Here is a 57671-nt window from a genome sequence, read left to right as displayed (position 1 = left end):
GGGGACGGGCGCACGGGCTTCTTCGTCCCGGCCGGCACGGCGGCCCGCTGGCTCGGCACGGGCGTGCGCGGCGCGGGGCACGGCACCTGGATCGTCGTGCCCCACCCGGGCCGCGCCGCGAGCGGCGTCCGCTGGCTGATCGCCCCCGACGGCTCGGGCACCCTGACGGACCCCGCGCTGCTCGAACTGGCGATGCACGAGGCGGCCGCGGGACTCACCCAGGGGGCCCGGGATCAGGAGCGGTGAGCCCGCGCGGCCGCCCGACCACCACCGCCACGACCTGGAGCAGCACCCCGCACAGCAGCCACGAGGCCACCACGTCCAGCGGCCAGTGGTACCCGCGCCGGACGAGACCGAAGCCGACGGCGAGGTTCAGCGCCGCGCAGCCGACGAGCAGGGCGAGGCGCCCGTACGAAGAGAGCGGCAGCGCCCGAAGGAGCAGCGCCGCCGCTCCATAGGCGACGGCGGCCGTCGCCGTGTGGCCCGAGGGGTAGAAGCCGTCGTGGCCGGCCATGCCGGGCGGGCCGGGCCGCCCGACGGCCGCCTTGAGCGGGACGACGAGAGCGGGCACCGCGGCCAGGGCGAGGGCGCAGGCGGCGCCGGGCAGCCACCAGCGGGGCGCACCGGCGCGACGCCCGCGCCAGGTCACCAGGGCAATGACGGCGACGAGGACCGGCAGGGCGACACTCGCGTTGCCGAGATCGGCGAGGAACTCCGCGACGCCCTCGGGGAAACCGCAGCCCGCGACGGCCCGCCCCAGACGCTCGTCGGCGCGGCGCAACGGCCCGCCCGCCACGACCTGCCAGGTGCACAGCGCGAAGAGCAGGGCCCCGAGAGCCGGCACGGGAAAAAGGCGCGACCGCCCCGGAACAGGGGGGGAGGTTCCGGGGCGGTCGGGAGGACCGGGGCGCCGCGCGCCCCGGGGGGTGTGGGGCGTGCGGCCGTCCGATCGGTGAGGAGTTCCGGGGCCAGGGGCCCCGGGGGTGTGCGCGAAGGCACGGCCGGGACGGGGCCGGGGAGGCTCCGCCCTGGCGTCGCCCACCGTTTCCTGTGGGCGGGGTGTCTCTCTCATCTGCGGAAAACCGTACGACAGAGGGGGGTGGGCCGACAGGCACCTCGGCAACCTGCCATGGGGCCCGCACACCTTCTTCACACGCCCCGACGCCCGCCCCGACACCCGTCCGGACTCAGAGCCCGGCGAAGGCGCCCTCGATGATGTCCAGGCCCTCGTTCAGCAGGTCGTCACCGATGACCAGCGGCGGCAGGAAGCGCAGCACGTTGCCGTAGGTGCCGCAGGTCAGGACCAGCAGGCCCTCCGCGTGGCAGGCCTTGGCCAGGGCGGCGGTGGCCTGCGGGTCGGGCTCCTTGGTCGTCCGGTCCTTGACCAGCTCGACGGCGATCATGGCGCCGCGGCCGCGGACGTCACCGATGATGTCGAACTTTTCGGCCATCGCGGTGAGGCGGGCCTTCATGGTGGCCTCGATGCCCTTCGCCTTGGCGTTGAGGTCGAGCTCCTTCATCGTCTCGATGGCGCCGAGGGCACCGGCGCAGGCCACCGGGTTGCCGCCGTAGGTGCCGCCGAGGCCGCCCGCGTGCGGGGCGTCCATGATCTCGGCGCGGCCGGTCACGGCGGCGAGCGGCAGACCGCCCGCGATGCCCTTGGCGGTGGTGATCAGGTCGGGGACGATGCCCTCGTCCTCACAGGCGAACCACTGGCCGGTGCGGCAGAAGCCGGACTGGATCTCATCCGCCACGAAGACGATGCCGTTGTCGTTCGCGAACTTCACGATGGCGGGCAGGAAGCCCTTCGCGGGCTCGATGAAGCCGCCCTCGCCGAGCACCGGCTCGATGATGATCGCGGCGACGTTCTCCGCGCCGACCTGCTTGGTGATCTGGTCGATGGCCTGCTCGGCGGCCTCGGGGCCGGCGTTCTCGGCGCCGGTCGGCCAGCGGTAGCCGTAGGCGACCGGGACGCGGTAGACCTCGGGGGCGAACGGGCCGAAGCCGTGCTTGTACGGCATGTTCTTGGCGGTCAGCGCCATCGTGAGGTTCGTACGGCCGTGGTAGCCGTGGTCGAAGACGACGACGGCCTGGCGCTTGGTGTACGCACGGGCGATCTTGACGGCGTTCTCGACGGCCTCGGCGCCGGAGTTGAACAGCGCCGACTTCTTCTCGTGGTCGCCCGGCGTCAGCTCGGCGAGCGCCTCGGCGACGGCCACGTAGCCCTCGTACGGCGTGACCATGAAACAGGTGTGCGTGAAGTCCTGGAGCTGGGCGGAGGCGCGGCGCACCACGGCCTCGGCGGAGGCGCCCACGGACGTCACGGCGATGCCGGAGCCGAAGTCGATCAACCGGTTGCCGTCGACGTCCTCGATGATGCCGCCGTCCGCGCGAGCGGTGAAGACGGGCAGCACGGAGCCCACACCACCGGCGACCACGGCGGCACGGCGGGCCTGCAGTTCCTGCGACTTCGGACCGGGAATGGCGGTGACGACGCGGCGCTCCTGCGGGATGTCGCTCATGCGGGGCTCCTGTATTTCTCGGGTTGAACGGCTGTGCCGGCGCCGGGCGACGGGATTGCCTGGTTCGACGGGGGTTTCTCGCAGATTAGGGGTGGGACGGGCGGCCGGTCATGCTCCATCGGGGTGGGGTCGCTCGGCAGGGTTGTCCGACTTGGACACAAGGCGCCGTACGGCCGCGCGCAGGGACCGGGCGCGTAACCGGTGAACTCCCCACCCGCTGGCACTAGATTGAGCCCGGATCGACGGACGGACCGGCAGGTCAGGGGGCAACGGCCATGGACACCGAGGGCACGCACGGGGCACGCGACGGGCAGCGGGCCGCACCGGCACCGCGCCCGGCCCCACCGGCGCCCCCCGCCGCGCCGCCGATGCCCCGGCGGCCGCCCGGCGACGACCGCCCCGCCACCGTCGCCGACTGGCTCGCCGCCCCCCGCCCCCAGGCCGCCCCGGGCATCTGGCGCTACCGCCACCGGCCCCCCGCGCCCGAGGCCGAGACCGAGGGCGCCGACCGGCGCCTGGTCGTCGGCATGGTGATCTCCACCCTGCTCGGCCTGCTGTTCTGGTCGCTGTGGCGCCAGGGGAGCATCCCCTACCAATGGGCCCTGCTGAAGCTGTTCACCCCGGGGGAGTGGTGGTGGATCGGCAGCACCCAGCCCAAGACGTGGCAGGGCACCGACGCCCGGATCGTCTACGACGGGGTGGTCTTCGGCGCGCTGGTGTACACCGTGGGACGGCTCGGCGCCTGGCCCGACTCGATCCGCCACTTCGTGGTGCGGCGCCCGCAGCCGTCCCGCGCCGTGCTCGCCTCCGTCGCCGCGGTGGCCGCCCTGGCCTTCGTCTGGCCGAGCGCCCTCGGCCTCGACATGCGGCCGCTGCCCGTCGCCGACCCCGTCTTCTCCCTGGTCGCGCTGGTCACGGGCGGCTACGAGGTCTTCGCCTCACCCGTGGTCATCGACACCTTGTACGGCCTGATCACGCTCGCCGTGCTGTGGCCCTTCGCCCGGATCGGCGGCTGGTGGCAGGCGGTCCGCGAGGCCAGGAGCGCCGGCGCGCGCCGTCCCGCCGCCCCGCCGCGCCCCCCCGCCGCCCCCGCGCACGCCCACTGGCCCGAGCTGCGCGCGGCCGGCCAGGACAAGACGGCGGACCTGCTCTGCGGCGAACTGCTCGCCGGGCGCATGACCGACGTCGACTGCGCCCGCCTCGCCCATGCCTGGCGCACGGCCGCCCCCGACCCGGCCGCCCTCGCCGGGTTCGTCGACACCGTCGCGAGGAACGGCGCCGCCGCCTGGGTCCACCCCTCGGGCCAGCGCGACCTGCCGGCCCGCACCGCCGTCCACGACCTGCTCACCGGCCAGGTCAGGATCGGCCGCTTCGCGAAGGACGAACGCAACCCCCACGCCGTACGCGAGGCGGGCGCGGCCCTCGACCGGAGGGTGCTCGGCACCTCGCTGCTCGCCGTGGGCCCCTCCGGCGCCGGCAAGACCGGCCGCCTCATGCGGCCCGTCGCCGAGTCGCTCGCCCTCGGCGCCCTCACCGGACAGTGCGCGGTCGTCGTGGTGTGCGCGGCCGGCACCCGGCTGGGCGCCGACGAGACGTACGACGTCGTGGTCAAACCCGGCGACCCGGCGTCCGTCCACGACATCGACCTGTACGCGGACTGCGCCGACGCGGACGAGGCGGCCTCCTTCCTCGCCGAAGGCCTGGTCGGCGACCTCGAAGCCGTCGACACGCGGCGCGCCGCCACCACCCTTGCCCAGCTGCTCGGCCCCTACCGCGCCCTGCACGGACGTTTCCCCTCCGTGCCCGTGCTGCGGGAACTGCTCGAAGGGGACCCCGCCGCGCTCACCGCCCTCCAGGCGGGCATCGGCGTGGGAGAACACGCCGCCATGCGCCGTGAGCTGGACGCCCGCATCCGCCAGTCCGGTTCCCCCAACGACCCGGGCCCCGCGCTCGCCGACCGGCTCGCCCTGCTCGACCGGCCCGCGTTCGCCGACTTCTTCGACCCCGGCGGCGACGGGCACCCCTTCTCCATGCGGGCCGTCGCCCACCACCCGCTGCGCGTGCGGGTGGACCTGCCCGAACACGGCCACGAGGAGGCCTCGCGGCTGCTGGCGCGCCTGCTGCTCGCCCAGTTCACCTACGTGGCGCGCGGCCGTGCCCGTCGTACGCACTTCGTCGGACTGATCCTCGACGACGCCTCCCGCACGCTCACCGCCGAGAGCGTGCGCGCCATCCAGCGGCTGCGCTCGCTGAACGCCGGCGTCGTGCTGGGCCTGCGCACCATAGGAGAGGTGCCGGAGGCGCTCCAGGGGCCGCTGTACGCGGCGGTCGGCTGCCGGATGGCCTTCTCCGGGGTGACGACGTGGGACGGGCGCCGGTTCACCGAGGCCTGGGGCACCGAGTGGATCGAGACCAAGGAAGTCGCGCAGCACACCGTCTTCGCCGACCAGCCGATGACACGGGCGCTGCACTCGCTGCGCAAGCTCGTCACCGGCAAGGCGGTGACCACGGACGCGGTCACCGTACGCAAGATCGAGCGGGAGCGCTGGTCCGCCTCCGACCTCGCCCACGCGCTGCCGCCCGGCCACGCCGTGCTCTCGCTCACCACCGTGGACGGCGAGCACGCGCCACCGCTGCTCGTGGATCTGCGGAGCGGGGCGGCGGTCGGCCAGACCGGGTGAGGACGGGTGCGGACGGCGGGCTTCCGTCTTGTCCCCACCGTACGGTGAGGCAGAATCGACACAGGTCGTTCATACGGACCGGCCAAAAGATCCACCCCACACCGCCGCAGACCTGAAGGTCCCATGCCGCCCACGCTCGCCTCGCTCGTCCACCACTCCGCGCTCAAGCTGACCGTGCGTGCGGGCGAGGAGCGCCTGGACACCCCCGTGCGCTGGGCGCACGCGAGCGAGCTCGCCGATCCGGTGCCCTACATGGAGGGCGGCGAGCTGCTCCTGATCACCGCGCTCAAGCTGGACGCGGAGGACCCGCAGGCCATGCGGAGCTACGTGAAGCGGCTCGCGGGCGCCGGCGTCGTCGGCCTCGGCTTCGCCGTCGGCGTCCACTACCCGGACATCCCCAAGGCCCTCCTGGACGCCGCCACCGAGGCGAACCTGCCGCTCATCGAGGTGCCCCGGCGCACCCCGTTCCTCGCCATCAGCAAGGCCGTCTCCGCCGCCATCGCCGAGGAGCAGTACCGCGCCGTCACCGCCGGCTTCTCCGCCCAGCGCGAGCTGACCAAACAAGCGCTCAGCGACGGCCCCGAGGGCCTGCTGCTCGCGCTCGCCGGACAGGTCGACGGCTGGGCCGCGCTGTACGACGCCTCGGGCGCCGTCGTCGCCACCGCCCCGGAGTGGGCCACGCGCCGCGCCGCCCGCCTCACCGCCGACGTCGAGCGCCTCAGGGAGCGGCCCGCGCCCGCCAGCTCGGTCGTCGCCGGCGCCGAGGACCGCGTCGAGCTGCACTCGTTGGGCACCGGCCGCAGACCACGCGCCGCCCTCGCCGTCGGCACGGCATCCACCCTCGGCACCGCCGAGCGCTACGCCGTGCACTCCGCCATCGCCCTGCTCACCCTGACCACCGAGCGCTCCCGCTCCCTGCACGCCGCCGAGCAGCGCATCGGCGCCGCCGTGCTGCGCATGCTGCTCGCGGGGGAGCCCGACCACGCGCGGACCGTCGCGGGCGACCTCTACGGAAGTCTCCTGGACGCCCCCTTCCGGCTCGTCGTCGCCGAGGTGGCCTCCGCCTCGGCGGCCCGGGTGCGGGCCGGCGCGGCACCCGGCGAGGGCGTCGAGAGCGGCGCCGCTGCGGCACAGACCGCCGCCCCCGCCTCGGCCTCCGCCGCGGTCCTCGCCGTGGCGGCCGACGCCTCGGGCGGCGGCGATCCGCTCGCCGCGCTCGTCGACGTCGTCGACGCCGCCGCCGCCCGCTCCGGCGAGGCACTGCTCGTCGTCCCCTACGGCCGCCGGCTGGTGCTGCTGGTCGTGGACGGCGGCGCGGCGGCGCGGGCCTGCGCGCAGTACGCGGCGGCCCTGGAGGCCGAGCGGGGCGCCGCGGGGCGCGAGGCCACGGCGTCCGGCGAGGAGGCCGAGCTGGTGATGGGCCTGTCCGCGCCGGCCGGGCCGATCGCCGCCGCCACCGCGTACAAGCAGGCCGAGCAGGCACTGTCCGTCGCCCGCAGGCGCGGGCGGGCGCTCGTCGAGCACGAGGAGCTGGCCGCCGGATCGGTGCTGCCGCTGCTCGCCGACGACGCGGTGCGCGCCTTCGCCGACGGACTGCTCCGGGCCCTGCGCGAGCACGACGCGACGGGCCGCGGCGACCTCGTGGCCTCGCTGCGGGCCTGGCTCTCGCGGCACGGCCAGTGGGACGCGGCGGCGGCGGACCTCGGCGTCCACCGGCACACCCTGCGCTACCGCATGCGCCGGGTCGAGGAGATCCTCGGCCGCTCGCTGGACGACCCCGACGTCCGCATGGAGCTGTGGCTCTCGCTGAAGGCGACGTCGACGGGATCGGACTGAGCCGGACGCCTTCCGCGTACAAGGACTCCCGCCCCTGCCAAAGCGGTGCGACGCCCCCCGGCAGTACTCCGAGTCGGACAAACGCCCCGGACTTCCGCTGCCCCTACGGTGAGGGACGTACCTCCAGACACAGCTCCGCGGAAGGGCCGGGAATTCGCATGACTTCCATCCACGCCTTCTGGCTCGCCGGTCGCCAGACCACCGGCGAGACCACGTTCGACGTCACCTCGCCCTGGGACGGGCGGCTCGTCGCCAAGGCGGCCGTCCCGACCGACGCCCAGGTCGAGGAGGCCGTGGCCGCCGCGTACGCCGTGCGCGACGAGTTCGCCGCGACCCCGGCCCACGCCCGCGCCGCCGCCCTCGACCACGTGAGCCGCCGGCTCGTCGAGCGCACCGAGGAGATCGCGCAGCTCATCTCCGCCGAGAACGGCAAGCCGATCAAGTGGGCCCGCGGCGAGGTGGGCCGCGCGGTCTCCGTCTTCCGGTTCGCCGCGGAGGAGGCCCGCCGCTTCAACGGCGGCGAGGCCCAGCGCCTGGACACCGACGCCGGCGGCCAGGGCCGCCTCGCCCTGACGCGCCGCTTCCCCAAGGGCGTCGTCCTCGGCATCGCGCCGTTCAACTTCCCGCTGAACCTCTGCGCGCACAAGGTCGCCCCGGCCATCGCCGTCGGCGCGCCGATCATCCTGAAGCCGGCCCCCGCGACCCCGCTGTCCGGCCTGATCCTCGGCGAGCTGCTCGCCGAGACCGAGCTGCCCGCCGGCTCCTGGTCGGTCCTGCCGGTCGCCAACGACAAGATGCCCGCCCTCGTCCAGGACGAGCGCCTGCCGGTCATCTCCTTCACCGGCTCCGACAAGGTCGGCTACGCGATCATGGACTCGGTGCCGCGCAAGCACTGCACCCTGGAGCTGGGCGGCAACGGCGCTGCCGTCGTCCTCGACGACTTCTCCTCGGACGAGGACCTGGACTGGGCCGCCTCGCGGATCGCGACCTTCTCCAACTACCAGGGCGGCCAGTCCTGCATCTCCGTGCAGCGGGTCATCGCCGATGCCACCGTCTACGACCGGCTCGTGGAGCGCGTCGTCAAGGCCGTCGAGGCCCAGGTCACCGGCGACCCCGCCGACCCGGCGACCGAGGTCGGCCCGCTGGTCAACGAGGACGCCGCCAAGCGCGTGGAGTCCTGGGTCGACGAGGCCGTCCAGGCGGGCGCGCGGCTGCTCACCGGCGGCAAGCGCGACGGCGCCACGTACGCGCCGACCGTCCTCGCCGACGTGCCGGCCGAGGTGACCCTCGCCCGCGAGGAGGTCTTCGGACCGGTCCTCACCCTCAAGAAGGTGAACGGCGAGGCGGAGGCGTTCGCCGCCGTCAACGACTCCAAGTACGGCCTCCAGGCGGGCGTCTTCACGCACGACCTGCAGACCGCCTTCCGCGCGCACCGCGCCCTGGAGGTCGGCGGCGTGGTCATCGGCGACGCCCCCTCCTACCGCGCCGACCAGATGCCCTACGGCGGCGTCAAGCAGTCCGGCGTCGGCCGCGAGGGCGTCCGCTACGCGATGGAGGACTACACCTACGAGCGGGTCATGGTGCTGACGGGCCTCGCCCTGTAAGCGACGTCATCCCAAGGACACGGCCGGAGCCCACTGTGCGGGGGCTCCGGCCGTTCGCGTGCGGACGCGGGGTTGGGGCCCGGCGTACGGACGGGCGCATCGCGTACGAACGCCGCGCGAGGACTGGTGGGGTCGGGACGAATGGGGTACCAACGATCCAGTAGCACCAGCCGGTAACCGAAGACCGAAGCACCAGCCGGTAACCGAAGACCGAAGCAGCATCCGACCCCTCTGCGCGGCGAGGTGAGCTTCATGACCGCACCAACCCCCAAGCCGTCCGTGAGCGAACGCGAGGCCCGGCAGGTCGCCGAGGCGGCGCGCGAACAGGACTGGCGAAAGCCGAGCTTCGCCAAGGAACTCTTCCTCGGCCGCTTCCGGCTCGACCTGGTCCACCCGCACCCCCTGCCCGCCGACGAGGACGCGCGGCGCGGCGAGGAGTTCCTCGCCCGGCTCCGCGACTTCTGCGAGACGAAGGTCGACTCGGCCCGCATCGAACGCGAGGCGCGCATCCCCGACGAGGTCGTCAAGGGCCTCAAGGAACTCGGCGCTCTCGGCATGAAGATCGACACGAAGTACGGCGGACTCGGCCTCACCCAGGTCTACTACAACAAGGCCCTCGCCCTCGCCGGCTCCGCGAGCCCCGCGATCGGCGCGCTGCTCTCCGCGCACCAGTCGATCGGCGTACCGCAGCCCCTGAAGATCTTCGGCACCCAGGAGCAGAAGGACGCCTTCCTGCCGCGCTGCGCCACCACCGACATCTCGGCGTTCCTGCTGACCGAGCCGGACGTCGGCTCCGACCCGGCCCGCCTGGCCACCACGGCCGTGCCGGACGGCGACGACTACGTCCTGGACGGCGTGAAGCTGTGGACCACCAACGGCGTCGTCGCGGACCTGCTCGTCGTGATGGCGCGGGTGCCGAAGTCCGAGGGCCACAAGGGCGGCATCACGGCGTTCGTCGTCGAGGCGACCGCCGAGGGCGTCACCGTGGAGAACCGCAACGCGTTCATGGGCCTGCGCGGCCTGGAGAACGGCGTGACCCGCTTCCACCGGGTGCGCGTCCCCGCCGCGAACCGTATCGGCCCCGAAGGCGCGGGCCTGAAGATCGCCCTCACCACGCTCAACACCGGGCGGCTCTCCCTGCCCGCCATGTGCGTCGGCGCCGGCAAGTGGTGCCTGAAGATCGCCCGCGAGTGGTCCGGGGCCCGTGAGCAGTGGGGCAAGCCCGTGGCGTACCACGAGGCGGTCGGTGCGAAGATCTCCTTCATCGCGGCGACGACGTTCGCCCTCGAGGCCGTCCTCGACCTCTCCTCGCAGATGGCCGACGAGGACCGCAACGACATCCGCATCGAGGCCGCCCTCGCCAAGCTCTACGGCTCCGAGATGGCCTGGCTGATGGCCGACGAACTGGTCCAGATCCGCGGCGGCCGCGGCTTCGAGACCGCCGAGTCCCTGGCCGCCCGCGGCGAGCGCGCCGTGCCGGCCGAGCAGATCCTGCGCGACCTGCGCATCAACCGCATCTTCGAGGGCTCCACGGAGATCATGCACCTGCTGATCGCCCGGGAGGCCGTCGACGCCCACCTGAAGGTCGCGGGCGACCTCATCGACCCCGACAAGACCCTCACCGACAAGGCGCGGGCGGGCGCGCGGGCCGGCGGCTTCTACGCGCGCTGGCTGCCGAAGCTGGTCGCGGGCCCGGGCCAGCTCCCGCGCTCCTACGCCGAGTTCCACCCGCCCGGCCACGTCGACCTCTCCGGCCACCTGCGCTACGTGGAGCGCGGCGCCCGCAAGCTGGCCCGCTCCACCTTCTACGCCATGTCCCGCTGGCAGGGAAAGCTGGAGAGCAAGCAGGGCTTCCTCGGCCGGATCGTCGACATCGGGGCCGAACTGTTCGCGATGAGCGCGGCCTGCGTACGCGCCGAACTCCTGCGCACCACCGAGGACCACGGCCGCGAGGCCTATCAGCTGGCCGACGCCTTCTGCCGCCAGTCCCGCATCCGCGTGGAGGAACTCTTCGCCCGCCTGTGGACCAACACCGACGACCTCGACCGCAAGGTGGTCAAGGGCGTCCTGTCCGGCACCTACACCTGGCTCGAAGCGGGCGTCATCGACTCCTCCGGCGAAGGCCCCTGGATCGCGGAAGCCGCCCCCGGCCCCTCCACCCGCGACAACGTCCACCGCCCCATCCGCTGAAGCGCCCGGGAAAAGTCGGGACATTTCCCGAAGCAAGCCGTGCGGAGGCCGACACCTCCCCGCCCGCCGGGCGCGCGCGGTCCGGGCGGGGAGGCGCAGCGGCCACAATGGGGGGATGAGCGACAGCCCATCTCCCCTCGCCGACCCGCATCGCGTCTTCGACCCCCTCCCCGTCACCGACGGCAGGGACGGGACGGGGCCGCGGGACATCGTCATCCTCGGGTCCACGGGTTCGATCGGCACCCAGGCCATCGACCTCGTCCTGCGCAACCCCGACCGGTTCCGCGTCACCGCGCTCTCCGCCGCGGGCGGCCGCGTCGGCCTCCTCGCCGAGCAGGCCCGCCGGCTGCGGGTGCGCACCGTCGCCGTCGCCCGCGAGGACGTCGTACCGGCGCTGCGCGAGGCCCTGGCGGGGCAGTACGAGGCGGGGGAGCCGCTCCCCGAGATCCTGGCCGGACCGGACGCCGCGACGCAGGTCGCCGCCTCCGCCTGCCACACGGTCCTCAACGGCATCACCGGTTCCATCGGCCTCGCGCCGACGCTCGCCGCCCTCGAAGCGGGCCGCACCCTCGCGCTCGCCAACAAGGAATCCCTGATCGTCGGCGGCCCGCTCGTCAAGGCGATCGCCGCGCCCGGCCAGATCATCCCGGTCGACTCCGAACACGCGGCCCTCTTCCAGGCGCTGGCGGCCGGCACCCGCGCCGATGTGCGCAGGCTCGTCGTCACCGCCTCCGGCGGCCCCTTCCGGGGACGCACCAAGGCCGACCTCGCGCACGTCACCCCCGAGGACGCGCTCGCGCACCCCACCTGGGCCATGGGCCCCGTGATCACCGTCAACAGCGCCACGCTGGTCAACAAGGGCCTGGAGGTCATCGAGGCGCACCTCCTCTACGACATCCCCTTCGACCGCATCGAGGTCGTCGTGCACCCGCAGTCCTACGTGCACTCCATGGTGGAGTTCACCGACGGCTCGACCCTCGCCCAGGCCACCCCGCCCGACATGCGCGGCCCGATCGCCATCGGCATCGGCTGGCCCGAACGGGTGCCCGACGCGGCGCCCGCCTTCGACTGGACCAAGGCGTCGAGCTGGGAGTTCTTCCCCCTCGACGAAGAGGCGTTCCCCTCGGTCGGCCTCGCCCGGCACGTCGGACAGCTCGCGGGCACGGCCCCGGCGGTGTTCAATGCCGCCAACGAGGAGTGCGTGGACGCGTTCCTCAAGGGCGCGCTGCCCTTCAACGGCATCATGGAGACGGTGACGCGGGTGGTGAACGAACACGGCGACCCCGGCACGGCGGCGTCGGGAACTTCCCTGACCGTCGCGGACGTCCTCGAAGCGGAGACCTGGGCGCGCGCCCGGGCACGCGAACTGGCAGCCAAGACGACCGCGGAGGCTCGTGCATGACGACCTTGATGATGATCCTCGGGATAGTCGTCTTCGTGATCGGGCTGCTCTTCTCGATCGCCTGGCACGAGCTGGGGCACCTGTCGACCGCCAAGATGTTCGGCATCCGCGTGCCGCAGTACATGGTCGGCTTCGGCCCGACCCTGTTCTCGCGCAAGAAGGGCGACACCGAGTACGGCATCAAGGCGATCCCCCTCGGCGGCTACATCCGCATGATCGGCATGTTCCCGCCGGGAGCCGACGGCCGCATAGAGGCCCGCTCGACGTCCCCCTGGCGCGGCATGATCGAAGACGCCCGCTCGGCGGCCTTCGAGGAGCTGAAGCCGGGCGACGAGAGCCGCCTCTTCTACACGCGCAAGCCCTGGAAGCGCGTGATCGTGATGTTCGCCGGGCCCTTCATGAACCTCGTCCTCGCCGTGGCGATCTTCCTCGGCGTAATGATGACGTTCGGCATCAGCACCCAGACCACCCAGGTCGGCAAGGTCTCGGACTGCGTCATCCAGCAGAGCGAGAACCGCGCCAAGTGCGAGAAGGGCGACAAGGCCGCGCCCGCCAAGGCGGCCGGCCTGAAGCCCGGCGACAAGATCGTCGCCTTCCAGGGCCGGCCCGTCGACGACTGGTCCACGCTCCAGTCGCGGATCCGCGGGACCATCGGCCCGGCCACCCTCACGGTCGAGCGCGACGGCAAGCGCCTGGACCTGCACGCCGACCTCATCAAGAACCAGGTCACCAAGACCGACGGCGAGGGCGCCTACGTGGAGGGCAAGTACGTCTACGCCGGCTTCCTCGGCTTCACCCCCGCCACCGGCATCGTCCGGCAGTCCTTCGGCGACTCCGTGGAGCGCATGGGCGACATGATGGAGAGCGGCGTCGAGTCGATCATCGCCCTGCCGTCCAAGATCCCCGACCTGTGGGACGCGGCGTTCGGCGACGGGGAGCGCAAGCAGGACTCGCCCATGGGCGTGGTCGGCGCCGCGCGCGTCGGCGGTGACGTGTTCACCCTGGACATCCCGCCGCAGAACCAGATCGCGATGATGCTGTTCCTCATCGCGGGCTTCAACCTCTCGCTGTTCCTCTTCAACATGCTGCCGCTGCTCCCGCTCGACGGCGGGCACATCGCGGGCGCCCTGTGGGAGTCCGTGCGCCGCAACGTGGCGAAGGTGCTGCGCCGGCCCGACCCGGGCCCGTTCGACGTGGCGAAGCTGATGCCGGTCGCCTACGTGGTGGCGGGGATCTTCATCTGCTTCACGATCCTGGTGCTCATCGCGGACGTGGTGAATCCGGTGCGGATCTCCTAGCCGTACGTGTGCACGGCGACCCGGCGCGGAATGTGCCGGGCCGCCTTCCATCGGGTGGTCTCGCGGACGTGATGTGCCCGAGCCCCCCGGGGTGCCGTAATCTCGAAGCCCGGAGCCCGCCGATCTCGGGAGCGAGATCCACACTCCGGTGACCCGCACTCTGTGATCCACACTCTTGGGGATGCTCGCCAGATGACTGCCGTATCGCTCGGAATCCCGTCCGTTCCGACCAAGCTCGCCGACCGACGGGTCAGCCGCAAGATCCAGGTCGGTTCGGTGGCCGTCGGCGGCGACGCGCCCGTGTCGGTGCAGTCGATGACGACCACGCGTACGTCGGACATCGGGGCCACGCTCCAGCAGATCGCGGAGCTGACGGCGTCCGGCTGCCAGATCGTGCGCGTCGCCTGCCCCACGCAGGACGACGCCGACGCGCTGCCCGTCATCGCCAAGAAGTCGCAGATCCCGGTGATCGCGGACATCCACTTCCAGCCGAAGTACGTCTTCGCGGCGATCGACGCGGGCTGCGCGGCGGTGCGGGTGAACCCGGGCAACATCAAGCAGTTCGACGACAAGGTCAAGGAGATCGCGCGCGCCGCCAAGGACGCGGGCACGCCGATCCGCATCGGCGTCAACGCCGGCTCCCTGGACGCCCGTCTCCTGAAGAAGTACGGCAAGGCGACCCCCGAGGCCCTCGTCGAGTCGGCCCTGTGGGAGGCGTCCCTCTTCGAGGAGCACGACTTCCGGGACATCAAGATCTCGGTCAAGCACAACGACCCGGTGGTCATGGTCAACGCCTACCGCCAGCTCGCGGCCCAGTGCGACTACCCCCTGCACCTCGGCGTCACCGAGGCCGGTCCCGCCTTCCAGGGCACGATCAAGTCGGCGGTCGCGTTCGGCGCGCTGCTCTCCGAGGGCATCGGCGACACGATCCGCGTCTCCCTCTCGGCCCCGCCCGCCGAGGAGATCAAGGTCGGCATCCAGATCCTGGAGTCCCTCAACCTCCGCCAGCGCCGCCTGGAGATCGTCTCCTGCCCCTCCTGCGGCCGCGCCCAGGTGGACGTCTACAAGCTGGCCGAGGAGGTCACGGCGGGCCTCGACGGCATGGAGGTCCCGCTGCGCGTCGCGGTCATGGGCTGCGTGGTGAACGGCCCCGGCGAGGCCCGCGAGGCCGACCTCGGCGTCGCCTCCGGCAACGGCAAGGGCCAGATCTTCGTCAAGGGCGAGGTCATCAAGACCGTCCCGGAGTCGAAGATCGTGGAGACGCTCATCGAAGAGGCGCTGAAGATCGCCGAACAGATGGAAAAGGACGGCGTCCCCTCCGGCGAGCCGTCGGTGGCGGTGGCCGGCTGACTCCCGTACGTACGCTCTTGATGGGGCCCGTCACCTTTCGGTGGCGGGCCCCAGTCGTACGCGCGCCCATACCGTTTTGCCCGGGTGGCGCAAGGCGACGCCCCACCGGTCGGCCAGCGCCTCGACCAGCAGCAGCCCACGGCCGGACTCACCCCCCGGAGCCCGCAGCTCGGGAAGTCGCTCGCCGCGGGTGTCGGACACCTCCACCCGCAGTGTCCCGGCCGACTCGGTGAGCCGCAGGTGAAAATCGCGCCCCGGCACGTGCCCGTGCTGTACGGCGTTGGCTGTGAGTTCGGCGGCGATGAGGGTGACCGCTTCGTTCCCGGCGCTGTCGTAGGCGTACCCCCACTCGTGCAGTCGGTGAGAGACGAGACGCCGGGCGAGTCGTGCGCCGCGTGGGGTGGATGTGAACCGCATGGCGAACTCGTGTGCGGGTGCGGGTGGGTCGGGCATATGCCGATCCGAGCCGGTTGCTGGCTTCATGGCGCTTACGCTCCCGCACGGTGCGTAGCGTTGAACAGCGGCGATGCGGTGACCGTCGTGCGTTGTACGCGTACGGGGGCGATCTGTACGCGCGTGAGCCGTGACCGGTGGCGGGCTGGACACATTGGGGGCTGTATGAGCGAAAGCGAAGAGGGGAAGGAAGTACCGGAGTCGGAAGAGGGCTTCGAGCCGGATGCGCCGACCGTGCCCGTATGGGGGCGGCAGTTGAAGCGGTTCCGCGAGTGGAAGGGGATGAGCCGGGCCCAACTCGGCTCCTTCACCGGCTACTCGGCGTCGTCCATCGCGTCGTTCGAGCAGGGCAGGCGCATCCCTTCGGCCAAGTTCATGACGCGGGCCGACGACGTACTGGACGCGCACGAGGTCCTGGCGGAGCTGGCGGAGGAGGTGGAGCGGGCGCAGTATCCGGCGTTCTTCCAGGATGCGGCGAAGCAGGAGAAGAAGGCGATTGCCCTGCATGTGTTCGCTGTGCAGGCGGTCCCTGGCCTGTTGCAGACGGAGGACTACGCACGGGTGGTGTTCACCATGCGGCGTCCTGCACTGGACGAGGAGACGGTCGAGCAACGCGTAATGGCACGGCTGGCCCGGCAGGCGATCTTCGAGCGGCAACCGGCTCCCACCATCAGCTTCGTGATGGAGGAGGCCGTTCTGCGTAAGCGGCTGGGCGGGCGGACCGTCTGGCGGGGCCAGTTGGAACAAATCCTGCTGGTCGGCCGGCAGCGTAGCGTGGAGATTCAGGTCATGCCGGACGACCGTGAGGAGCACGCGGCACTCTCCGGTCCGTTTACCTTGATCGAGACGGTGAAAGGACGCAGGATCGCCTACGCGGAGGTGCACAAGTACAGTCGCCTCTTCACCGACCGCCCGACGGTCAGGGAGCTGGAGGACCAATACAGCCTTCTGCGGGCGCAAGCCCTGTCGCCCCGTGAGTCGTTGGCCCTTGTGGAAGAGTTGCTGGGAGAGACATGAACGTCGAAGAGGCGTCCGAACCGGTGTGGTTCAAGAGCAGCTACAGCAGTGGCGAAGGCGGTGAGTGCGTCGAGGTCGCCCTCACTTGGCGCAAGTCCAGCTACAGCAGTGGTGAGGGCGGGGCATGCGTCGAGATCGCCCCTTGCGCCACCGCCATCCACATCCGCGATTCCAAGCTGCTCCTGGAGCGCAGCGCCCCCACCCTCGCCGTGCTGCCCACCGCCTGGCAGGCGTTCACCAGGTTCGCCGCGCGACACTGACGTGAACACACCTCTATCATCGGGGAGTTGAGTGAGAGACGGGGAGGACGTGTGGACGCCGAGTTGGTGCTGCTGATGGAGAGTGGCGTGGTTGCGCTGGGAGGCCTCATGGCCACCGACGCATATACCGGGCTGCGCCCCCGCCTGGCCCGCATCCTGCGGCGCGGAGAGAGTGACAACGGCATGCCGGAGTTCGACCGGATCCGCACCGGACTCGCGGACGCGGCTGCGCGCGGCGACGAGACCGTACGGCAGGCCCTGGAGGAAGAGCTGCGCGGTCACGTACGGCAGCTGCTTCAGAGCGATCCAGCAGCCGGGTGGGAACTCGCCTCCCTCGTCCGGGACGAGCGGAACGGCACCGTCGTGACCGCGCCCGTTCCGGGCGCGGTCACCTTCAGTAACAACACCATCAACGGCCCTGTGCTCGGCTCCGGCACCCAGCACAACACGCTGTGAAGCCGGACCACTCCGGCGGGGTGCGCTTCGAGAGCAACCACATCAATGGGCCTGCCCTGGGGCAGGGAGTCCAGATCAACCTCTCCAGCGCCTACACGCCGGCGTCAGTTCCACTCACTGCGGCCGAGCGGAGAAGCGCAGCCGGGCGCGCGATGCTGGACAGCCTGCTGGGCGCTGTGTGCAAGGGGGCCTGGGGTGTGTGCGGAGTGGCACCCGCCCTGGGGCTCTTCGTCTTGATCTGCTGTCTCCGCGCGACGGGGGCCGCGGACACCCTCTTGCAGGGCGTGTCAGCGGTGCTGGCACCGTCCGTCTTGCTGTTGTGGTGGCTCGACCTGGCATTTTTCCGCTGGCGTCGCCGCCTGGAGGCGCGAGGGATCGGTTGGTTGACCGGCCCGGTGCCTGTCCACACGGCTGTCATGGTGGGTGGGAGACTCATGCTGGTCGTCATAATGATCTGCGTACACGTTTTCCTCTTGGCGCAGCCACCCATCTGGTTCGGCTGGCTCTGACCTCGCCTCTCACCGCCGAGGCGCCCCGCGAACACGCGAGGTACAGTGCCGGGACCAGTAGATCCCAGTGTGAGGCCCGGCACGTGCTGACGCAGACCACCACCAGGGTCCTCGACCCGAGTGACCTGGACGCCGCGCTCGCCGTGCTCGACCGCGAGCCGGTCACGAACGCCTTCGTGACCGCCCGCGTCCAGGTGGCCGGCCTCGACCCCTGGCGCCTCGGCGGCGAGATGTGGGGCTGGTACGAGGACGGCATGCTGGCGTCCCTGTGCTACGCGGGGGCGAACCTCGTCCCGATCTGCGCGACCCCGCGAGCCGTCCGTGGCTTCGCCGACCGCGCCCGCAGGGCCGGTCGCCGCTGCTCCTCGATCGTGGGCCCCGCCACCCCCACCGCCCAGCTGTGGCGCCTCCTGGAACCCTCCTGGGGCCCCGCCCGCGAGGTCCGCGCCCGCCAGCCCCTGATGGTCGCCGACCGGCTCCCGGACGACATCGCCCCCGATCCGCGCGTCCGACGCGTCCGCAAGGACGAGATGGACACGATCATGCCCGCCTGCGTGGCGATGTTCACCGAGGAGGTCGGCGTCTCGCCGATGGCCGGCGACGGCGGCCTGCTCTACCAGGCGCGCGTCGCGGAGCTGGTCGGCTCGGGCCGCTCGTTCGCCCGCCTCGACGACGACGGCAAGGTCGTCTTCAAGGCGGAGATCGGCGCCGTGACGCCCCACGCCTGCCAGGTCCAGGGCGTCTGGGTGGCGCCCGAGTACCGCGGCCAAGGCCTCGCGGCCCCCGGCATGGCGGCCGTCCTGCGCTACGCCCTCGCGGACATCGCCCCCGTCGCGAGCCTGTACGTCAACGACTTCAACACCGCGGCCAGAGCCGCGTACCGACGCGTCGGCTTCCAGGAGGTCGGCGCGTTCATGAGCGTCCTGTTCTGACGCCGCCCGCCAGCGTCCGAGCGCCCTGTTCAGAAGCGCGGCAGCGCCAAGTAGGGTCGGCCCCATGACTGACGACGTCGTGATCGGGCCGATCGACCTCGCCGCGCGGGTGGACGAAGCGCTGGACGTCCAGGCCCACGCCTTCGGGCTGAGCGACGAGGAGGTGGCCGTGCGGCGCCAGATCGTCCTGCGCCACCTCACCTACCGGGGCGCCCGCTCGTTCGGCGCGACCACGCCCGACGACCGCCTGGTCGGCTTCGTCTACGGCATGCCCAACGACCGCCACCACTGGTGGTCGACGGTCGTCGAGCCCTACCTGCGCGGCCGGGACCTGGACGACTGGCTCGACGACTCCTTCGTCATCACCGAACTCCACGTGCGCCCCGGCCACCAGAACCTCGGCATCGGCCGGGCGCTGATCACCACCATCACGGAGGGCGTCGCCGAGCCCCGCTCGATCCTCTCCGCGATCGACGTCGAGAGCCCGGCCCGCGGCCTGTACCGCTCCCTCGGCTACACGGACCTGGCGCGCCGCGTGCTCTTCCCGAGCGCCGCCAAGCCGTACGCCGTGATGGGCGCCCCGCTGCCCCTGCCGCGCCGCGTCTGAGACGAGGACGGGCCGGGGTCCGAAGGAGAACCGGCCGGGGCCCGGACCCAAACCGATTTCCGCCCGCGCCCGCGCCCCGGCTAACCTCCTGTTCATTACCCTCCCCACGCTCTCGGCCGTGCCGAGCAGAGGGGACCCCCTTGTAGCAGGAGTTGATCATGGCCCAGGTCCAGCGCATGTCCCGATTGATGGTCAAGACACTGCGCGACGACCCCGCGGACGCCGAGACGCTCAACCACAAGCTCCTCGTCCGGGCCGGCTACGTCCGCCGTACCGCCGCCGGCATCTGGACCTGGCTGCCGCTCGGCAAGAAGGTCTACGAGAACATCGCCCGCGTGGTGCGCGAGGAGATGGACGCCATCGGCGGCCAGGAGGTGCTCCTCCCGGCGCTCCTGCCCAAGGAGCCCTACGAGGCGTCCGGCCGCTACGAGGAGTACGGCGACCTGCTCTTCCGCCTCAAGGACCGCAAGGGCGCCGAATACCTCCTCGGCCCGACCCACGAGGAGATCTTCACCCAGGTCGTCAAGGACCAGTGCTCGTCCTACAAGGACCTGCCGGTGATCCTCTACCAGATCCAGACCAAGTACCGCGACGAGGCCCGCCCCCGCGCCGGCGTGCTGCGCGGCCGCGAGTTCCAGATGAAGGACTCGTACTCCTTCGACACCACCGACGAGGGGCTCGCCGAGTCCTACGCCCTGCACCGCGGCGCCTACCAGCGCATCTTCGAGCGCCTCGGCCTCGACTACCGCATCGTGTCCGCCGTCGCGGGCGCCATGGGCGGCTCGAAGTCCGAGGAGTTCCTCGCCCCCGCCCCGGCCGGCGAGGACACCTTCGTGGACTGCCCGGCGTGCGACTACGCCGCCAACACGGAGGCCGTCACCTTCGCGCTCGCCCCGGTCGACGGCTCCGCGCACGGCCCCGCCGAGGAGCTGGACACCCCCGACACCCCGACCATCGAGACCCTCGCCGAGCACCTCGGCGTCCCCGCGTCGGCGACCCTGAAGAACCTCCTGGTCAAGGTCGACGGCGAGATCGTGGCCGTCGGCGTCCCCGGCGACCGCGAGGTCGACCTCGGCAAGCTCGGCGAGCACCTGGCCCCGGCCGAGGTCGAGCTGGTCACCGCCGAGGACTTCGAGGGCCGCGACGACCTCGTACGCGGCTACGTCGGCCCGCAGGGCCTGGACAAGGTCCGCTACATCGCCGACCCGCGCATCGCGCCCGGCACGGCCTGGATCACCGGCGCCAACAAGCGGGACACCCACGCCAAGAACGTCGTGTGCGGCCGGGACTTCGAGGTCGACGACTACCTGGACGTCGTCGTGGTCGAAGAGGGCGACCCGTGCCCCAACTGCGGCACCGGCCTCAAGCTGGACCGCGCCATCGAGATCGGCCACATCTTCCAGCTCGGCCGCAAGTACGCCGACACCTTCCAGCTCGACGTCCTCGGCAAGGAGGGCAAGCCGGTCCGCGTGACCATGGGCTCCTACGGCATCGGCGTCTCCCGCGCGGTGGCGGCGCTCGCCGAGCAGACCGCCGACGACAAGGGCCTGTGCTGGCCCAAGGAGGTCGCCCCCGCCGACGTCCACGTGGTCGCCGCGGGCAAGGCCCTCCAGACGGAGCTGGCCCTGGACGTCGCCGAGCAGCTCGGCGCCGCGGGCGCCCGGGTCCTGGTGGACGACCGCGCCGGGGTCTCCCCGGGCGTCAAGTTCACCGACGCCGAGCTGATCGGCATCCCGCAGATCCTCGTCGCGGGCCGCCGCTCCGCCGAGGGCGTCGTGGAACTGAAGGACCGCCGCACGGGCGAGCGCGAGGAACTGACGGTCGCGGAGGCCGTCGCCCGCCTCACCGCGTAGGGAAAGCACCCTGGGGGGCGCGGGGAACTGCGCGACCGGCCACACCCGTCCCGCAGCCTCCGCACCCCCGGGCCAACGGCCCACGCCCCCCGGGGGGCAACGGCTCACGCCCCCGGGGTCGACGGCTCAGCCCTTCCGGGTCAACGGCTCACGCCCCCTGGGGTCGACGGCTCAGGCCCTCCGGGTCAACGGCTCACGCCCTCCGGGTCAACGGCTCATGCCCCCGGGGTCGACGGCTCACGCCCCCCCCGGGCCAACGGCTCATGCCTCCCGGGGTCAACGGCTCAGCCCCTCCGGGGCAACGGCTCACACCCCCCGAGCCAACGGCTCACGCCCCCCGGATCAACGGCCCACGCCCCCGGATCAACCGGTCACGCCCCTCCCGGACCAACCGCTCACAACCACCCGGCGAACTCCAGCAGCAGCTCCGCGTCCTGTCCGCGCCCCACGCGCAGTGCCCGCACGCCGGACTCCACGGCCCGGAACAGCGTCCACCCCCGCAGCCGCTCCTGGTCCACCTCCAGGGACTCCGCGAGCTTCTTCACGCGCCGCCGCGTGATCGACGCGCCGGACGGCGAGGCGATCAGGTCCTCCACCCGGTCCCGGACGAGCCGCGCCAGGTCGAACGCGGGGTCACCGACCACCGGGTCGGGCCCCACGGCCAGCCACGGCATCCGCTCCCCGGCCAGCACCTTGCTCTGCCGGAACGTGCCGTGCAGCAACCGCGGCTCCCCGCCCCCGGCGAGCAGCTCCTCCCGCGCCGCGAGCGCCGCGTCGACCAGCGGCGCGACCTCCGCGTCCGCGGCGGCGGAGGCCCGCATCGCCTCGGCCTGGCGCCCGGTCCGCTCGGCGACGGTCTCGAAACGGTGCCCGGTGGGCGGCGCGGCCCACAGCCGCCGCAGCGTCCCCGCGGCCTCCAGCAGCGCCTTGGCCTCGGGCAGCGACCGCACCGAGACGTCACGGTGCAGCCGTTCGAGGAGCAGCGCGCCGTCCGAGGACTCGGGGTCGAGCAGCCGGGCCGCCCCGAGCCCGGCCCAGTGCGCGAGAGCGGCCCGCTCGCTCTGCGGGCGGGAGCGGGGCGGCACCAGCTTGAGCACGGCGGGCGTGCCGTCGGCCCGGCGCACCAGCACGACCAGGCCGCTGCGCCCGCCGGGGACATGGACTCGCTCGACGGTCAACTCGCGCAGCGCGACGGCCCGTTCCACCGCCTCGGGCAGCTTCTCCAGCCAGTCGTCGCCGGGCTGCGCCGTCTCGCGGAGTGCGGTGACGAGGCGCCGCGGCGGTTCGAAAGCCATGCGCGAGTTGTTCCCTTCTGAGCGCGTTACGCCTTGGGTGTCGCCGGTGCCGACGCGGGTGACGTCCGCTCGGCGAGCCCAGGGAAGGCTACGCTCCCGCCCCGCCAGCGCGCCGCCCGGACCGCCGCCTCGCGCAGCGCCCGGGCGGCGGTGTCACGCCGGTGGCCCGAGGAGGCGCGTACGAGGTCGGAGTAGACGCCGGCGAGGCGGTCCTCCAGTTCGGTGGCGAGCCGGGCGGCGGCGGGGGCGTCCGGGACCGGGAAGGGCAGCGCGTAGGCGGCGTCCGCGGGCTGCGGCTCGGCGCCCAGGTCGCGCACGGCGCGCTGCAGCGCGTCGCGCCGGGCGCGATGCGCGTCGTACGCCGCGCGCGCCTCGTCCCTGCGCCCCTCGCCGATCCGGGCGCCGACGACGCCGTAGCCGTACACGGCGGCGTGCTCGGCGCCCAGGGCGGCCTGGACGGCCTTCAGCTCCTCGTCCTTGGCCTCGCTCACTTGTCCCCCTCCGTCAGCAGATACGCGTGGGCGGCCCCCGCGGCGGCCACCGAGGCGAGCAGCCTCGCCTGTTCGGCCGGGGCGTCGACCAGCGCCGCCCCCCGCCGGTCGGCCAGCTGCCGCTCGGCCTCGGCGAGTTCCCGTACCGCCTTCTTGGGATCCGACGAGACCGCGGGCGCGGGGGAGGCGGCACCCCGCCCGGTCGGCGCGGGCGCCGGCGCGCGGCCGTCCGCGAACGCCTCGGCGTGCTTGTCCACCTCGGCCCGCAGCGGCCGCAGCCGCCCGGCGAGCGAGGGGTGGGCGGCCAGTACGGCGTCGTAGCGCGTGAGCAGTTCCCGGCTGTCCTTGGCCGCCGCGGCGCGCAGGCGGCGCGCGGCGGAGCGCTCCTCGGCGCCGGGATCCGCGGCGTCCGAACAGCCCGCGAGCAGCGCCGCGGACGCGACACCGGCGGCCCCGGCGAGCAGGCTCCTGCGGCGCGGTCGCGGGCGGGACCGTGGGGCGGTGGGGTACGACGGCACGGCAGACGTCCTCGGAAGGAAGGCCAAAAGGCGCGAGCGAGAAGGAAGGAAGTGGGCGCGGGCCCGGTGATCACCGTACCTTCGGACGGTCTCCGTACGTGTGAGCGGCTCGGCGCCGACCGGGGCACGGCCCCCAGGTGGGCGGCGACACCCCTTCGGACCGGATACCCTTTGACCTGACACGCAGACTTGCAACGCACCCACAACAGCACACGCGGCCGAGGAGTCACCCGGATGAGCACCACCCAGAGCGAGAGGCTGCGGCAACTACTGGAACCGCTCGTCAGCTCCCAGGACCTGGATCTCGAAGAGATCGAAGTGGCCTCGGTCGGACGCAAGCGTGTGCTGAGAGTCGTGATCGACTCCGAGGACGGCGTGGATCTGGACCAGATCGCGGAAGTGAGCCGCCTGCTCTCCGCGAAGCTCGACGAGACCGACGCGATGGGCGAGGGCGAGTACGACCTGGAGGTCGGTTCCCCCGGCGCCGAGCGCGCGCTGAGCGAGCACCGCCACTACGTGCGCGCCGTCGGCCGCCTGGTGCGTTTCCAGCTCACCGAGGGCGGCGAGGTGACCGCCCGCATCCTGACCGTGGACGACGAGGGACTCGACCTCGAGGTGCCCGGTGTGAAGGGCCGCAAGGCCACCTCCCGCCGCCTGGCCTTCGGCGAGATCGACAAGGCGCGTGTGCAGGTCGAGTTCAACCGCAAGGACAAGAAGGAAGAGGAGGCGTAGCCGTGGACATCGACATGAGTGCCCTGCGGGGTCTGGTCCGGGAGAAGGAGATCTCCTTCGACCTCCTCGTCGAGGCGATCGAGTCGGCCCTCCTCATCGCCTACCACCGCACCGAGGGAAGCTTCCGTCGTGCCCGGGTGAAGCTGGACCGCGAGAGCGGCCACGTCACGGTGTGGGCGACGGAGGACCCGGCGGACCTCGAAGAGGGCCAGGAGGCCAAGGAGTTCGACGACACCCCGTCCGACTTCGGCCGCATCGCCGCGACGACCGCCAAGCAGGTCATCCTGCAGCGGCTGCGCGACGCCCAGGACGACGCGACGCTCGGCGAGTACGCCGGGCGCGAGGGCGACATCGTCACCGGCGTGGTCCAGCAGGGCCGCGACCCGAAGAACGTGCTGGTCGACATCGGCAAGCTGGAGGCCATCCTGCCGGTGCAGGAGCAGGTCCCCGGCGAGGAGTACCCCCACGGGATGCGCCTGCGCAGCTACGTCGTCCGGGTGGCCAAGGGTGTCCGCGGTCCGTCCGTGACGCTGTCGCGCACGCACCCGAACCTGGTCAAGAAGCTCTTCGCGCTGGAGGTGCCCGAGATCGCCGACGGTTCCGTCGAGATCTCGGCCATCGCTCGCGAGGCCGGCCACCGCACCAAGATCGCCGTGCGCTCGACGCGCTCGGGGCTCAACCCCAAGGGCGCCTGCATCGGCCCGATGGGCAGCCGTGTGCGCAATGTCATGGCCGAGCTGAACGGCGAGAAGATCGACATCGTCGACTGGTCGGACGACCCGGCGGACATGGTCGCCCACGCGCTCTCCCCGGCCCGCGTCAGCAAGGTCGAGATCGTCGACCTCGGCGCCCGCTCGGCCCGCGTGACCGTGCCGGACTACCAGCTCTCGCTGGCCATCGGCAAGGAGGGGCAGAACGCCCGCCTGGCCGCCCGGCTCACCGGCTGGCGCATCGACATCAGGCCCGACACCGAGCAGCCCGCCGACCAGTAGCGGACCGGCACCACGGCCACCGGCGGACCCGCTCCGCCGACGGCCGCGGGAATAAATCCGGGCGCGCACCGCTTGGAACACGACAGTATGTGGCGAGTAGCCGTTCGATTCTTGCCCCAAAGGGGTGAGGTCGGTGCGGGGAGGTAGACTTAAGCGTGTCTGGCCGGACGCATGCCCGCGCATGCCCTGAGCGCACCTGTGTGGGGTGCCGGGAGCGAGCGGCCAAGAGCGATTTGCTGCGCATCGTGGCGATCGAGGGCGCCTGCGTCCCCGACCCAAGCGGTACGCTGCCCGGCCGGGGCGCCTATGTGCACCCCGCCCTGGTCTGTCTGGACCTGGCGGTCCGCCGCCGGGCGTTTCCGAGGGCCTTCCGGGCCCCGGGACCGTTCGGCACAGAGGCGTTGCGCCGCCTCGTCGAGACAGTTGCCGAGCAGGCAACACCGTAAGACGTGGTCGCACGGAACCCCGTGCGGCCTTGGTATTCCGCGAGTTGGAAGTAGGTCGAGATTGCGATGAGCACTCGATGAGCACGCGATGAGTACGCCCATGAAGTAGCGACGGTCCGGCGTAACCCGGACCTAAAAGGAGCGAAGTGGCTAAGGTCCGGGTATACGAACTCGCCAAGGAGTTCGGGGTAGAGAGCAAGGCCGTCATGGCCAAGCTTCAAGAACTCGGTGAATTCGTACGTTCGGCGTCCTCGACGATCGAGGCGCCCGTGGTACGCAAACTGACTGACGCATTCCAGCAGGGCGGCAGCGGCAAGTCCGCCGCCAAGCCCGGCGCGCCGCGCAAGCAGGCCGCCCCCAAGCCGCCGGCCCCCTCGGGCTCGGCGTCCCCCTCTCCCGCGCAGGCCGCCCGTCCGGGTCCGGCCGCGCCCAAGCCGCCGGCCCCCAAGCCCGCGGCCGAGAAGCCCGCGGCTTCTCCGGCGACTCCGGGCCCGCGCCCCGGCCCGAAGCCCCCGGCCCCCAAGCCGGCCCCGGCTTCCCCGGCGCCGACCACCCCGGAGTTCACGGCTCCGCCCGCCGCCCCGGCGGCGCCGGCCGCTCCGGCCGCCCCCGCCGCCCCCGCGGCGTCGCAGGCCCCGCGTCCGGCCGCGGCCCGTCCCGGCGCCCCCAAGCCCGGTGGCCGTCCGGCCCCCGGTCAGGGTGGCCAGGCCCAGGGCCAGGGCGGTCGTGGCGAGCGCCCCGAGCGCTCCCCGCGCCCCGGTGGCCAGGGCGCCCCGCGTCCCGGCGGTGCCCGCCCCGCGGGTCCGCGTCCGGGCAACAACCCGTTCACCTCTGGTGGCTCCACCGGCATGGCGCGCCCCCAGGCGCCCCGTCCCGGCGGCGCCCCGCGTCCCGGCGGCCAGGGTGGCCCCGGCGGCGCCCCGCGCCCGCAGGGCCAGGGCGGCCCCGGTGGCGCCCCCCGTCCGCAGGGTCAGGGCGGCGCCCGTCCGACCCCGGGCGGCATGCCCCGCCCGCAGGCGCCTCGTCCCGGCGGCGGTCCCGCCGGTAACCGTCCGAACCCGGGCATGATGCCGCAGCGTCCCGCCGCGGGCCCGCGTCCCGGTGGTGGCCCCGGCGGTGGCCGTGGTCCCGGTGGCGGCGGCGGTCGCCCGGGTGGCGGCGCCGGTCGTCCCGGTGGCGGCGGCTTCGCCGGCCGTCCGGCCGGTCCCGGTGGTGGCGGCGGCGGCTTCGCCGGCCGTCCCGGCGGTCCCGGTGGCGGCGGCGCTGGTCGTCCCGGCGGTGGCGGTGGCTTCGGCGGCCGTCCCGGCTTCGGTGGACGTCCCGGTGGCCCCGGTGCCCGTGGTGGCACGCAGGGCGCGTTCGGCCGTCCCGGCGGGCCCGCCCGTCGTGGCCGCAAGTCGAAGCGGCAGAGGCGCCAGGAGTACGAGGCCATGCAGGCCCCGTCGGTCGGCGGCGTCATGCTGCCTCGCGGCAACGGACAGACCGTCCGCCTGTCGCGCGGTGCCTCGCTCACCGACTTCGCCGAGAAGATCAACGCCAACCCGGCGTCGCTCGTCGGCGTGATGATGAACCTCGGCGAGATGGTCACCGCCACGCAGTCCGTCTCCGACGAGACGCTGAAGCTCCTCGCGGACGAGATGAACTTCGTCCTGGAGATCGTCAGCCCGGAGGAGGAGGACCGCGAGCTCCTGGAGTCGTTCTCCATCGAGTTCGGCGAGGACGAGGGCGGCGAGGAGATGCTCGTCTCCCGTCCGCCGGTCGTCACCGTCATGGGTCACGTCGACCACGGCAAGACCCGCCTGCTCGACGCCATCCGCAAGACGAACGTCGTCGCGGGTGAGGCCGGTGGCATCACCCAGCACATCGGTGCCTACCAGGTCGCGACCGAGGTCAACGGCGAAGAGCGCGCCATCACCTTCATCGACACCCCCGGTCACGAGGCGTTCACCGCCATGCGTGCCCGTGGTGCGAAGTCCACCGACATCGCGATCCTCGTGGTCGCGGCGAACGACGGTGTGATGCCGCAGACGATCGAGGCGCTGAACCACGCCAAGGCGGCCGACGTGCCGATCGTGGTCGCGGTCAACAAGATCGACGTCGAGGGTGCCGACCCGGTCAAGGTGCGCGGTCAGCTCACCGAGTTCGGTCTGGTGGCCGAGGAGTACGGCGGCGACACGATGTTCGTCGACATCTCCGCGCGCCAGGGCCTCAACATCGAGCAGCTGCTCGAAGCCGTGGTCCTGACCGCGGACGCCTCGCTCGACCTGCGGGCCAACCCGGAGCAGGACGCGCAGGGCATCGCCATCGAGGCCCACCTCGACAAGGGCCGCGGCGCCGTCGCGACCGTCCTCGTCCAGCGCGGTACCCTCCGCGTCGGCGACACGATGGTCGCCGGTGACGCCTACGGCCGAGTCCGCGCGATGCTCGACGACAAGGGCGAGAACGTGGAGGAGGCGACCCCGTCGACTCCGGTCCTCGTGCTCGGTCTCACCAACGTCCCGGGCGCGGGCGACAACTTCCTGGTCGTCGACGAGGACCGTACGGCCCGTCAGATCGCCGAGAAGCGTGCCGCCCGTGAGCGCAACGCCGCGTTCGCCAAGCGCACCCGCCGGGTGTCCCTCGAGGACCTCGACCAGGTGCTCAAGGCGGGCCTGGTCCAGGACCTCAACATCATCATCAAGGGCGACGCGTCCGGTTCGGTGGAGGCTCTCGAGTCCTCGCTGCTCCAGCTCGACGTCGGCGAAGAGGTCGACATCCGCGTCCTGCACCGCGGTGTGGGTGCGGTCACCGAGTCGGACATCGACCTGGCGATGGGCTCCGACGCCATCGTCATCGGCTTCAACGTCCGCGCGGCCGGCCGTGCCGCGCAGATGGCGGAGCGCGAGGGCGTCGACGTCCGCTACTACTCGGTGATCTACCAGGCCATCGAGGAGATCGAGGCGGCCCTCAAGGGCATGCTCAAGCCGGAGTACGAGGAGGTCGAGCTCGGCACCGCGGAGATCCGCGAGGTCTTCCGCTCGTCCAAGCTCGGCAACATCGCCGGTGTCCTCATCCGCTCGGGCGAGGTCAAGCGCAACACCAAGGCACGCCTCCTGCGCGACGGCAAGGTCATCGCGGAGAACCTCAACATCGAGGGTCTGCGCCGCTTCAAGGACGACGTCACCGAGATCCGCGAAGGGTTCGAGGGCGGTATCAACCTCGGCAACTTCAACGACATCAAGATCGACGACGTCATCGCGACGTACGAGATGCGCGAGAAGCCGCGCGGCTGATCGACTGCCTCACCGCAGTCCGATGCGCGCGGTGGTGTCGGGGCCGGTCGACGGGGGAAATCCCGTCGATCGGCCCCGGCCGTTGCGTGTACGGTTCTGGTGTCCCCGCCAAGTGGTTGGCGGGGCGCCGACCCCGTACCGGCGGGACATCCGGACACACATGTATGTGGGGACTCTGTCCTTCGACCTGCTCCTCGGCGACGTACATTCGCTGAAGGAGAAACGCTCCGTCGTCCGCCCGATCGTCGCCGAGCTCCAGCGCAAGTACGCGGTGAGCGTGGCGGAGGTCGGCGGTCACGACCTGCACCGCAGGGCCGAGATCGGCCTCGCCGCGGTGTCGGGCGACTGGGGCCATCTCACGGACGTACTGGACCGGTGCGAGCGCCTGGTCGCCGCCCGGCCCGAAGTGGAGCTGCTGTCGGTCAGACGGCGGCTGCACGGCGACGACGACTGAACAACAGCAAGACAAGCCCAGGGAATGCCCGGGGATAAGGGAGACGGAGCAGTGGCCGACAACGCGCGGGCGAAAAGGCTGGCGGACCTCATCCGGGAGGTGGTTGCCCAGAAGCTGCAGCGCGGGATCAAGGACCCGCGGCTCGGGACGCATGTGACGATCACGGACACCCGGGTGACCGGCGACCTGCGGGAGGCCACGGTCTTCTACACGGTCTACGGCGACGACGAGGACCGCGCGGCCGCGGCCGCCGGCCTGGAGAGCGCCAAGGGCGTCCTCCGTTCGGCGGTGGGCCAGGCCGCGGGCGTGAAGTTCACGCCGACGCTGGCCTTCGTGGCCGACGCCCTGCCGGACAACGCCCGGGCCATCGAGGACCTCCTCGACAAGGCGCGGATGTCCGACGAGAAGGTCCGGGAGGTCTCCGCGGGCGCCGAGTTCGCGGGTGACGCCGACCCGTACAAGAAGCCCGAGGACGACGCAGACGAGACGGACGGCGACGCCCGCGCATGAGCAGCACCACAACGCCGGACGGACTTGTCATCGTCGACAAGCCGTCCGGCTTCACTTCGCACGACGTGGTGGCCAAGATGCGCGGGATCGCCAGAACCCGCCGCGTCGGACACGCGGGCACCCTCGACCCGATGGCCACGGGTGTCCTCGTGCTCGGCGTCGAGCGCGCCACCAAGCTCCTCGGCCACCTGGCGCTGACCGAGAAGGAGTACCTGGGCACCATCCGCCTCGGCCAGGACACCCTCACCGACGACGCCGAGGGCGAGATCACCTCGTCGGCCGACGCCTCGAAGATCACCCGTGAGGCGATCGACGCGGGCATCGCCAAGCTCTCCGGCGACATCATGCAGGTGCCCTCCAAGGTCAGCGCCATCAAGATCGACGGCAAGCGGTCGTACGCGCGCGCCCGCAAGGGCGAGGACTTCGAGATCCCGGCCCGGCCCGTGACCGTCTCCGCCTTCACGGTGTACGACGTCCGCGACGCCGTCGCCGAGGACGGCACCCCCGTCCTCGACCTGGTCGTCTCCGTCGTCTGCTCCTCGGGCACCTACATCCGGGCGCTCGCCCGCGACCTCGGTGCCGGCCTCGGCGTCGGCGGCCATCTGACCGCACTGCGCCGCACCCGCGTCGGCCCGTACAAGCTGGACACGGCCAAGACCCTCGACCAGCTCCAGGAGGAGCTGACCGTGATGCCGGTGGCCGAGGCCGCGCGACAGGCCTTCCCGCGCTGGGACGTGGACGACAAGCGCGGCCGGCTGCTGCTCAACGGCGTGCGGATCGACATGCCCGAGGAGTACGCGGGGGCGGGCGCCGTCGCCGTCTTCGACCAGGAAGGCCGCTTCCTGGTCCTGGCGGAGGAGTCGCGGGGCAAGGCCAAGAGCCTGGCCGTCTTCGCCTGAGCCGGTCCGCCGGCCTCCCGCTTCGGCGTGCGGCGGCGGCGTCTCGCTCAGGGGGCGCCGGCATCCCGCTTCGTCGTGGAGCGGCGGACCTCCGTACGCCGCTCCACGCTCCCCCCACCATTCCCCCACTCAAGGTCTATCCACCGCGCCGCCCCGATTCACCCCTTCGGACAGGCGCTCGGAGTGAACCGAGGGAGCGGAAGGGGGCGCGTTCGCACCGCGTCCTGTCCGGCCGATCACCGCCGACCTACGGTCGGGACACGGGGAACAGCCAGGAGGTTCGAGCATGGCGGGACGGGGTCCGCGGGCCGCGGGCGCCGGGGACACCGCGGGCGCGGGGGAGCGGAGCGCCTCCGCGGCGCTCGACCGTGCCCTGGTGCGGGTGTGCGACCCGGCGGGCCGCCCCCGAGGCACCGGATTCGCCGCCGACGAGCACGGCACGGTCATCACCAGCCATGAGGCCGTCGACGGACTCGCCGGGATCGTCCTGCACGCCCCGGGCGGGCGCACCTGCGCGGTGGCCGCCGACGCCGTGGTGGCGCTGCCCGACACCGATCTCGCGCTCGTGCGCACCGAGGGGCTGGGACTGCGTCCCCTGCCCCTGAGCGTGCGCGACACCGTGCCGACCGGGACCTATGTGCGGATCGCCGCGCTCGGCTGGCGCGAGGCCCGCGTCCTCGGCTGCTCCCCGGTCACGTACGCGGCGACCGACCGCCTCCACCTGCTCGGCACCGCCCTGGGGCTGGCGATCGGCACGGAGGGCGCCGACGCGCTGCGGCGCGGCCGCGGGGCCGCGGGTGGACCGGTGGTGGACGCCTCGTCCGGCGCGGTCCTCGCCGTCCTCGGCACCGCGCTGCTGCCCCAGGAGCCCGCCCCCGGCCCGCTGGGCGAGGCGCCCGTCACCCACCGCCCGCCCGGCTTCGCGATCCCGCTGCGGGAGGCGGCCGCCGCCGACCCGGGCGGCCCGCTCGCCGCGCTCGTCGCCCGCAACGCCGCGACCGTGCCCGCGTACGGCGCCGACCTCAACCTGGCGGGCGCCCTGCACCTGACGGCCACGTCCGCTGGGTCCGACGGGCCCCGCGCCACCCGGCCCGACCCCGTCGAACGGCCCGCCGTGGCACGGGAGTTCACCCTCTTCACCGACGGCCCGGCGCACGTGCTCGGCCTCGTCGGCGACCCGGGCACAGGGCGTACGACGGAGCTGGCCGCGCTCGCCGCCCGACGGGCCAGGGGCGCCGAGCCGGCCCCCACCCTGTGGCTGCGCGGCGCCGACCTGCGGCACACCGACACGGGCGTCGGCGACGCGGTGGAGCGGGCCCTGGACCGGGCCGGACGCATCCTCGCGGCCGCGCGGGAGGCGCCGGGCGGCGACCACCTCGCGGACGTCTCGGCGGACCGCGTGGCACGGCTCGCGCGAGACGCGGGGCGGCCCCTGCTGTTGCTGCTCGACGGGCCCGAGGAGATGCCGCCCGCGCTCGCCCACCGCCTCGCCGCGTGGAGCCAGGGCACGGCCGCGTGGCTGCGGGAGACGGGCGCCCGCCTCGTGATCGCCTGCCGGGCCGAGTACTGGGAGCAGGCCGGGGCCCACTTCGACGCGGTGCTGCTGCACGGCGCGTCGGGGGAGGAGGGGCTACGCGCGCCCGGCGCCCGCGGTCCCGGCCCGGCCGCGTTCCCTGCCTGCGTGCGCCTCGACGACCTGCCGGAAGCGCGGGCCCGCCGGGCCCGCGCACGGTACGGCATCCCGGACGGGGCGCTCACCGGCGCCGACGCGCGGCATCCGCTGACGCTGCGGCTCCTCTCCGAGGTTCGGGCCGCCCTGCGCGACGCCCCACCGCCCGGCACCCCCGGCCGGGAAGACGTCTTCGCCGCCCACCTGGACCTGCTGTGCCTCCGGGTCGCCGTGCGCCTCGCGGCGCCGAACGGCCTGCGCGGCACAGCCGTACGCCGGCTCGCGGCGAAGGTGGCCGGGCAGGTCCACGAGGCGGCACGGCGCTGCCTGGGGCCGGGACAGGGGGAGCTGGACCGCGCGTCCTTCGAGGCGCTCTTCCCCTGGGGCGCGCTCCCGGGCGCCCACGGCTGCACCGGGTGGGCCCCGGCCGTGCTGACGGAAGGGCTGCTGGTGCCGGCGGGCGCGGGCTACCGCTTCGCGCACGAGGAGGTGGCCGACTGGCTCCAGGGCGCCCACCTGGACGTGGACGGCGCGCTGGCCTGCCTGGTCCACCGGCACCGGCGAACCGCGCGCTCCCCGGTGGTCCCCGAGCAGCGCGGCCGAGGACCCGCCGCCGCCCGCCCGATCCCGGTGCCGCGCCACCGCGTCGGCCCCGTGATCCAGGCCCTGCTGTCGCTCGGCCGCCAGCGGGGACCTGCCGAACTGGACGAGCGGCTGCGGGAGTTGACGCACGCGCTGGCCGACCTCACGGCACAGACGCCGGACCGCGAGGCGGACGCCGCCGCTGACGCCCGGTGGTGGGCCGCGCACCTGCTGCGCGGCGTACTGGTGCGCGTGCCGGACGCGGCGGCCCACTTCCCGGTGCTCGAAGCGCTGGCCGAGCGCGGGGAGTTCGAGGCCGCCTTCTGGCTGGCGCTGCCGCTCGGGCCGGCGGAACGCTTCGCGCTGCTGCGGCGGCGCATCGTCCGCGACGGGCCGCCCGGCACCCCGGGCCGCTGCCTCGACGCCGTCGCCCGCCTCCTGGCCGCCGATCCCGTCGGCGTACCACGCCACCTGGTGGGCTGGTTCACCGACGAGCGGCCGCTGGACGCCGCGCCCGAGGCCACCGTGGCCTCCGCCGCCCAGGCACTGCTCCACACCCACCGGCGCCGGGCCGTCGACGACCTCACCGAAACCCTCGTCGACTGCGGCCACGCCCGCGCCGACGAGCTGTTCGCCGCCCTCGCCGAGGAGGAGCCCGCGGCCCTGTGCCGCGCCGTCGAGCGCTGGGCGCGCGACGCGCGGCCCGACCGGCGCGCGGCCGCCGCCTCCCACGGCCCGCGAGCCGCCCGGCACACCACCGCCGACGCCGACCGCGCACGGCTGCGGAACGCGGCCCTCGCCCTGCTCGCCCGCCCCGGCGACGACGCCCTGCACGGCGCGGCGCTCGCCCTCCTCGTCCGCGACCCGACGACCCGCCCGCACCACCTGGCCCGCGCCCTTCGCCGCTTCGCCGCCGGCGACGCGCGCCTGCCCGCCGACGCCCTCGCCGAAGCCCTGACCACCCACCCCGAGCCGGTGCTCGCCGCGTTCGGCACCCGGCTGCACACGGCGGGCCCGGACGCCGACGACGTGCTGCGCCGCCTCCTCGACAGCACCACGCCCGCACTCGCCTGCCGCGTCGCCGACCTGGTGCGGGACCTGCTGGAGGCCCGCCCCGAGACGGCCACCACCGCCGCCGCCCACCTCGACCACCTGCTCGAACAGCGCCCCGGAGCGCGCCCCGTCCTCCTCCCGCTGACCGCCGGTCTGCTGCGGAGCCGCCCCGCTCAGGTACGCGCCGCCCTCGCCCCTGTCCTCGCCGCCCGGGGCACCGCCGCCTCGCGGGAGCTGCGGGACGAGCTGCTCGACGTACTGCTCGCCAAGGAGCGCGAGCCGGCGGTCCTGGAGAGCGTGCTGCGGGCCGTCGCCCGGGAGGCGGTGCGGGGCGGCGAGGTCCGCGCCCGCGCGCGTGTGCACCGCGTCGGACTGCTCCTAGGACGCACCCTGGAAGGGGCCTCCCGTTTCGACCGGTGCCTGGTCGAAGCGGCCCGTCACGAGCCGCGCTTCGCCGCGCTCGTGGCGCACTGGCTCAGCGACGCACCCGGGGAATGGGCCGCCCTGGCCGGCCCGAGTGCCTCCCGGACGATTCTCGGCCTCGCCCCCGGCGGCGCCCGGGTGCCGGCCCGGCCCGGAGTGACCCCCGCCACCCCCTCCGAAGAGACACCGATGGCGGAGGGGACCGGTCGGCATGGCAGTCTTAGACCTGCGCAATCGGCAATGGGTACGCACAGACGTACGTGACATACACGGGTTCGGCGAGGAGCAAAGAAGTGCAGCGCTGGCGTGGCTTGGAGGACATCCCCCAGGACTGGGGGCGCAGCGTCGTCACCATCGGTTCCTACGACGGCGTGCACCGCGGTCATCAGCTGATCATCGGCCGCGCCGTGCGGCGCGCCCGGGATCTGGGTGTGCCCGCCGTGGTCGTCACCTTCGACCCGCACCCCAGCGAGGTCGTGCGCCCCGGCAGCCACCCGCCGCTGCTCGCCCCGCACCACCGGCGCGCCGAGCTGATGGCCGACCTCGGGGTGGACGCGCTGCTGATCCTGCCCTTCACCAGCGAGTTCTCCAAGCTGTCGCCCGCCGACTTCGTGGTGAAGGTCCTCGTCGACAAGCTGCACGCGCGCGTGGTCGTCGAGGGCCCCAACTTCCGCTTCGGCCACAAGGCCGCGGGCAACGTCGACGTCCTGACCGAGCTCGGCCGGACGTACGACTACGAGGTCGACGTCATCGACCTGTACGTCACCGGAGAGGCCGGCGGCGGTCGGCCCTTCTCCTCCACGCTGACCCGGAGCCTGGTCGCCGAGGGCGATGTGACGGGCGCCGCCGAGATCCTCGGGCGGCCGCACCGCGTCGAGGGCGTCGTCGTGCGCGGCGCCCAGCGCGGCCGCGAGCTGGGCTTCCCCACCGCCAACGTGGAGACGCTGCCGCACACCGCCATCCCCGCCGACGGCGTCTACGCCGGGTGGCTGCACGCCCAGGGCGAGGCGATGCCGGCGGCGATCTCCGTCGGCACGAACCCGCAGTTCGACGGCACCGAGCGGACCGTCGAGGCGTACGCGATCGACCGCGTCGGGCTCGACCTGTACGGGCTGCACGTCGCCGTGGACTTCCTCGCCTTCGTGCGGGGCCAGGCGAAGTTCGACTCCGTCGACGCGCTCCTCGTCGCCATCGCGGACGACGTGAGGAAGTCCCGCGAGCTCATCGCGGAGGCCGCCGCCTAGGTGCCGACCGCCGTCTGGGGCGCCCCCTGGGATGTCCCGCCGGCCGCCGCCCAGTGGCAGGCCACCTGCGTCCGCCCGGCGCCGGACAGCACGGCCAGGTCCTGCGTACGGCACCGGCTCGCGACCCCCGCGGCCTCCGCCTCGCCCGAGGCGAGCACCTGGCACCGCACGTGGAACCGGCACCCCCCGGGAATCCGCGAGGGGTCCGGCGGCTCACCGCTGAGGACGACAGGAGAGCCCGGCGCCTCCGGCAGCACCGACAACAGCGCCCGCGTATACGGGTGTTGAGGCGCCGTCAGCACCTCCTCCACCGTGCCCGTCTCGACGATGCGCCCCAGGTACATCACCGCGACTCGGTCGGCGATGTTCCACGCAAGGCCCAGGTCATGCGTCACCACCAGCGCGGACAGGCCCAGTTCGGCCCGCAGGCGCAGCAGCAGCGCCAGGATCTCCCCGCGCACCGACGCGTCCAGGGACGCCACCGGCTCGTCGGCGACGATGAGTTCCGGTTGCAGGACCAGCGCGCCCGCGATGACGACCCGCTGGCGCTGGCCGCCCGACAGCTCGTGCGGGTAGCGCAGGAAGAACCGCTCCGGCGGCCGCAGCCCCGCCCGGGAGAGTGCCTCGGCGACCGCCGCCCGCTCGTCGCCCGCGTACCGGTGGATGCGCAGCCCCTCGGCGACGGCCTCGTACACCGTGTGCCGGGGGTTGAGCGACCCGCTGGGGTCCTGGAGGACCAGCTGGACGCGCTTGCGGTACGCCTTGAGGGCGCGCCCCGAGTACTCCAGCGGCCGCCCGGCGAACGTCACCGTGCCGGAGGTCGGCGGCACGAGCCCGAGCAGGGAGCGGGCCAGCGTCGTCTTGCCGCAGCCCGACTCGCCGACCAGGGCGACGATCTCACCGCCCTGGATGTCGAGGTCGACGCCGTCCACCGCCCGCGCGGTCGGCGCGCCCCGGCGGCCGGGGAAGGCGATGTGCAGATCGGCTGCGGACAGCAGGGGGCCGCCGGGCTCGCGAGTGGTCATGCGCGGTTCCTCTTCACGGGGTCACGGAGGCTTTCGGTCACGGCGCGCGCTCCGCGGCCGGGGGCGCCGAGGTGGGCTGCGCGGGCAGCGGCGCCCCCGCGTGGACGCACGCGGCGCGGTGGCGCGGGCCCGCGTCCCGCAGCTTCTGGTCCTGTGTCGCGCAGACGTCCAGGGCGACGGGACAGCGCGGATGGAACGTGCAGCCGGTGGGCAGCGCGGAGGGGTCGGGCGGGTCGCCCGGCAGACCGCGCGGCGCGAACCGGGACGCCGCGTCCCCGATCCTCGGGAAGGCCGCCGACAGGGCCTGCCCGTAGGGGTGCCGGGCGCTCTCGTAGACCTGGGTGGCCGGGCCCTCCTCGACGACGCGGCCCGCGTACATCACCGCGAGCCGGTCGCAGGTGTCGGAGAGCACCGCCAGGTCGTGGCTGATCATCACCAGGCCGAGGTCCTGCTCACGGACCAGCTGCTGGATCAGGCGCAGGATCTGCGCCTGGATCATCACGTCGAGCGCGGTGGTCGGCTCGTCCGCGACGATCAGCCGGGGGTCGCAGGCCAGCGCCATGGCGATCATCACGCGCTGCCGCTGGCCGCCGGACAGCTCGTGCGGGTAGGCCTGCGCGCGGGCGGCGGGCAGCCCCACGTGTTCGAGCAGCTCGCCGACCTTCTTGCGCGCGCCGGCCTGCGTCGCCTTCTTGTGCAGCAGGATCGGCTCGGCGATCTGGTCGCCGACGCGGTGCACGGCGTTCAGCGAGTGCATCGCGCCCTGGAAGACGATCGAGGCGCCCGCCCAGCGCACCGCGCGGACCCGCCCCCACTTCATGGTGAGGACGTCCTCCCCGTCGAGCAGGACCTCGCCGGAGACCTTCGTGCCCGCGGGGAGCAGCCGCAGCAGGGCCAGCGCGAGCGTGGACTTGCCGCAGCCCGACTCGCCGGCGACACCGAGCTTCTGGCCCGCGTCGACATGGAGGTGCACGCCACGCACGGCGGCGGCGCCGTTCGGGTACGTCACCTCCAGGTCGCGCACGTCGAGGAGCCGGGCCCCTGGCGTCTTTCGTACGTCGTTCAACGGGTGGCCCCCAGCCTGGGGTTGAGCACGGATTCCACGGCGCGCCCGCACAGCGTGAACGCCAGGGCGACGATCGCGATGGCGAGGCCGGGCGGGGCGAGGTACCACCAGTGGCCGGCGCTGACCGCCCCGGCCTCACGGGCGTCCTGGAGCAGGCCGCCCCAGGAGACGCTCGTCGGGTCGCCGAGGCCGAGGAAGGCGAGTGTCGCCTCGGTGAGGATGGCACCGGAGATGACGAGGGTGGTCTGCGCGAGGACGAGCGGCATGACATTGGGCAGGACGTGCCGGGTCATGATGTGGCCGTGGCCGCCGCCGAGCGCCCGGGCCCGTTCGATGTAGGGCCGGGACTCGACCGCGAGCGTCTGCGCGCGCACCAGGCGGGCCGTGGTCGGCCAGGTCGTCACGCCGATCGCCAGGATGATCGTCCAGATCGAGCCGGAGAGCACCGCGGCGAGGGCGATGGCGAGGACCAGCGTCGGCATCACCAGGAACCAGTCGGTGACACGCATGATCACCGTGGCGTACCAGCCCTTGAAGTGGCCCGCCGTGATGCCGACGAGCGTGCCGATGGCCACCGAGAGCACGGCGGCGAGCAGCCCCACGGTCAGCGACATGCGCGCGCCCCACACCAGCAGGCCGAGCAGGTCGCGCCCGAACTGGTCGGTGCCGAGCGGGTACGCGGCGCTCGGCGACTCCATCGGCCTGCCCGGCGCGTCGGTCACGCTCTGCGCGTCCGAGCCGACGAGCAGCGGCGCGAGGACGGCGGCGAGGGCGATCACGACGAGCGCGGCGAGGCCGACGAGGCCGGCCCGGTGTGTGCGGTACTCCCGCCAGAAGCGTGCCGCGGAGTGCCGGCGCCGGGTCCGGGCGAGGGAGCGCGCGCTCTTGGCCGGCGCGGCGGGGGTGGTCGGTGCGGATTCGGTCGTCATCGGCCCACCCGGGGATCGAGCAGCGGATAGATCACGTCGGCCAGGGTGTTCATCAGGATCACCGCGGTGGAGAAGACGAAGAACAGGCCCTGCACGAGCGGCAGGTCGGGCACGCTCAGCGCCGAGTAGAACAGCCCGCCGAGCCCCGGCCAGGAGAAGACGGTCTCGACGAGGATGGCGCCCGCCACCACCGTGCCGAGATTGACGAACATCAGGGTGACGGTGGGCAGCAGCGCGTTGGGCACGGCGTGCCGGCGGCGCACGAGGTCGTCGCGGAGCCCCTTGGCCCGCGCGGTCGTCAGGTAGTCGCCGCCCATCTCGTCCAGGAGCGAGGACCGCATCACGAGCAGCGTCTGGGCGTATCCGACGGCGACCAGCGTGATGACGGGCAGCACCATGTGGTGGGCGACGTCGACGACGTACGCGAAGCCCGTCTCGCCGCCCGACTCCAGGCCGCCCGTGGGGAACATGCCGGGAATCGGCCCGATCCCCACCGAGAAGGTGATGATCAGCAGCAGTCCGAGCCAGAACGACGGCACGGAGTACAGCGTCAGCGCGAGCCCGGTGTTGAGGCGGTCGCCGAGTCCGCCGTTGCGCCAGGCGGTGCGCGTGCCCAGCCAGATGCCGAGCAGCGTGTAGAGGACGTAGGCCGTTCCGGTGAGGAGCAGTGTGGCGGGCAGCGCCTCCGTGATCTTGTCGAGGACGGGCGCGTGGAACTGGTAGGACGTGCCGAAATCGCCGGTCAGGACGTTGCCGGTGTAGTCGAGGAACTGGGTCATGACCGGCTGGTCGAGGCCGAACTCCTCGCGCATGGCGGCGAGCTGCTCGGCCGAGACGCGCTTGCCGCCGGTCATCTGCTTGACGGGGTCGCCGGGGATGAGCCGGAAGAGGAAGAAGCTGGTGACGAGCACGGCGAACAGCGAGACGATCGCGCCGCCGAGCTTGCCCGCCACATAGCGGAGATAGGCGCGGGTGGTGCGGGCGCGTGGCCCGCGGGCCGACGGCGACCCGGCATCGGCCGGGCCGCCGCCGGCCCCGGGGCCCAGCGGGCCCTCGGTGTCGAGCAGTGCGGGGTTGCTGTCAGCGGTCATGCGTTACTCGCGGTCCTCTGCGGTGGAACGGCGGCGCAGGGCGAACAGGATTCCGCCGCCCACGAGCACCACCGCGGCAGCGGCGATACCGATGATGACACCGGTCGAGCCGCCGTCCTTGGAGGAACTCTTCCCCGCCGCGGGGACCGCCGACCACCAGCTCCAATATCCGTCCTGGCCGTAGATGTTCCCCGCGGCCTTCGGCATGGTGGTGATGGACTTGATCTGGTCGGTGCGGTAGGCCTCGACGGCGTTCGGGTACGCGAGGACGTTCATGTACCCGGAGTCGTACAGCCACGACTGCATCCGCCTGACGATCTTTGCCCGCTTGGCGGGGTCGTACTCGGCCAGCTGCTTCGCGTACAGCTCGTCGTACTTCTTGTCGCAGATGAAGTTGTCGGTGGCGGCGCTCTCCTTGGCCTTCACCGGCAGCGCGGCGCAGGTGTGGATGCCGAGCACGAAGTCGGGGTCGGGGTTGACGGACCAGCCGTCGAACGCCAGATCGTACTCACCCGCGTACCAGGGCACGGAGACGTCGTCGAGGCAGTTGACCTTGAGCCCGATCCCGAGGTCGCCCCACCACTCCTTCAGGTACTTGCCGACCGCCTTGTCGTTGGGGTCGGTGGCGTGACACAGGATGCGCAGGTTGAGCGGCCTGCCGTCCTTGCCGACGCGCTCGCCGTCACCGTTCTCCTCGTACCCGGCCTCGTCGAGGAGGCGCGCGGCCTTCTTCGGGTCGTACGTCATCTCCTGGCCGGCGGCGGGCTTCCAGGCGTAGTCGGAGAAGCGCGGCGGGATGTAGCCGGCGCCCTCGACGGCGTTGCCCTGGAACACCTTGTCCACGAGGGTCCCGCGGTCGACGGAGAGGAACAGCGCCTGGCGGACCCGCTTGTCCAGCAGCGCGGGGTGTCCGTCACCGAACTTCTTCCCGTCCCGCGTCTTCGCGCCCGGGTTGGTGGCGATGGCGAAGAAGCGGCGGCCGGGCCCCTCGTTGACCTTGATGTTCTTCTCGTTCTCCAGGGACGTGGCCTGCGCCGGCGTGAGGGCGGGCTGCCCGGCGACGAAGGAGACCTCGCCCTTCCTGAGGGCGGAGACGGCCGCGTCCTGGTCCTTGTACGTCTTGAAGACCAGCTCGTCGAACTTGGGCGCGCCGCGCCAGAAGTGCTTGTTGGCCTTGAGCCGCACGTACTGGTCGACCTTGTAGTCCGTCAGGACGAACGGGCCGTTGCCGACGACGGGGAAGTCCTTGTCGTTGTTGAACTTCGAGAGGTCGTCGACCTTCTCCCACACGTGCCGGGGAACGATCGGCACATCGAGCGCGGCCATGGTGGCCTGCGGCTTCTTCAGCTCGATGACGAGCTTGGTGGGGCTGGGCGCGGTCACCTTGCGGAAGTTGGTGACGAAGTTGGAGTTCGCGGTGGCGGTGCCCTCCTTGGACATCACCTTGTTGAACGTCCAGGCGGCGTCCGCGGCCGTCGCCTTCTTGCCGTCCGACCAGGTGGAGTCGGACCGGATGGTGTACGTCCAGGTCAGCTTGTCGGCCGAGGGCTTCCAGTCGGTGGCGAACCCGGCGATCGCCTTGTTGTTCTCGGCGTCGTAGTTCGTCAGGTACTCGTACGTCAGCCGGTGGACGCTGGTGCTGAGCAGCCGCTGGGCGAGGAAGGGGCTGAGCGAGTCGACACTCTGCGCCACGGCGACGGTCAGGACCTTCTTGCCGCCGCCGTCCTCGGCCGCGGCCTGCTGCGGGGCGGGGGCGAGAGGCGTGGCGAGACCGGCCGTAAGGGTGAACGCGGCGGCGCCCGCGGCGAGGAGGGGCCTCAGGCGGCGACGGCGCGTGCCGTGGCTCCGCGGGTGGGGCCCGGCGGCGGGTGCGGGGGCGGCCGGTGAGGTGTCGGGGGGTGCTGGTCTGCCGTGCTGATCTTGTGTGTCCATGGGTCGGTGACCTCGCGTCATCGCTCGCGCAGGGATGGCTGGTGGCACGCTGGTAGATCAAGGGACGTCAGCGGGTTGATGTGTGTGTCTACCAGCGGCGGTCTGGGCGAGTCAACGGCAGGTGAACCCCATGTGGCCTGCGGAAATAACGAGTTGACCGGAATTTCACCCGCATTGGTCAAGACCTCTGACGCGTGGCTGGTGAGGGGGTGGCGGTACGACGGGCCACGCCGTGGGCAGGCGTTCCGCCCGGCACGCGAGGGGCGGAACGGGAACGGGCCCGCGCCGGGGAACGGCGCGGGCCCGCTGGGGACGACGGGGCTTACTGCTGGGGCTGCTGGGGCTGCTGGGGCTGGGGCGGCTGGAAGGGTGCCCCGGGCTGGATGGCGGGCGGGGGCGCCTGGCCGTCGTGGGCGGGGGGCTGGTGCGGCTGGGGCTGGTAGGGCTGCTGCTGGGGCTGCGGTTGGTAGGGCTGCTGGGGCTGGTGCGGCGCCTGCGACGGCCACGCCTGGGGCGCACCTGGCTGCGGGGGGTACGTCTGCTGGTGCTGGGGTGCCGGCGGCTGGGGCTGCTGTCCCTGCGGCGGCGGGGCAGGAGCGTACGGCTGAGGCTGAGGCTGCGGCGCGGGGGCGTACGGCTGAGGCTGCCCGCCGGGCGAGGCGACCTGCTGGCCGGGCAGCGGCGGAGCCACGTGCGGCGGCGGATTCCCGTCCGACGTCCAGAGCCCTTGCTGCTGCTGCGCCCGTACGAAGTCCTCGGCCACCATCGCCGACAGGTTGAAGTACGCCTCCCGCACCTTCGGCCGCATCATGTCGAGATCGACCTCCGCGCCGGCGGCGAGGTGCTCGTCGAAGGGGACGACGACGACACCCCGGCACCGCGTCTCGAAGTGGGACACGATGTCATCGACCTTGATCATCTTGCCGGTCTCGCGCACACCGGAGATGACGGTGATGGACCGCGAGACGAGATCGGCGTACCCGTGCGCGGACAGCCAGTCCAGCGTCGTGGACGCGCTGCTCGCCCCGTCCACCGACGGCGTCGAGATGATGATCAGCTGATCGGCGAGATCGAGCACGCCCCGCATGGCGCTGTACAGCAGGCCCGTGCCGGAGTCCGTCAGGATGATCGGGTACTGCTTGCCGAGTACGTCGATCGCGCGCCGGTAGTCCTCGTCGTTGAACGTGGTCGACACGGCCGGGTCGACGTCATTGGCGATGATCTCGAGACCGGACGACGCCTGCGAGGTGAAGCGCCGGATGTCCATGTACGAGTTGAGGTACGGGATCGCCTGGACGAGGTCACGGATGGTGGCCCCGGTCTCGCGCCGCACGCGCCGCCCGAGCGTACCGGCGTCGGGGTTGGCGTCGATGGCGAGGATCTTGTCCTGCCGCTCGGTGGCCAGCGTCGAGCCCAGCGCGGTGGTCGTGGTCGTCTTGCCCACGCCACCCTTCAGGCTGATGACGGCGATGCGGTAGCAGGAGAGCACCGGCGTGCGGATCAGCTCCAACTTGCGTTGCCGCTCGGCCTCTTCCTTCTTGCCGCCGAGCTTGAACCGCGAACCGCCCCCGGCCCGGCTGCTCTTGGCCTTCGGCTTGGTATTGCGCAGCAGCCGGTCGGAGGACAGTTCGACGGCGGCGGTGTAACCGAGGGGAGCCCCCGGGTTGGTCCGCTCCCGCTGATCGTGCCGCACGGGCTGCGGCCAGGCGGTGCCGGTACGGGGGTCGACGGGCGGCTGGCCCTGCTGAGGCTGAGGCTGCGGGGCCTGTTGGTGCGGGACCTGAGGCGGTTGCGCCTGCGGCTGCTGCGCCTGCGGGGCGGGCGGCTGGGGGAAGCCGTAACCGGCGCCCGGTGCGGGCGAGTTGGCCCCGGCGGCGGCAGAGGCGCCCTGCTGCGGGAACCCGTATCCGGCCTGCGGCGCGGTCGCGGGCGCGGGCGCCGGGGGCTGGGCCTGGACGGGAGGCTGCGCAGGCGTGAAGGGCGCGCCGGGCGCCGCCTGCGGAAAACCGTACGCACCCTGAGGCTGCTGGACCGGGACTTGCGGCTGCGGTTGGGGCTGGACCGGCGCCTGCTGAGGCACCGCAGCGGGAGGCGGAGTCTGCGCCTGCACGGGCTCGGGGGCGGGCGGAGCGGGCACGGGCGCCGGCTCGGCCTGAACCGGGGCCGCGGGCGGCGAGGCGTGCGTGGGCGCGGGCCACTGCGGGGCGGAAGTCGGGGCCGCGGGCTGGTAGGCGGGCGGCAACGGCGGAATGCCGCTCTGCGGGGCGGGCGGCGGCGGAGCCCACGAGCGCGGCACGGAGTCCTGCACGTCGTCCGCGCTGACGGCGGGGGCGGAGTCCTGAGGCGGCACACCGTGCTCCCCGGCGGCGGCCGGGGACCCGACGGACTCTTCGCCCGCAGGAGCCTCGGCGTCACCGGAGACCGCGCCGGCGCTCACGCCGGGGTCACTCGCAGGTGAGCTCCCCGCAACGGCGTCATCGCGGCCCTCCGACCGCGCCTCGCCTTGAGCGACGGGAACGACCCGTACCGCAGACTCTGCCTCTGCGTCTGCTTCTTCCCCCGACTCGGGTGCCGAGGCGGCGGAGCGCTTCTCGATCTCCCGCTGGAGGGCGCGAGCGGAGAACCGCATGGTGGCCCCGCTCTCAAGGTCGCCACTCCCGTCGACGGGCTTGACGGCGTCAGTCTCAGCCTCAGGCTCGGACTCCGCCTCGGCCTTGGCCTTGGCTTCCGCGAGGGCATCGACCTCGTCCTTGGGTACGACACCGGTCACGTGAACGGAGGCGGCGGGCCCGGCAACGGCGCTGCTCCAGTCGGTGACCCCGCCACCGGCCGCCGGCTCCTCCTCGCGAGCGGCGGGCCGGAACCCACTCCCCACCGGCAGCTTCGGCACGACGCTGGGCACGGAGTTCGAGGCGTCCTCGACCGGTGCCTCGGCAGGGGCGGGCGGCACAGGCCCAACGGGCGGAGCGAAAGACGGCATGGCAGGAACCGACGGCACCTCCGCCGCGCCGCCGGAACGACCCGACGCGGATTCACTGCCCGCAGAGGGAGCCGAACCCTCGGAATCAGAGCCGCCCGCCCCAGAGACGACCGAAGTAGAGCCGTCCGACGCAGGAAGAACCGGACCGGAGCCGCCCGAACCGGAGTCGTCAGAACCGCCCGAACCGGAGCCGTCGGAGCCGCCCGAATCAGAGCTGGCGGACGCCCCCGAGGGCGTCTCCTCCGTACTGCCCGAAGCGTTCTGCGTATACCAGGCGGGCGGCGCGTAGTCGATGGTGAACTCGCCCGTCGTCTCGGCGGCGGACTCCGCGTCGGACTGATCATCGACGGGTGTGTCCCAGCCCCCGCGGATCTCGTCCCGATCGCTGTTCACAATGCCTCCTGGTGTGGTCGAGCACCCTCGTGCCGTGGTGGGGGGCGACCGTTCCTGTCGTCCGATCCGCCTGGCTCTCCCCGTTGAGGACGCCCGCGGCCCGCTGGCGGGTTTCCGGCGTCGCGTCCCGCCCCAGACTAATCACCAAAACCACCGGCACGGCAGGGCAGCCCACCCCGCCCGCGCCGCCCTTCGCGCCCCGCTCGGCGCAGGGGTGATCCACACGCCACGAAAGGCGCCGGGCAAACCACTCAACAGTGCCCGGAACGCCCCGAATACGCAGCGCATGAACGACCCGCCCCCGCCCTCAATCGATCCGCCGAGCGGCACCCAACAATCCGGTCTCGACGTCCGTGACCTGCGTCATCACGCCATCACCGTTGTTGCCTCACGGCCCCACCGTCACTAGGCAGAGACCGACCCCGCCGCCACCCGGCAGCGGCCCCTCATCCCTCCGCGGCAACCCCACCGTTCCGCGGCGACGGCTCCAGGTCGAACTCCCCGTCCCTGGCGCCCAGCACGAACGCCCGCCACTCCGCCTCCGTGTACCGCAGCACCGTCTCCGGGTCCAGCGACGAGCGCATAGCCACGGCGCCCTCGGGGAGGTAGGCGATCTCCACCCGCTCCTCGTGTTCCTCGGTGCCCGGCGCGCTGTGCCATTCGGCGCCGGAGATGTCGAGGGCGTAGAGCTCCTCCTTCTCGCGTTCCTTACGCACCTTCTCCTGGGCCTCGATGTCCTGGGTCTTGATGTCCTGGGCCTCGGCGTCGTGGGCGTCGGTCATGGCGGAGGGGTCCCTTCACAACGTACGAAAGAGCTACGAAAGAGCTGCGCGTCCACCCTACTTGGGGTGATCCTCCCCTGTTCAGGCGTTGCGGCATCGCCGCCCACGCCTTCTCGTAGCCCGGATCGAGTCGTCCGCCGGGTCGACCGGCGTCAGGCCGTCGGCGAGGACGAAGTTGCCCTGTGGCGCCGACACGCAGCCCGTGCGGGCCCATGCCTTCCTGCGAGTCCTCCGACTCCGCGCGGCCCAGGTTCAGCAGGACGGTGAACTCCAGCTCGGCCAGCAGGGGTTCGGTTTCGTCAACGCCGAACGGTTCGCGCAGCAGCGCCAGTTGGCGGGCCGCGAGCATGGTTTCCAGGCCCGTCGGATCACCGCTGACAAGGCAGCGGCCGCCGGCCCCGTCCGCGGCCCCGGCGACTGGCTGCGCGGCAGCCACTTGATCCACTCCCAGGCGGGCGCGGCGGACCGGCCCGCTCCCATGGTGATCACCAGACCCGGGGGAGGGAGAGGAGCGAGGCGAGGGACGCGACGAGAGCGCGGACCGCGGCCACGGCCCCCACGAACCGGAGCACACCCCACAGGAACCCATCGACGCCGAGCGCGTCGCCGCCCGGGCCCGCCGCGGTCACGAGCTGCTGATCGGCCTGGTGGGCGGCTGCGCCCTGGTCGTCGTGGGCTCCGCGGCCGTCCTCGGCTTCTCCGACGACGCATGGGCGCAGCTCCTCGCCCTCGCCACCGGCATCGCGATGCTCACCCGCGCCCAGCTCTTCCGCTACACCGCGCAGGTCGCGGCGGCCCTCGCCGCCGGCCTCACGGCGCTCGTCCTGCTCGGCGCGGGGCTGTGCCTCGACCCGCCGCGGGGCGTCCTGCGCGCCGCCCAGGCCGGCGACCCGGCCGCGCTCGACCTGCGTACCGTCTGGCTCGCCGCCGCGATCGCCACGGCCACGGCGCTGGCCACCGGCATCGCCCTGATCGTCCCGCACGCGGGCCCGCACACGGGCTCGCACGCGGGCCCGCGCGCGGGTGTGACACCCTTCTGGGGCCGCTTCCTGGAGATCGCCGAGGGCTTCGTCCTCCTGACCCTGGTGCCGCTGACCCTCGCGGTCTTCGACGTCTACGCCAGGGCCAGAGCCATGACGAGCTGACGGCCCCGCCGCCCGGAGGCGAAGCCCGCTCAAGCCGACTGGTACCCTGTTTGACGACCGTCTGTCTGCGCCCTGGTCCCCGGGACCGGAATCCGCGCCCGACGGCTCATCCCCGCCTCCCGAGTCACGGAAGCTCCCCTGAGATGTAGACCAGGGGCACTCGGAGGCACTCGAAGACATCACGAGGAGTACGCGTGTCGCTCGACACTGCTACGAAGAAGCAGATCATCACCGAGTTCGGCCAGAAGGAGGGCGACACCGGCTCCCCCGAGGTCCAGGTCGCCATGCTCTCGCGCCGCATCTCGGACCTGACCGAGCACCTCAAGACGCACAAGCACGACCACCACTCCCGTCGTGGTCTGCTGATCCTGGTCGGCCAGCGTCGCCGCCTGCTGCAGTACCTGGCCAAGAAGGACATCCAGCGCTTCCGCGCCCTGGTCGAGCGCCTCGGCATCCGCCGCGGTGCGGCGGGCGCCAAGTAAGACGCCGTGGAGGGAGCGGTTCCCACTCGAAGCACTCGAAGGGGGCCGCTCCCTTTGCCGTACGTGCGCTGCCGTACGTGCGCGCTGCCACCGACGCTTTTGTAGTGTGGGTGATGAAAGCACGTCCCCGCGGGTAGGGATCATGGAAGATCCACCGGCCCCAGGGACGTGGAGCACGACCCCATGAGGGAGAGGCGCACCTCGCCGCCGCCGGTCCTCGGTAGTGGCCCCCGGGAGACATCCCCGGGTGCTTCGATCGAAGACCGGCCCGCACCCACGGCGCGCTTCTCCACCCAGTCCCGGTCCACGAAGGACCCACGGGGCGCCGCCTCCGGACCACACGGGCCCGGACGGCGAGAAGACGAAACGTAGACACGTAGGAGAACAGTGGAGAACGAGACCCACTACGCCGAGGCCGTCATCGACAATGGCACCTTCGGCACCCGCACCATCCGCTTCGAGACGGGCCGTCTGGCCCGTCAGGCCGCCGGCTCCGCCGTGGCCTACCTGGACGACGACACGATGGTCCTCTCGGCCACCACCGCGTCCAAGAAGCCCAAGGACCAGCTCGACTTCTTCCCCCTCACGGTGGACGTCGAGGAGCGCATGTACTCGGCCGGCAAGATCCCCGGCTCCTTCTTCCGCCGCGAGGGCCGCCCCTCCGAGGACGCGATCCTCACCTGCCGCCTGATCGACCGCCCGCTGCGCCCTTCCTTCAAGAAGGGCCTGCGCAACGAGATCCAGGTCGTCGAGACGATCATGGCTCTCAACCCCGACCACCTGTACGACGTGGTCGCGATCAACGCCGCCTCCTGCTCCACGCAGCTGGCCGGCCTGCCCTTCTCGGGCCCGATCGGCGCCACGCGCGTGGCCCTCATCAAGGGCCAGTGGGTCGCCTTCCCGACGCACACCGAGCTTGAGGACGCCGTCTTCGACATGGTCGTCGCCGGTCGCGTCCTGGAGGACGGCGACGTCGCGATCATGATGGTCGAGGCCGAGGCCACCGAGAAGACCATCGAGCTCGTCAAGGGCGGCGCCGAGGCGCCCACCGAGGAGGTCGTGGCCGCCGGCCTCGAGGCCTCCAAGCCCTTCATCAAGCTCCTGTGCAAGGCCCAGTCGGACATCGCCGCCAAGGCCGCCAAGCCCGTCGGTGAGTTCCCGATCTTCCTCGACTACGAGGACGACGTCCTGGAGGCCCTGACCGCCGCGGTCAAGACCGAGCTGGCCCAGGCGCTCACCATCGCCGGCAAGCAGGAGCGCGAGGCCGAGCTGGACCGCGTCAAGGCGCTGGCCGGCGAGAAGCTGCTCCCGAAGTTCGAGGGCCGCGAGAAGGAGATCTCCGCCGCGTACCGCTCGCTGACCAAGTCCCTGGTCCGTGAGCGCGTCATCAAGGAGAAGAAGCGGATCGACGGTCGCGGTGTCACCGACATCCGCACCCTCGCCGCCGAGGTCGAGGCCATCCCGCGCGTGCACGGCTCGGCGCTCTTCGAGCGCGGCGAGACCCAGATCCTGGGTGTCACCACGCTGAACATGCTCCGTATGGAGCAGCAGCTCGACACGCTGTCCCCGGTGACGCGCAAGCGCTACATGCACAACTACAACTTCCCGCCGTACTCCACCGGCGAGACCGGCCGCGTCGGCTCCCCCAAGCGCCGCGAGATCGGCCACGGCGCGCTCGCCGAGCGCGCGATCGTGCCGGTGCTGCCGACGCGCGAGGAGTTCCCCTACGCGATCCGTCAGGTCTCCGAGGCCCTCGGCTCCAACGGCTCGACGTCCATGGGCTCCGTCTGCGCCTCCACCATGTCGCTGCTGAACGCCGGTGTGCCGCTGAAGGCCGCCGTCGCCGGTATCGCCATGGGCCTGATCTCCCAGGAGATCGACGGCGAGACGCACTACGTCACCCTCACCGACATCCTCGGTGCGGAGGACGCCTTCGGCGACATGGACTTCAAGGTCGCCGGCACCAAGCAGTTCGTGACCGCGCTCCAGCTCGACACCAAGCTCGACGGCATCCCCGCCTCGGTCCTGGCCGCCGCGCTGAAGCAGGCCCGTGACGCGCGTCTGCACATCCTGGACGTCATGAACGAGGCCATCGACGTCCCGGACGAGATGTCCCCGAACGCCCCGCGGATCATCACCGTCAAGATCCCCGTGGACAAGATCGGTGAGGTCATCGGCCCCAAGGGCAAGATGATCAACCAGATCCAGGAGGACACCGGCGCCGACATCACGATCGAGGACGACGGCACCATCTACATCGGTGCCGCCCAGGGCTCGCAGGCCGAGGCCGCCCGCGCCACGATCAACGGCATCGCCAACCCGACCATGCCGGAGGTCGGCGAGCGCTACCTGGGCACCGTCGTGAAGACGACGACCTTCGGCGCGTTCGTCTCGCTCATGCCCGGCAAGGACGGTCTGCTGCACATCTCGCAGATCCGCAAGCTCGCCGGCGGCAAGCGCGTGGAGAACGTCGAGGACGTCGTCGGCGTGGGCCAGAAGGTCCAGGTCGAGATCGCCGAGATCGACTCCCGCGGCAAGCTCTCCCTCATCCCCGTCATCGACGGCGAAGAGGGCGACGAGCAGGCCGCCGACCAGAAGGACGACACCGACAAGTGACGTCGCGTAGCACCACGACGACGGCCCGCACCTCCTCGGAGGCGCGGGCCGTCGCCCGTACCCAAACCCTCATCAAGGGCGAGCACGGCATCGGCACCGTCCGCAGGACGACCCTCCCCGGAGGCCTGCGCGTCGTCACCGAGACCCTGCCCTCCGTCCGCTCCGCCACCTTCGGCATCTGGGCGAACGTCGGCTCACGCGACGAGACCCCGTCGCTGAACGGCGCCACGCACTACCTGGAGCACCTCCTCTTCAAGGGCACCAAGAAGCGCAGTGCCCTGGACATCTCCTCCGCGCTCGACGCGGTCGGCGGCGAGATGAACGCCTTCACGGCGAAGGAGTACACGTGCTACTACGCGCGCGTGCTCGACACGGACCTGCCGCTGGCCATCGACGTCGTCTGCGACATGCTGACGGGCTCCCTGATCCGCCAGGAGGACGTCGACGCCGAGCGCGGCGTCATCCTCGAAGAGATCGCGATGACCGAGGACGACCCGGGCGACTGCGTGCACGACCTGTTCGCGCACACGATGCTCGGCGACACCCCCCTCGGCCGCCCGGTCCTCGGCACCGAGGAGACCATCAACGCCCTCGACGCCGACCGCATCCGCCGCTTCTACAAGAAGCACTACGACCCCACGCACCTGGTGGTCGCCGCCGCGGGCAACATCGACCACAACAAGGTCGTACGCCAGGTCCGCGCCGCCTTCGAGAAGGCCGGCGCCCTCGGGCGCACCGACGCCACCCCCCTGCCCCCGCGCCAGGGCTCCCGCGCCCTGCGCACCTCGGGCCGCGTCGAGCTCATCAACCGCAAGACCGAGCAGGCCCACGTCATCCTCGGCATGCCGGGCCTGGCCCGCACCGACGAGCGCCGCTGGGCCCTCGGTGTCCTGAACACCGCGCTCGGCGGCGGCATGTCCTCCCGCCTCTTCCAGGAGGTGCGGGAGAAGCGCGGCCTGGCCTACAGCGTGTACTCGTACACCTCGGGCTTCGCGGACACCGGACTCTTCGGCGTGTACGCGGGCTGCCGCCCGAGCCAGGTGCACGACGTGCTGAGGATCTGCCGCGACGAGCTGGACCAGGTCGCGCAGCACGGCCTGTCGGACGACGAGATCGGCCGCGCCATCGGCCAGCTCGCGGGCTCCACCGTCCTCGGCCTGGAGGACACCGGCGCCCTGATGAACCGCATCGGCAAGAGCGAGCTGTGCTGGGGCGAGCACATGTCGGTCGACGAGATGCTGGCCAAGATCTCCGCGGTCACCCCCGACGAGGTGCGCGAAGTGGCCCGTGACGTCCTCGGCCGCCGCCCGTCCCTCGCGGCCATCGGCCCGCTCAAGGACAAGCAGGCGGCCCGCCTCCACGACGTGGTCGCCTGACACGCAAGGCCCAACGCCTCAGGGCTCGACGTAAGGAATGAAGGACATGAGCAAGCTGCGCGTGGCGGTCATCGGCGCCAGGGGCCGCATCGGCTCCGAGGCCGTCAAGGCCGTCGAGGCCGCCGACGACATGGAACTGGTCGCGGCGCTCGGCCGAGGGGACCAGCTGGAGACCCTCACCGAGTCCGGCGCCCAGGTCGCGGTCGAACTGACCCACCCCGACGCGGTGATGGGCAACCTCGACTTCTGCGTGCGCCACGGCATCCACGCCGTGGTCGGCACGACCGGCTGGACCGACGAGCGCCTCGCGCAGCTGCGTACGTCGCTGGCGGCGTCCCCGGAGACGGGCGTGCTGATCGCCCCGAACTTCTCCATCGGCGCCGTCCTGACGATGCGGTTCGCACAGCTCGCGGCGCCCTACTTCGAGTCCGTCGAGGTCGTCGAGCTGCACCACCCGAACAAGGCGGACGCCCCCAGCGGCACCGCCACCCGCACCGCCCAGCTCATCGCCGAGGCCCGCCGCCGCGCGGGCAGCCCGGCCCAGCCCGACGCCACGTCGACGGCGCTGGACGGCGCCCGCGGCGCGGACGTCGACGGGGTACCGGTGCACTCCGTGCGCCTGCGGGGGCTCCTCGCGCACCAGGAGGTCCTGCTGGGCGGCGAGGGGGAGACCCTGACCGTCCGCCACGACTCGCTGCACCACAGCAGCTTCATGCCGGGCATCCTGCTCGGCGCGCGCCGGGTGGTGAGCACTCCTGGCCTGACCTTCGGCCTGGAACACTTCCTGGACCTCGGCTGACCGGGAAGCGGACCCCATGCGAGCGAAGATCACCTACGCCGTCACGGCGGCCGTCCTCGTCGTCTACTTCGTCCTGGTCGGCAGCCGTGGCGTGCTCCTGATCCAGCACGGCACCGTGCTCACCGTCACCTTCGGTGTCGCGGTGCTGATCCTGCCGTTCATCGGCATCTGGTTCCTCTGGAAGAACACCCAGTTCGTCCAGCGCGCCAACCGTCTCGCCGCCGAGCTGGAGGCCGAGGGCGGACTGCCCGTCGACGAGCTGAGGCGCACCCCGGGCGGCCGCATCGACCGCGACTCGGCCGACGAGGTCTTCGCCCGCCGCAAGGCCGAGACGGAGGACGCGCCGGACGACTGGCGCTGCTGGTTCCGCCTCGCCGTCGCCTACCACGACGCGCGGGACACTCCCCGCGCGCGCAAGGCCATGCAGCGGGCGATCGCCCTGCACGCGGGCAAGCCGGTCAACGTCTGATCAGGCCGTGGGCCGGTACTCCTCGGCCCACCCCTCGATGGAGTCGGCGGCCTGGTTGAAGGCCTCGTGCCGGGCCAGGAAGTCGGCGTTGCGGTCGGTCATCAGCAGCTGCCCGTCGGCCGCCTCACCACGGCGTACGAGGATGAGGGCCTGCCCCTGCACGGTGCGGGGCAGCCCCATCCACCGCACGGGCTGCTGCGCGGTCCGCACGGCGGAGATCTGCTCCCACGGCACGGTCCGCGTGCGCAGGAAGCCGACCCGGCGCACCCCGCGCGCGCTCACCCAGGTGCCCACGCGCAGCAGGCGCAGGGAGCCGACGATGACGGCCACGGCCAGAGCGGCGCAGATCGCGCCACCCGTGAGCGAGTCCGCGAACGCGACGATCACGGCGGCGAAGAGCAGATACGAGGCGAGCAGCAGCGAGAGCGCGGCGGCGCCGACCCGCCAGGGGCCGGGGCGGTAGGGGCGGCGCCACTGATCACGGTCGTCGAAGGGCAGCGGTACATCGTCCGCCACGTCGTCGACAGTGCGGTCCGCGGTCAGGAAAGGCAGGGGCACGGGCTGATCCTCACTCAATCCGCACATGGGCTGTGCCCGGTGAGGCTATCGAGCCGTGCCCCCCGCTACCACCCACGGGGGGCCATGGGGGTGCCTCCCACGCCTTCAGGGCAGTGGGGGCGGGTCAGAAGCCGCCCGGCCGGCGACCCCGGCAGGTCAGCGGCCGTTCGACGCCTCGGACTGCTGCGTCTTGGCGGGCGACTGGTCCGCCGACATGGCGGGCATCCCGAAGAGCAGGGAGCCCACGAGACCGGCCACCACGGTCAGGCCTATGAGCGTGCGGCCCATGATCTGACCGGCCGACGCGCGCTCTCGGGGCGGGGGAGTGATGTTGCTGCGGAACTTGTCGGCTTCGGCGATGAAGGCGAACGGGACGGGCTCTCGCCGACGGAACATGGGGCGCGCTTCTCCTCACGGGTATCGAACTTTCTCTCTCATCTGGACAGACGCTCGTATCGCCCAAAAGGTGCCCTGTTTCGGCAAATTAGTCGAAGAATGTCGTGGCGGGTCACCGAACGGCGGATTGTCGGCGGCGGGCCATAGAGTGGGCGCCGCCCGAGTGATGCACATGGAAGGACCCCCGCCTGTGAGCGAGACCCCCACCGAAGACCTCAAGCCCAGCTTCCGCAGCGAGGTCACCGTCGAGCTGGTGAAGCACGCCGCCACCGACTCCGACGTCCTGTGGGCCGCCCGTGTCTCCACGGCGGGCGAGCAGTCGCTGGACGAGCTCCAGAAGGACCCGGAGCGCTCCAAGGGGCTGATCAACTACCTGATGCGGGACCGCCACGGCAGCCCCTTCGAGCACAACTCGATGACGTTCTTCATCAGCGCCCCCATCTTCGTCTTCCGCGAGTTCATGCGACACCGCGTCGGCTGGTCGTACAACGAGGAATCGGGGCGCTACAGGGAGCTTGAGCCCGTCTTCTACGTCCCCGACGAGTCCCGCAAGCTGGTCCAGGAGGGCCGCCCCGGGAAGTACGTCTTCGTGGAGGGCACCCCGGCCCAGCAGGAGCTGACCGGCCGCGTCATGGAGGACTCCTACCGCCAGGCCTACGAGGCGTACCAGGAGATGCTCGCCGCCGGCGTCGCCCGCGAGGTCGCCCGCGCCGTGCTCCCCGTCGGCCTCTACTCCTCGATGTACGCGACGTGCAACGCCCGTTCGCTGATGCACTTCCTCGGCCTGCGCACCCAGCACGAGCTGGCCAAGGTCCCGTCCTTCCCGCAGCGGGAGATCGAGATGGTCGGCGAGAAGATGGAAAAGTACTGGGCGGAACTGATGCCTCTCACCCATGCGGCCTTCAACAAGAACGGACGCGTGGCGCCGTAAGGCACTGATGTACGGGTACGTGGAGCGAAGTGTCCGTATTGCGGCACTTCGTGAAGTTCATCTAGCCTGATCAAACGGACCCGGCACTGCTTGAACCCCCGAGCAGGCAGTGCCGGGCTCCGCACTTGTCAGGTCCGCTCACGTCCCCCGAGGGGGGACCCCGTGCTGAGCAGCGAGTAGCGTGTTACCCATGGCTCCGACCTCCACTCCGCAGACCCCCTTCGGGAGGGTCCTCACCGCCATGGTCACGCCCTTCAAGGCGGACGGCGCACTCGACCTCGACGGCGCGCAGCAGCTCGCCGCCCACCTGGTGGACGCAGGCAATGACGGCCTGATCATCAACGGCACCACCGGCGAGTCCCCGACTGTCAGTGACGCGGAGAAAAACGAGCTCGTACGGGCCGTACTGGACGCCGTCGGAGACCGCGCCCACGTCGTCGCGGGCGTCGGCACGAACGACACCCGGCACAGCATCGAGCTCGCCCACGCCGCCGAGCAGGCCGGCGCCCACGGCCTCCTGACCGTCACGCCGTACTACAACAAGCCCCCGCAAGAGGGACTGCTGCGGCACTTCACGGCGATCGCCGACAGCACCGAGCTGCCGGTCATGCTCTACGACATCCCGGGCCGCAGCGGCGTACCGATCAACACCGAGACGATCGTCCGCCTCGCGGAGCACCCCCGGATCGTCGCCAACAAGGACGCCAAGGGCGACCTCGGCCGCGCGAGCTGGGCCATCGCCCGCTCCGGCCTGGCCTGGTACTCCGGCGACGACATGCTGAACCTCCCGCTGCTTTCGGTCGGCGCGTGCGGCTTCGTCTCCGTCGTGGGCCACGTCGTCACCCCCGAACTGCGCGCGATGCTGGAGGCGTACCTCACGGGTGACGTCCAGAAGGCCACGGAGATCCACCAGAAGCTGCTGCCGGTCTTCACGGGCATGTTCCGCACGCAGGGTGTCATCACGACCAAGGCGGCGCTCGCCCTCCAGGGCCGCCCCGCCGGCCCGCTGCGCCTGCCGATGGTGGAGCTGACGGCCGAGGAGACGGCACAGCTCAAGATCGACCTCGCCGCGGGCGGGGTACAGCTGTAACCACGGACTTCACAACTGAATACGTTCCACCCAACAACAACTGCTACTGCACGAACGTCATACGCGCCACGTGCCCCGGAGGTACGTGGCGCGCGTGGTGAGGAGAGTCTTTTGAGTCATCCGCATCCTGAACTCGGCGCCCCGCCCAAGCTCCCGAAGGGCGGCCTGCGGGTCACCCCGCTCGGCGGCCTCGGCGAGATCGGCCGCAACATGACCGTATTCGAGTACAACGGTCGTCTCTTGATCGTCGACTGCGGAGTGCTCTTCCCCGAGGAGGAGCAGCCCGGGATCGACCTGATCCTGCCGGACTTCACGTCCATCAGGGACCGCCTCGACGACATCGAGGGCATCGTCCTCACGCACGGTCACGAGGACCACATCGGTGGTGTCCCCTTCCTCCTGCGCGAGAAGCCGGACATCCCGCTGATCGGCTCCAAGCTGACCCTGGCGCTGATCGAGGCGAAGCTCCAGGAGCACCGCATCCGTCCGTACACGCTCGAGGTCGTCGAGGGCGACCGCGAGCACCTGGGCCCGTTCGACTGCGAGTTCATCGCGGTCAACCACTCCATCCCGGACGCCCTGGCCGTCGCCATCCGCACCCCCGCGGGCCTGGTCGTCGCCACCGGTGACTTCAAGATGGACCAGCTGCCGATGGACGGCCGCCTGACCGACCTGCACGCGTTCGCACGGCTGAGCGAAGAGGGCATCGACCTCCTCCTCTCCGACTCCACGAACGCCGAGGTGCCGGGCTTCGTCCCGCCGGAGCGCGACATCTCGGGCGTGATTCGCGGCGTCTTCGCCGGCGCCCAGAAGCGCATCATCGTGGCGAGCTTCGCCAGCCATGTGCACCGCATCCAGCAGATCCTGGACGCCGCGCACGAGTACGGCCGGAGAGTCGCCTTCGTCGGCCGCTCGATGGTCCGCAACATGGGCATCGCCCGCGACCTGGGCTACCTGCGCGTCCCGCCGGGCCTCGTGGTGGACGTCAAGACGCTCGACGACCTGCCCGACAGCCAGGTCGTCCTGGTCTGCACGGGTTCTCAGGGCGAGCCGATGGCCGCGCTCTCCCGCATGGCCAACCGCGACCACCAGATCCGCATCGTCCAGGGCGACACGGTGATCCTGGCGTCGTCGCTCATCCCCGGCAACGAGAACGCTGTCTACCGCGTGATCAACGGCCTGACCCGCTGGGGGGCCAACGTCGTCCACAAGGGCAACGCGAAGGTGCACGTCTCCGGCCACGCCTCGGCCGGCGAGCTGCTGTACTTCTACAACATCTGCAAGCCCAAGAACCTGATGCCGGTCCACGGCGAGTGGCGCCACCTGCGCGCCAACGCCGAGCTGGGCGCCCTGACCGGCGTCCCGCACGACCGCATCGTGATCGCCGAGGACGGCGTCGTCGTGGACCTCGTCCAGGGCAAGGCGAAGATCGTCGGCAAGGTCCAGGCCGGCTACGTGTACGTCGACGGCCTCTCCGTCGGCGACGTCGGTGAGCCCGCGCTGAAGGACCGCAAGATCCTCGGCGACGAGGGCATCATCTCGGTCTTCGTCGTGGTGGACTCCAGCACCGGCAAGATCACCGGCGGTCCGCACATCCAGGCCCGCGGCTCGGGCATCGACGACGGGGTCTTCACCTCCGTCATCCCGAAGGTCCAGGAGGTCCTGGAGAAGTCGGCCCAGGACGGCGTCGTCGAGCCCCACCAGCTGCAGCAGCTCATCCGCCGCACGCTGGGCAAGTGGGTGTCGGACAACTACCGCCGACGCCCGATGATCCTGCCCGTGGTCGTCGAGGTCTGACCCTCCTGACCGCGTGATCTCCGGAGCGGGGCACCTCGATTTGCATCGGGGCGCCCCGCTCCGTTAGGTTTACGGCTCCGCCCAACCGGGAAGCACCGCGCACCTGTGTGCGAGGAGCTGCTCCGACCGGGGCGGGAAATCCGACTCAGAACTTCTGATAAAGTCGGAGCCGCCGGAAAGGGAAACGCGAAAGCCGAAAGGCCGGAGCGGGAACCGGAAAGGCACCGAGGAAATCGGACACGAAAGAGTCTGATAGAGTCGGAA

General features: G+C 72.2%; 47 protein-coding genes and 1 pseudogene (1 of these 48 running past the window's edge). 32 read left to right on the top strand and 16 right to left on the bottom strand.

Annotation, left to right across the window (positions count from 1 at the left end):
• On the top strand, nt 1-246 hold the 3' portion of the coding sequence (locus ABZ385_RS29445; RefSeq protein ID WP_358913834.1) for a hypothetical protein. 231 nt of this gene lie to the left of the window's left edge; the window shows 246 of its 477 coding nt (coding positions 232-477); its start codon lies beyond the left edge, outside the window; its stop codon occupies nt 244-246.
• On the opposite strand, the gene ABZ385_RS29440 is transcribed toward ABZ385_RS29445, so the two are convergent.
• Together ABZ385_RS29440 and gabT are read right to left on the bottom strand one after the other, a co-directional pair.
• The gene (locus ABZ385_RS29440; RefSeq protein ID WP_358913833.1) at nt 215-844 is read right to left on the bottom strand and encodes a phosphatase PAP2 family protein; all 630 of its coding nucleotides are present in this window, start codon (nt 842-844) and stop codon (nt 215-217) included. The two genes, ABZ385_RS29445 and ABZ385_RS29440, sit on opposite strands and share 32 nt — an antisense overlap.
• A gap of 343 nt (nt 845-1187) precedes the next feature.
• Nucleotides 1188-2522 carry a 4-aminobutyrate--2-oxoglutarate transaminase gene (gene gabT / locus ABZ385_RS29435; protein ID WP_358579222.1) on the bottom strand — a complete coding sequence of 445 codons (1335 nt, stop codon included), beginning with the start codon at nt 2520-2522 and terminating at the stop codon, nt 1188-1190.
• Nucleotides 2523-2797: 275 nt separating this feature from the next.
• Between gabT and ABZ385_RS29430 the strand changes: the two genes are divergently transcribed.
• The 7 genes from ABZ385_RS29430 (at nt 2798) to ispG (ending at nt 14883) form a co-directional block, all read left to right on the top strand.
• The gene (locus tag ABZ385_RS29430; protein ID WP_358913832.1) at nt 2798-5203 is read left to right on the top strand and encodes an ATP/GTP-binding protein; all 2406 of its coding nucleotides are present in this window, start codon (nt 2798-2800) and stop codon (nt 5201-5203) included.
• Nucleotides 5204-5326: 123 nt separating this feature from the next.
• Nucleotides 5327-7039, top strand: a complete 1713-nt coding sequence (locus ABZ385_RS29425; RefSeq protein ID WP_358913831.1) for a PucR family transcriptional regulator — start codon at nt 5327-5329, stop codon at nt 7037-7039.
• Between the two features lie 158 nt (nt 7040-7197).
• A complete protein-coding gene (locus ABZ385_RS29420) occupies nt 7198-8643 on the top strand; it encodes an aldehyde dehydrogenase family protein (protein ID WP_358913830.1) in 1446 nt (481 codons plus the stop codon).
• Between the two features lie 252 nt (nt 8644-8895).
• The gene (locus ABZ385_RS29415; protein ID WP_358913829.1) at nt 8896-10833 is read left to right on the top strand and encodes an acyl-CoA dehydrogenase family protein; all 1938 of its coding nucleotides are present in this window, start codon (nt 8896-8898) and stop codon (nt 10831-10833) included.
• Between the two features lie 115 nt (nt 10834-10948).
• A complete protein-coding gene (gene dxr / locus ABZ385_RS29410) occupies nt 10949-12235 on the top strand; it encodes a 1-deoxy-D-xylulose-5-phosphate reductoisomerase (RefSeq protein ID WP_358913828.1) in 1287 nt (428 codons plus the stop codon).
• Entirely contained in the window at nt 12232-13533 is a 1302-nt protein-coding gene (locus ABZ385_RS29405; protein WP_358587972.1) for a site-2 protease family protein, read from the top strand. The genes dxr and ABZ385_RS29405 overlap by 4 nt, the downstream gene beginning before the upstream one ends.
• 192 nt (nt 13534-13725) lie before the next feature.
• Entirely contained in the window at nt 13726-14883 is a 1158-nt protein-coding gene (gene ispG / locus ABZ385_RS29400; RefSeq protein ID WP_358913827.1) for a flavodoxin-dependent (E)-4-hydroxy-3-methylbut-2-enyl-diphosphate synthase, read from the top strand.
• Between the two features lie 30 nt (nt 14884-14913).
• On the opposite strand, the gene ABZ385_RS29395 is transcribed toward ispG, so the two are convergent.
• Nucleotides 14914-15336 carry an ATP-binding protein gene (locus tag ABZ385_RS29395; RefSeq protein WP_358913826.1) on the bottom strand — a complete coding sequence of 141 codons (423 nt, stop codon included), beginning with the start codon at nt 15334-15336 and terminating at the stop codon, nt 14914-14916.
• 165 nt (nt 15337-15501) lie between these two features.
• On the opposite strand from ABZ385_RS29395, the gene ABZ385_RS29390 reads away from it, so the two are divergent.
• The 6 genes from ABZ385_RS29390 (at nt 15502) to ABZ385_RS29365 (ending at nt 20970) form a co-directional block, all read left to right on the top strand.
• Nucleotides 15502-16353 (top strand): helix-turn-helix transcriptional regulator, encoded by an 852-nt coding sequence (locus ABZ385_RS29390; protein ID WP_358913825.1) that lies wholly within the window; start codon nt 15502-15504, stop codon nt 16351-16353.
• Nucleotides 16350-16613, top strand: a complete 264-nt coding sequence (locus tag ABZ385_RS29385; protein WP_358913824.1) for a DUF397 domain-containing protein — start codon at nt 16350-16352, stop codon at nt 16611-16613. Before ABZ385_RS29390 ends, ABZ385_RS29385 begins: the two co-directional genes overlap by 4 nt.
• 108 nt (nt 16614-16721) lie before the next feature.
• The gene (locus tag ABZ385_RS29380; RefSeq protein ID WP_358913823.1) at nt 16722-17069 is read left to right on the top strand and encodes a hypothetical protein; all 348 of its coding nucleotides are present in this window, start codon (nt 16722-16724) and stop codon (nt 17067-17069) included.
• A 592-nt stretch (nt 17070-17661) separates the two neighbouring features.
• On the top strand, nt 17662-18510 hold the full coding sequence (locus tag ABZ385_RS29375; protein ID WP_358587976.1) for a GNAT family N-acetyltransferase: 849 nt from the start codon (nt 17662-17664) through the stop codon (nt 18508-18510).
• Between the two features lie 64 nt (nt 18511-18574).
• Entirely contained in the window at nt 18575-19117 is a 543-nt protein-coding gene (locus ABZ385_RS29370) for a GNAT family N-acetyltransferase (protein ID WP_358587979.1), read from the top strand.
• 158 nt (nt 19118-19275) lie between these two features.
• Complete coding sequence (locus ABZ385_RS29365; protein ID WP_358913822.1) at nt 19276-20970, top strand: proline--tRNA ligase; 1695 nt, start codon at nt 19276-19278, stop codon at nt 20968-20970.
• 395 nt (nt 20971-21365) lie between these two features.
• Here the strand turns inward: ABZ385_RS29365 and ABZ385_RS29360 are convergent, their stop codons facing one another.
• Genes ABZ385_RS29360 through ABZ385_RS29350 form a run of 3 tightly spaced genes read right to left on the bottom strand, consistent with a single transcriptional unit; the run spans nt 21366 to nt 23274 of the window.
• Complete coding sequence (locus ABZ385_RS29360) at nt 21366-22265, bottom strand: aminoglycoside phosphotransferase family protein (RefSeq protein WP_358913821.1); 900 nt, start codon at nt 22263-22265, stop codon at nt 21366-21368.
• A gap of 26 nt (nt 22266-22291) precedes the next feature.
• Nucleotides 22292-22756: a ferritin-like domain-containing protein gene (locus ABZ385_RS29355; protein WP_358913820.1), complete on the bottom strand. Its 465-nt coding sequence runs from the start codon at nt 22754-22756 to the stop codon at nt 22292-22294.
• A complete protein-coding gene (locus ABZ385_RS29350; RefSeq protein WP_358587988.1) occupies nt 22753-23274 on the bottom strand; it encodes a hypothetical protein in 522 nt (173 codons plus the stop codon). Before ABZ385_RS29350 ends, ABZ385_RS29355 begins: the two co-directional genes overlap by 4 nt.
• Nucleotides 23275-23508: 234 nt before the next feature.
• On the opposite strand from ABZ385_RS29350, the gene rimP reads away from it, so the two are divergent.
• The 9 genes from rimP to ABZ385_RS29305 all read left to right on the top strand — a co-directional run bounded on the left by rimP (nt 23509) and on the right by ABZ385_RS29305 (nt 35550).
• On the top strand, nt 23509-24006 hold the full coding sequence (gene rimP, locus ABZ385_RS29345) for a ribosome maturation factor RimP (RefSeq protein ID WP_358587990.1): 498 nt from the start codon (nt 23509-23511) through the stop codon (nt 24004-24006).
• A gap of 2 nt (nt 24007-24008) precedes the next feature.
• The gene (gene nusA / locus ABZ385_RS29340; protein ID WP_358587992.1) at nt 24009-24998 is read left to right on the top strand and encodes a transcription termination factor NusA; all 990 of its coding nucleotides are present in this window, start codon (nt 24009-24011) and stop codon (nt 24996-24998) included.
• 155 nt (nt 24999-25153) lie between these two features.
• A complete protein-coding gene (locus ABZ385_RS29335) occupies nt 25154-25444 on the top strand; it encodes a YlxR family protein (protein WP_358587995.1) in 291 nt (96 codons plus the stop codon).
• A gap of 146 nt (nt 25445-25590) precedes the next feature.
• Nucleotides 25591-28716, top strand: coding sequence for a translation initiation factor IF-2 (gene infB / locus ABZ385_RS29330; protein WP_358913819.1), 3126 nt, complete (start codon nt 25591-25593; stop codon nt 28714-28716).
• Nucleotides 28717-28876: 160 nt separating this feature from the next.
• Nucleotides 28877-29170 carry a DUF503 domain-containing protein gene (locus ABZ385_RS29325; protein WP_125515432.1) on the top strand — a complete coding sequence of 98 codons (294 nt, stop codon included), beginning with the start codon at nt 28877-28879 and terminating at the stop codon, nt 29168-29170.
• A 51-nt stretch (nt 29171-29221) separates the two neighbouring features.
• Complete coding sequence (gene rbfA / locus ABZ385_RS29320) at nt 29222-29680, top strand: 30S ribosome-binding factor RbfA (RefSeq protein ID WP_358590395.1); 459 nt, start codon at nt 29222-29224, stop codon at nt 29678-29680.
• The gene (gene truB, locus ABZ385_RS29315; RefSeq protein WP_358590398.1) at nt 29677-30579 is read left to right on the top strand and encodes a tRNA pseudouridine(55) synthase TruB; all 903 of its coding nucleotides are present in this window, start codon (nt 29677-29679) and stop codon (nt 30577-30579) included. The genes rbfA and truB overlap by 4 nt, the downstream gene beginning before the upstream one ends.
• A 286-nt stretch (nt 30580-30865) precedes the next feature.
• Nucleotides 30866-34570 (top strand): trypsin-like peptidase domain-containing protein, encoded by a 3705-nt coding sequence (locus ABZ385_RS29310; RefSeq protein WP_358913818.1) that lies wholly within the window; start codon nt 30866-30868, stop codon nt 34568-34570.
• Nucleotides 34571-34599: 29 nt separating this feature from the next.
• Nucleotides 34600-35550, top strand: coding sequence for a bifunctional riboflavin kinase/FAD synthetase (locus ABZ385_RS29305; protein WP_358913817.1), 951 nt, complete (start codon nt 34600-34602; stop codon nt 35548-35550).
• Here ABZ385_RS29305 and ABZ385_RS29300 read toward each other — a convergent pair.
• The 8 genes from ABZ385_RS29300 to ABZ385_RS29265 all read right to left on the bottom strand — a co-directional run bounded on the left by ABZ385_RS29300 (nt 35547) and on the right by ABZ385_RS29265 (nt 46377).
• Nucleotides 35547-36575 (bottom strand): ABC transporter ATP-binding protein, encoded by a 1029-nt coding sequence (locus tag ABZ385_RS29300; protein ID WP_358913816.1) that lies wholly within the window; start codon nt 36573-36575, stop codon nt 35547-35549. The genes ABZ385_RS29305 and ABZ385_RS29300 overlap by 4 nt on opposite strands.
• A 37-nt stretch (nt 36576-36612) precedes the next feature.
• Complete coding sequence (locus ABZ385_RS29295; protein WP_358913815.1) at nt 36613-37641, bottom strand: ABC transporter ATP-binding protein; 1029 nt, start codon at nt 37639-37641, stop codon at nt 36613-36615.
• Nucleotides 37638-38570, bottom strand: coding sequence for an ABC transporter permease (locus ABZ385_RS29290; protein WP_358699290.1), 933 nt, complete (start codon nt 38568-38570; stop codon nt 37638-37640). The genes ABZ385_RS29295 and ABZ385_RS29290 overlap by 4 nt, the downstream gene beginning before the upstream one ends.
• Entirely contained in the window at nt 38567-39661 is a 1095-nt protein-coding gene (locus ABZ385_RS29285) for an ABC transporter permease (protein ID WP_358699289.1), read from the bottom strand. Before ABZ385_RS29285 ends, ABZ385_RS29290 begins: the two co-directional genes overlap by 4 nt.
• Before the next feature lie 3 nt (nt 39662-39664).
• Entirely contained in the window at nt 39665-41593 is a 1929-nt protein-coding gene (locus ABZ385_RS29280; RefSeq protein WP_358913814.1) for an ABC transporter substrate-binding protein, read from the bottom strand.
• 322 nt (nt 41594-41915) lie between these two features.
• Nucleotides 41916-44966 (bottom strand): SCO5717 family growth-regulating ATPase, encoded by a 3051-nt coding sequence (locus tag ABZ385_RS29275; protein WP_358913813.1) that lies wholly within the window; start codon nt 44964-44966, stop codon nt 41916-41918.
• Nucleotides 44967-45412: 446 nt separating this feature from the next.
• Complete coding sequence (locus ABZ385_RS29270) at nt 45413-45748, bottom strand: DUF397 domain-containing protein (RefSeq protein ID WP_358913812.1); 336 nt, start codon at nt 45746-45748, stop codon at nt 45413-45415.
• A gap of 485 nt (nt 45749-46233) precedes the next feature.
• Complete coding sequence (locus ABZ385_RS29265; protein ID WP_358913811.1) at nt 46234-46377, bottom strand: hypothetical protein; 144 nt, start codon at nt 46375-46377, stop codon at nt 46234-46236.
• Between ABZ385_RS29265 and ABZ385_RS29260 the strand changes: the two are divergent.
• The 6 genes and pseudogenes from ABZ385_RS29260 to ABZ385_RS29235 form a co-directional block, all read left to right on the top strand.
• Nucleotides 46324-46893 (top strand): annotated as a pseudogene (locus ABZ385_RS29260) (type VII secretion integral membrane protein EccD); the annotation flags it as partial. The gene ABZ385_RS29265 and the pseudogene ABZ385_RS29260 sit on opposite strands and share 54 nt — an antisense overlap.
• Before the next feature lie 194 nt (nt 46894-47087).
• The gene (rpsO, locus tag ABZ385_RS29255) at nt 47088-47375 is read left to right on the top strand and encodes a 30S ribosomal protein S15 (RefSeq protein WP_030784357.1); all 288 of its coding nucleotides are present in this window, start codon (nt 47088-47090) and stop codon (nt 47373-47375) included.
• 387 nt (nt 47376-47762) lie between these two features.
• Nucleotides 47763-49991, top strand: a complete 2229-nt coding sequence (locus tag ABZ385_RS29250) for a polyribonucleotide nucleotidyltransferase (protein ID WP_358583199.1) — start codon at nt 47763-47765, stop codon at nt 49989-49991.
• Nucleotides 49988-51367, top strand: coding sequence for a pitrilysin family protein (locus tag ABZ385_RS29245; RefSeq protein ID WP_358913810.1), 1380 nt, complete (start codon nt 49988-49990; stop codon nt 51365-51367). The genes ABZ385_RS29250 and ABZ385_RS29245 overlap by 4 nt, the downstream gene beginning before the upstream one ends.
• 46 nt (nt 51368-51413) lie before the next feature.
• Nucleotides 51414-52166, top strand: a complete 753-nt coding sequence (gene dapB / locus ABZ385_RS29240) for a 4-hydroxy-tetrahydrodipicolinate reductase (protein WP_358913809.1) — start codon at nt 51414-51416, stop codon at nt 52164-52166.
• Nucleotides 52167-52182: 16 nt separating this feature from the next.
• Nucleotides 52183-52635 (top strand): tetratricopeptide repeat protein, encoded by a 453-nt coding sequence (locus ABZ385_RS29235; RefSeq protein WP_358583193.1) that lies wholly within the window; start codon nt 52183-52185, stop codon nt 52633-52635.
• On the opposite strand, the gene ABZ385_RS29230 is transcribed toward ABZ385_RS29235, so the two are convergent.
• Together ABZ385_RS29230 and ABZ385_RS29225 are read right to left on the bottom strand one after the other, a co-directional pair.
• Nucleotides 52636-53193 (bottom strand): PH domain-containing protein, encoded by a 558-nt coding sequence (locus tag ABZ385_RS29230; RefSeq protein ID WP_358583191.1) that lies wholly within the window; start codon nt 53191-53193, stop codon nt 52636-52638.
• Between the two features lie 156 nt (nt 53194-53349).
• Nucleotides 53350-53589, bottom strand: a complete 240-nt coding sequence (locus tag ABZ385_RS29225; protein ID WP_358583189.1) for a hypothetical protein — start codon at nt 53587-53589, stop codon at nt 53350-53352.
• 190 nt (nt 53590-53779) lie between these two features.
• Between ABZ385_RS29225 and thyX the strand changes: the two genes are divergently transcribed.
• The 3 genes from thyX to ABZ385_RS29210 all read left to right on the top strand — a co-directional run bounded on the left by thyX (nt 53780) and on the right by ABZ385_RS29210 (nt 57407).
• The gene (gene thyX, locus ABZ385_RS29220; RefSeq protein WP_358583188.1) at nt 53780-54520 is read left to right on the top strand and encodes an FAD-dependent thymidylate synthase; all 741 of its coding nucleotides are present in this window, start codon (nt 53780-53782) and stop codon (nt 54518-54520) included.
• 190 nt (nt 54521-54710) lie between these two features.
• Entirely contained in the window at nt 54711-55610 is a 900-nt protein-coding gene (gene dapA, locus ABZ385_RS29215) for a 4-hydroxy-tetrahydrodipicolinate synthase (RefSeq protein ID WP_358583186.1), read from the top strand.
• A gap of 111 nt (nt 55611-55721) precedes the next feature.
• A complete protein-coding gene (locus ABZ385_RS29210; protein WP_358583184.1) occupies nt 55722-57407 on the top strand; it encodes a ribonuclease J in 1686 nt (561 codons plus the stop codon).
• The last annotated feature ends 264 nt before the right edge of the window (nt 57408-57671 follow it).

Source organism: Streptomyces sp. NPDC005898, assembly GCF_040629635.1.
In the GTDB taxonomy this organism is placed as follows: Bacteria; Actinomycetota; Actinomycetes; order Streptomycetales; family Streptomycetaceae; genus Streptomyces.
This window is presented reverse-complemented; position numbering and strand designations above follow the sequence as displayed.

Excerpts from the sequence above, each read along its gene's own strand:
- ABZ385_RS29310 (WP_358913818.1), top strand. The coding sequence starts at position 30,866 with ATGGCGGGACGGGGTCCGCGGGCCGCGGGCGCCGGGGACACCGCGGGC.
- gabT (WP_358579222.1), bottom strand. The coding sequence starts at position 2,522 with ATGAGCGACATCCCGCAGGAGCGCCGCGTCGTCACCGCCATTCCCGGT.
- ABZ385_RS29385 (WP_358913824.1), top strand. The coding sequence starts at position 16,350 with ATGAACGTCGAAGAGGCGTCCGAACCGGTGTGGTTCAAGAGCAGCTAC.
- ABZ385_RS29225 (WP_358583189.1), bottom strand. The coding sequence starts at position 53,589 with ATGTTCCGTCGGCGAGAGCCCGTCCCGTTCGCCTTCATCGCCGAAGCC.
- ABZ385_RS29405 (WP_358587972.1), top strand. The coding sequence starts at position 12,232 with ATGACGACCTTGATGATGATCCTCGGGATAGTCGTCTTCGTGATCGGG.
- ABZ385_RS29300 (WP_358913816.1), bottom strand. The coding sequence starts at position 36,575 with ATGACCACTCGCGAGCCCGGCGGCCCCCTGCTGTCCGCAGCCGATCTG.
- ABZ385_RS29325 (WP_125515432.1), top strand. The coding sequence starts at position 28,877 with ATGTATGTGGGGACTCTGTCCTTCGACCTGCTCCTCGGCGACGTACAT.
- ABZ385_RS29415 (WP_358913829.1), top strand. The coding sequence starts at position 8,896 with ATGACCGCACCAACCCCCAAGCCGTCCGTGAGCGAACGCGAGGCCCGG.
- truB (WP_358590398.1), top strand. The coding sequence starts at position 29,677 with ATGAGCAGCACCACAACGCCGGACGGACTTGTCATCGTCGACAAGCCG.
- ABZ385_RS29425 (WP_358913831.1), top strand. The coding sequence starts at position 5,327 with ATGCCGCCCACGCTCGCCTCGCTCGTCCACCACTCCGCGCTCAAGCTG.
- dxr (WP_358913828.1), top strand. The coding sequence starts at position 10,949 with ATGAGCGACAGCCCATCTCCCCTCGCCGACCCGCATCGCGTCTTCGAC.
- ABZ385_RS29390 (WP_358913825.1), top strand. The coding sequence starts at position 15,502 with ATGAGCGAAAGCGAAGAGGGGAAGGAAGTACCGGAGTCGGAAGAGGGC.
- ABZ385_RS29270 (WP_358913812.1), bottom strand. The coding sequence starts at position 45,748 with ATGACCGACGCCCACGACGCCGAGGCCCAGGACATCAAGACCCAGGAC.
- ABZ385_RS29290 (WP_358699290.1), bottom strand. The coding sequence starts at position 38,570 with ATGACGACCGAATCCGCACCGACCACCCCCGCCGCGCCGGCCAAGAGC.
- dapA (WP_358583186.1), top strand. The coding sequence starts at position 54,711 with ATGGCTCCGACCTCCACTCCGCAGACCCCCTTCGGGAGGGTCCTCACC.
- dapB (WP_358913809.1), top strand. The coding sequence starts at position 51,414 with ATGAGCAAGCTGCGCGTGGCGGTCATCGGCGCCAGGGGCCGCATCGGC.
- ABZ385_RS29420 (WP_358913830.1), top strand. The coding sequence starts at position 7,198 with ATGACTTCCATCCACGCCTTCTGGCTCGCCGGTCGCCAGACCACCGGC.
- ABZ385_RS29280 (WP_358913814.1), bottom strand. The coding sequence starts at position 41,593 with ATGGACACACAAGATCAGCACGGCAGACCAGCACCCCCCGACACCTCA.
- ABZ385_RS29360 (WP_358913821.1), bottom strand. The coding sequence starts at position 22,265 with ATGGCTTTCGAACCGCCGCGGCGCCTCGTCACCGCACTCCGCGAGACG.
- ispG (WP_358913827.1), top strand. The coding sequence starts at position 13,726 with ATGACTGCCGTATCGCTCGGAATCCCGTCCGTTCCGACCAAGCTCGCC.
- ABZ385_RS29370 (WP_358587979.1), top strand. The coding sequence starts at position 18,575 with ATGACTGACGACGTCGTGATCGGGCCGATCGACCTCGCCGCGCGGGTG.
- ABZ385_RS29365 (WP_358913822.1), top strand. The coding sequence starts at position 19,276 with ATGGCCCAGGTCCAGCGCATGTCCCGATTGATGGTCAAGACACTGCGC.
- ABZ385_RS29395 (WP_358913826.1), bottom strand. The coding sequence starts at position 15,336 with ATGCCCGACCCACCCGCACCCGCACACGAGTTCGCCATGCGGTTCACA.
- ABZ385_RS29380 (WP_358913823.1), top strand. The coding sequence starts at position 16,722 with ATGGCCACCGACGCATATACCGGGCTGCGCCCCCGCCTGGCCCGCATC.
- ABZ385_RS29430 (WP_358913832.1), top strand. The coding sequence starts at position 2,798 with ATGGACACCGAGGGCACGCACGGGGCACGCGACGGGCAGCGGGCCGCA.
- ABZ385_RS29285 (WP_358699289.1), bottom strand. The coding sequence starts at position 39,661 with ATGACCGCTGACAGCAACCCCGCACTGCTCGACACCGAGGGCCCGCTG.
- ABZ385_RS29235 (WP_358583193.1), top strand. The coding sequence starts at position 52,183 with ATGCGAGCGAAGATCACCTACGCCGTCACGGCGGCCGTCCTCGTCGTC.
- rimP (WP_358587990.1), top strand. The coding sequence starts at position 23,509 with ATGAGCACCACCCAGAGCGAGAGGCTGCGGCAACTACTGGAACCGCTC.